Origin of the sequence: Paraburkholderia sediminicola (assembly GCF_046027825.1) — a bacterium.
Taxonomy (GTDB): domain Bacteria; phylum Pseudomonadota; class Gammaproteobacteria; order Burkholderiales; family Burkholderiaceae; genus Paraburkholderia; species Paraburkholderia sediminicola_D.
The window spans coordinates 115,343-171,923 of record NZ_JAQQDU010000004.1 but is presented as its reverse complement, the minus strand read 5'-3'; the positions used below and the strand labels follow the sequence as shown (position 1 = coordinate 171,923).

55 protein-coding genes and 2 pseudogenes (2 of these 57 cut by a window edge) are annotated in these 56,581 nt (G+C 62.8%); 21 read left to right on the top strand and 36 right to left on the bottom strand.

The window, feature by feature from the left end; genetic code table 11:
• From gshA to PQQ96_RS03880, 3 genes are all read right to left on the bottom strand, one after another.
• On the bottom strand, positions 1-1,023 hold the 5' portion of the coding sequence (gene gshA / locus PQQ96_RS03890) for a glutamate--cysteine ligase (protein ID WP_074285565.1). Its footprint begins 267 nt before the window's first position; the window shows 1,023 of its 1,290 coding nt (coding positions 1-1,023); the start codon lies at positions 1,021-1,023; its stop codon lies beyond the left edge, outside the window.
• Between the two features lie 230 nt (positions 1,024-1,253).
• Entirely contained in the window at positions 1,254-2,771 is a 1,518-nt protein-coding gene (locus PQQ96_RS03885) for an ammonium transporter (RefSeq protein WP_408288994.1), read from the bottom strand.
• A gap of 43 nt (positions 2,772-2,814) precedes the next feature.
• Entirely contained in the window at positions 2,815-3,153 is a 339-nt protein-coding gene (locus PQQ96_RS03880) for a P-II family nitrogen regulator (protein ID WP_006048089.1), read from the bottom strand.
• A gap of 398 nt (positions 3,154-3,551) precedes the next feature.
• Between PQQ96_RS03880 and PQQ96_RS03875 the strand changes: the two genes are divergently transcribed.
• The 4 genes and pseudogenes from PQQ96_RS03875 to PQQ96_RS42375 all read left to right on the top strand — a co-directional run bounded on the left by PQQ96_RS03875 (position 3,552) and on the right by PQQ96_RS42375 (position 5,542).
• Positions 3,552-3,809, top strand: a complete 258-nt coding sequence (locus tag PQQ96_RS03875; RefSeq protein WP_074285568.1) for an accessory factor UbiK family protein — start codon at positions 3,552-3,554, stop codon at positions 3,807-3,809.
• Positions 3,810-3,930: 121 nt separating this feature from the next.
• A pseudogene (locus tag PQQ96_RS42390) lies at positions 3,931-4,323 on the top strand (magnesium chelatase domain-containing protein); the annotation flags it as partial.
• Positions 4,303-5,158: pseudogene (locus tag PQQ96_RS42385) on the top strand (ATP-binding protein); the annotation flags it as partial. The pseudogenes PQQ96_RS42390 and PQQ96_RS42385, both read left to right, overlap by 21 nt.
• Positions 5,159-5,218: 60 nt before the next feature.
• A complete protein-coding gene (locus tag PQQ96_RS42375; protein WP_507028595.1) occupies positions 5,219-5,542 on the top strand; it encodes a magnesium chelatase subunit ChlI family protein in 324 nt (107 codons plus the stop codon).
• A gap of 333 nt (positions 5,543-5,875) precedes the next feature.
• Here the strand turns inward: PQQ96_RS42375 and PQQ96_RS03865 are convergent, their stop codons facing one another.
• Positions 5,876-6,394: a hypothetical protein gene (locus tag PQQ96_RS03865; RefSeq protein ID WP_253193376.1), complete on the bottom strand. Its 519-nt coding sequence runs from the start codon at positions 6,392-6,394 to the stop codon at positions 5,876-5,878.
• A 338-nt stretch (positions 6,395-6,732) separates the two neighbouring features.
• Here PQQ96_RS03865 and PQQ96_RS03860 point away from each other — a divergent pair, with 338 nt between their 5' ends.
• A complete protein-coding gene (locus PQQ96_RS03860; RefSeq protein WP_408288991.1) occupies positions 6,733-7,263 on the top strand; it encodes a TlpA disulfide reductase family protein in 531 nt (176 codons plus the stop codon).
• A gap of 100 nt (positions 7,264-7,363) precedes the next feature.
• Here PQQ96_RS03860 and PQQ96_RS03855 read toward each other — a convergent pair whose 3' ends face one another.
• The 8 genes from PQQ96_RS03855 to ugpQ all read right to left on the bottom strand — a co-directional run bounded on the left by PQQ96_RS03855 (position 7,364) and on the right by ugpQ (position 17,539).
• Complete coding sequence (locus tag PQQ96_RS03855) at positions 7,364-8,716, bottom strand: sigma-54-dependent transcriptional regulator (protein ID WP_408288988.1); 1,353 nt, start codon at positions 8,714-8,716, stop codon at positions 7,364-7,366.
• Positions 8,717-8,732: 16 nt separating this feature from the next.
• Complete coding sequence (locus tag PQQ96_RS03850) at positions 8,733-10,733, bottom strand: sensor histidine kinase (RefSeq protein ID WP_408288985.1); 2,001 nt, start codon at positions 10,731-10,733, stop codon at positions 8,733-8,735.
• Positions 10,734-10,789: 56 nt separating this feature from the next.
• Positions 10,790-12,070, bottom strand: coding sequence for a dicarboxylate/amino acid:cation symporter (locus PQQ96_RS03845; RefSeq protein WP_408288982.1), 1,281 nt, complete (start codon positions 12,068-12,070; stop codon positions 10,790-10,792).
• A gap of 481 nt (positions 12,071-12,551) precedes the next feature.
• A complete protein-coding gene (locus tag PQQ96_RS03840) occupies positions 12,552-13,622 on the bottom strand; it encodes an ABC transporter ATP-binding protein (protein ID WP_408288980.1) in 1,071 nt (356 codons plus the stop codon).
• A gap of 32 nt (positions 13,623-13,654) precedes the next feature.
• Entirely contained in the window at positions 13,655-14,446 is a 792-nt protein-coding gene (locus tag PQQ96_RS03835; protein ID WP_408288977.1) for an ABC transporter permease, read from the bottom strand.
• On the bottom strand, positions 14,443-15,381 hold the full coding sequence (locus tag PQQ96_RS03830) for an ABC transporter permease (RefSeq protein ID WP_408288974.1): 939 nt from the start codon (positions 15,379-15,381) through the stop codon (positions 14,443-14,445). The genes PQQ96_RS03835 and PQQ96_RS03830 overlap by 4 nt, the downstream gene beginning before the upstream one ends.
• A gap of 153 nt (positions 15,382-15,534) precedes the next feature.
• A complete protein-coding gene (locus PQQ96_RS03825; RefSeq protein WP_408288971.1) occupies positions 15,535-16,647 on the bottom strand; it encodes an ABC transporter substrate-binding protein in 1,113 nt (370 codons plus the stop codon).
• 106 nt (positions 16,648-16,753) lie between these two features.
• Complete coding sequence (gene ugpQ / locus PQQ96_RS03820; protein WP_408288968.1) at positions 16,754-17,539, bottom strand: glycerophosphodiester phosphodiesterase; 786 nt, start codon at positions 17,537-17,539, stop codon at positions 16,754-16,756.
• Between the two features lie 556 nt (positions 17,540-18,095).
• Between ugpQ and PQQ96_RS03815 the strand changes: the two genes are divergently transcribed.
• Entirely contained in the window at positions 18,096-18,866 is a 771-nt protein-coding gene (locus PQQ96_RS03815; protein WP_408288965.1) for a DeoR/GlpR family DNA-binding transcription regulator, read from the top strand.
• Between the two features lie 23 nt (positions 18,867-18,889).
• Here PQQ96_RS03815 and PQQ96_RS03810 read toward each other — a convergent pair whose 3' ends face one another.
• A complete protein-coding gene (locus PQQ96_RS03810; RefSeq protein ID WP_408288962.1) occupies positions 18,890-20,557 on the bottom strand; it encodes a Na/Pi cotransporter family protein in 1,668 nt (555 codons plus the stop codon).
• Between the two features lie 225 nt (positions 20,558-20,782).
• On the opposite strand from PQQ96_RS03810, the gene PQQ96_RS03805 reads away from it, so the two are divergent.
• Entirely contained in the window at positions 20,783-21,466 is a 684-nt protein-coding gene (locus PQQ96_RS03805; protein ID WP_408288959.1) for a histidinol-phosphatase, read from the top strand.
• A 7-nt stretch (positions 21,467-21,473) separates the two neighbouring features.
• Here the strand turns inward: PQQ96_RS03805 and PQQ96_RS03800 are convergent, their stop codons facing one another.
• The 3 genes from PQQ96_RS03800 to tauA are packed head-to-tail and all read right to left on the bottom strand — an operon-like array spanning position 21,474 to position 24,222.
• The gene (locus PQQ96_RS03800) at positions 21,474-22,343 is read right to left on the bottom strand and encodes an ABC transporter permease subunit (RefSeq protein WP_408288956.1); all 870 of its coding nucleotides are present in this window, start codon (positions 22,341-22,343) and stop codon (positions 21,474-21,476) included.
• Positions 22,340-23,146: a taurine ABC transporter ATP-binding protein gene (locus tag PQQ96_RS03795; protein ID WP_408288953.1), complete on the bottom strand. Its 807-nt coding sequence runs from the start codon at positions 23,144-23,146 to the stop codon at positions 22,340-22,342. Before PQQ96_RS03795 ends, PQQ96_RS03800 begins: the two co-directional genes overlap by 4 nt.
• A 53-nt stretch (positions 23,147-23,199) precedes the next feature.
• A complete protein-coding gene (gene tauA, locus PQQ96_RS03790) occupies positions 23,200-24,222 on the bottom strand; it encodes a taurine ABC transporter substrate-binding protein (protein WP_408288950.1) in 1,023 nt (340 codons plus the stop codon).
• 274 nt (positions 24,223-24,496) lie between these two features.
• On the opposite strand from tauA, the gene PQQ96_RS03785 reads away from it, so the two are divergent.
• Positions 24,497-24,943: a hypothetical protein gene (locus tag PQQ96_RS03785; RefSeq protein ID WP_408288947.1), complete on the top strand. Its 447-nt coding sequence runs from the start codon at positions 24,497-24,499 to the stop codon at positions 24,941-24,943.
• Between the two features lie 54 nt (positions 24,944-24,997).
• Positions 24,998-25,132 carry a hypothetical protein gene (locus PQQ96_RS03780; RefSeq protein ID WP_408288944.1) on the top strand — a complete coding sequence of 45 codons (135 nt, stop codon included), beginning with the start codon at positions 24,998-25,000 and terminating at the stop codon, positions 25,130-25,132.
• A 120-nt stretch (positions 25,133-25,252) separates the two neighbouring features.
• On the opposite strand, the gene lipA is transcribed toward PQQ96_RS03780, so the two are convergent.
• From lipA to PQQ96_RS03765, 3 genes are all read right to left on the bottom strand, one after another.
• Complete coding sequence (lipA, locus tag PQQ96_RS03775; RefSeq protein ID WP_408288941.1) at positions 25,253-26,260, bottom strand: lipoyl synthase; 1,008 nt, start codon at positions 26,258-26,260, stop codon at positions 25,253-25,255.
• A 13-nt stretch (positions 26,261-26,273) separates the two neighbouring features.
• Entirely contained in the window at positions 26,274-26,999 is a 726-nt protein-coding gene (lipB, locus tag PQQ96_RS03770; RefSeq protein ID WP_408288938.1) for a lipoyl(octanoyl) transferase LipB, read from the bottom strand.
• Between the two features lie 136 nt (positions 27,000-27,135).
• Positions 27,136-27,462: a DUF2917 domain-containing protein gene (locus PQQ96_RS03765; protein WP_408288935.1), complete on the bottom strand. Its 327-nt coding sequence runs from the start codon at positions 27,460-27,462 to the stop codon at positions 27,136-27,138.
• Positions 27,463-27,560: 98 nt separating this feature from the next.
• On the opposite strand from PQQ96_RS03765, the gene PQQ96_RS03760 reads away from it, so the two are divergent.
• Complete coding sequence (locus tag PQQ96_RS03760; RefSeq protein ID WP_408288932.1) at positions 27,561-28,529, top strand: transcriptional regulator GcvA; 969 nt, start codon at positions 27,561-27,563, stop codon at positions 28,527-28,529.
• Positions 28,530-28,563: 34 nt separating this feature from the next.
• Here PQQ96_RS03760 and PQQ96_RS03755 read toward each other — a convergent pair whose 3' ends face one another.
• From PQQ96_RS03755 to PQQ96_RS03710, 10 genes are all read right to left on the bottom strand, one after another.
• Entirely contained in the window at positions 28,564-28,833 is a 270-nt protein-coding gene (locus PQQ96_RS03755; RefSeq protein WP_408288930.1) for a DUF493 family protein, read from the bottom strand.
• Complete coding sequence (locus tag PQQ96_RS03750) at positions 28,805-29,761, bottom strand: D-amino acid aminotransferase (protein WP_408288927.1); 957 nt, start codon at positions 29,759-29,761, stop codon at positions 28,805-28,807. Before PQQ96_RS03750 ends, PQQ96_RS03755 begins: the two co-directional genes overlap by 29 nt.
• 13 nt (positions 29,762-29,774) lie before the next feature.
• Complete coding sequence (locus PQQ96_RS03745; RefSeq protein ID WP_408288925.1) at positions 29,775-31,004, bottom strand: D-alanyl-D-alanine carboxypeptidase family protein; 1,230 nt, start codon at positions 31,002-31,004, stop codon at positions 29,775-29,777.
• Between the two features lie 332 nt (positions 31,005-31,336).
• Positions 31,337-31,981 carry an alpha/beta hydrolase gene (locus PQQ96_RS03740; protein ID WP_408288922.1) on the bottom strand — a complete coding sequence of 215 codons (645 nt, stop codon included), beginning with the start codon at positions 31,979-31,981 and terminating at the stop codon, positions 31,337-31,339.
• 8 nt (positions 31,982-31,989) lie between these two features.
• Positions 31,990-32,313 carry a (2Fe-2S) ferredoxin domain-containing protein gene (locus tag PQQ96_RS03735; protein WP_063494611.1) on the bottom strand — a complete coding sequence of 108 codons (324 nt, stop codon included), beginning with the start codon at positions 32,311-32,313 and terminating at the stop codon, positions 31,990-31,992.
• 219 nt (positions 32,314-32,532) lie between these two features.
• Positions 32,533-33,690: a VanZ family protein gene (locus PQQ96_RS03730; RefSeq protein WP_408288919.1), complete on the bottom strand. Its 1,158-nt coding sequence runs from the start codon at positions 33,688-33,690 to the stop codon at positions 32,533-32,535.
• A gap of 31 nt (positions 33,691-33,721) precedes the next feature.
• Positions 33,722-34,348 (bottom strand): ABC-type transport auxiliary lipoprotein family protein, encoded by a 627-nt coding sequence (locus PQQ96_RS03725; protein WP_408288916.1) that lies wholly within the window; start codon positions 34,346-34,348, stop codon positions 33,722-33,724.
• Between the two features lie 34 nt (positions 34,349-34,382).
• Entirely contained in the window at positions 34,383-35,357 is a 975-nt protein-coding gene (locus PQQ96_RS03720) for an MlaD family protein (protein WP_408288913.1), read from the bottom strand.
• Between the two features lie 16 nt (positions 35,358-35,373).
• Complete coding sequence (locus PQQ96_RS03715; RefSeq protein ID WP_074285595.1) at positions 35,374-36,252, bottom strand: ABC transporter ATP-binding protein; 879 nt, start codon at positions 36,250-36,252, stop codon at positions 35,374-35,376.
• Entirely contained in the window at positions 36,249-37,382 is a 1,134-nt protein-coding gene (locus PQQ96_RS03710) for an MlaE family ABC transporter permease (RefSeq protein WP_408288910.1), read from the bottom strand. The genes PQQ96_RS03715 and PQQ96_RS03710 overlap by 4 nt, the downstream gene beginning before the upstream one ends.
• 106 nt (positions 37,383-37,488) lie before the next feature.
• On the opposite strand from PQQ96_RS03710, the gene PQQ96_RS03705 reads away from it, so the two are divergent.
• From PQQ96_RS03705 to PQQ96_RS03695, 3 genes are read left to right on the top strand one after another with little or no spacing between them, the layout of a single operon-like run.
• Positions 37,489-38,394: a biotin--[acetyl-CoA-carboxylase] ligase gene (locus tag PQQ96_RS03705; protein WP_408288907.1), complete on the top strand. Its 906-nt coding sequence runs from the start codon at positions 37,489-37,491 to the stop codon at positions 38,392-38,394.
• Positions 38,391-39,206, top strand: a complete 816-nt coding sequence (locus PQQ96_RS03700; protein ID WP_408288904.1) for a type III pantothenate kinase — start codon at positions 38,391-38,393, stop codon at positions 39,204-39,206. Before PQQ96_RS03705 ends, PQQ96_RS03700 begins: the two co-directional genes overlap by 4 nt.
• Positions 39,207-39,259: 53 nt before the next feature.
• Complete coding sequence (locus PQQ96_RS03695) at positions 39,260-39,499, top strand: hypothetical protein (protein WP_074285599.1); 240 nt, start codon at positions 39,260-39,262, stop codon at positions 39,497-39,499.
• Between the two features lie 3 nt (positions 39,500-39,502).
• On the opposite strand, the gene rfaE2 is transcribed toward PQQ96_RS03695, so the two are convergent.
• From rfaE2 to PQQ96_RS03665, 6 genes are all read right to left on the bottom strand, one after another.
• Positions 39,503-39,985 (bottom strand): D-glycero-beta-D-manno-heptose 1-phosphate adenylyltransferase, encoded by a 483-nt coding sequence (gene rfaE2, locus PQQ96_RS03690; RefSeq protein WP_408288901.1) that lies wholly within the window; start codon positions 39,983-39,985, stop codon positions 39,503-39,505.
• 218 nt (positions 39,986-40,203) lie between these two features.
• A complete protein-coding gene (locus PQQ96_RS03685) occupies positions 40,204-41,076 on the bottom strand; it encodes a ferritin family protein (RefSeq protein ID WP_408288898.1) in 873 nt (290 codons plus the stop codon).
• Positions 41,077-41,661: 585 nt separating this feature from the next.
• A complete protein-coding gene (locus PQQ96_RS03680) occupies positions 41,662-42,465 on the bottom strand; it encodes a PhaM family polyhydroxyalkanoate granule multifunctional regulatory protein (protein ID WP_408288895.1) in 804 nt (267 codons plus the stop codon).
• Positions 42,466-42,645: 180 nt separating this feature from the next.
• Complete coding sequence (locus tag PQQ96_RS03675; protein ID WP_408288892.1) at positions 42,646-43,596, bottom strand: enoyl-CoA hydratase/isomerase family protein; 951 nt, start codon at positions 43,594-43,596, stop codon at positions 42,646-42,648.
• Between the two features lie 97 nt (positions 43,597-43,693).
• Positions 43,694-44,914: an ABC transporter substrate-binding protein gene (locus PQQ96_RS03670; RefSeq protein ID WP_408288889.1), complete on the bottom strand. Its 1,221-nt coding sequence runs from the start codon at positions 44,912-44,914 to the stop codon at positions 43,694-43,696.
• A gap of 242 nt (positions 44,915-45,156) precedes the next feature.
• Positions 45,157-46,140: a fumarylacetoacetate hydrolase family protein gene (locus tag PQQ96_RS03665; RefSeq protein WP_408288886.1), complete on the bottom strand. Its 984-nt coding sequence runs from the start codon at positions 46,138-46,140 to the stop codon at positions 45,157-45,159.
• 114 nt (positions 46,141-46,254) lie between these two features.
• On the opposite strand from PQQ96_RS03665, the gene PQQ96_RS03660 reads away from it, so the two are divergent.
• From PQQ96_RS03660 to PQQ96_RS03630, 7 genes are all read left to right on the top strand, one after another.
• Positions 46,255-47,151, top strand: coding sequence for an IclR family transcriptional regulator (locus tag PQQ96_RS03660; RefSeq protein ID WP_408288883.1), 897 nt, complete (start codon positions 46,255-46,257; stop codon positions 47,149-47,151).
• Positions 47,152-47,312: 161 nt separating this feature from the next.
• Complete coding sequence (locus PQQ96_RS03655; RefSeq protein ID WP_408288880.1) at positions 47,313-48,602, top strand: DUF3108 domain-containing protein; 1,290 nt, start codon at positions 47,313-47,315, stop codon at positions 48,600-48,602.
• A 161-nt stretch (positions 48,603-48,763) separates the two neighbouring features.
• Positions 48,764-49,552 (top strand): alpha/beta fold hydrolase, encoded by a 789-nt coding sequence (locus PQQ96_RS03650; RefSeq protein ID WP_408288877.1) that lies wholly within the window; start codon positions 48,764-48,766, stop codon positions 49,550-49,552.
• A 117-nt stretch (positions 49,553-49,669) separates the two neighbouring features.
• Positions 49,670-49,927, top strand: a complete 258-nt coding sequence (locus PQQ96_RS03645; protein WP_007179533.1) for a BTH_I0359 family protein — start codon at positions 49,670-49,672, stop codon at positions 49,925-49,927.
• A 273-nt stretch (positions 49,928-50,200) separates the two neighbouring features.
• Complete coding sequence (locus PQQ96_RS03640) at positions 50,201-51,271, top strand: homocysteine S-methyltransferase family protein (RefSeq protein ID WP_408288874.1); 1,071 nt, start codon at positions 50,201-50,203, stop codon at positions 51,269-51,271.
• Positions 51,272-51,356: 85 nt separating this feature from the next.
• Entirely contained in the window at positions 51,357-54,074 is a 2,718-nt protein-coding gene (gene metH / locus PQQ96_RS03635; protein ID WP_408288871.1) for a methionine synthase, read from the top strand.
• Between the two features lie 157 nt (positions 54,075-54,231).
• Positions 54,232-54,441, top strand: a complete 210-nt coding sequence (locus tag PQQ96_RS03630; protein WP_408288868.1) for an acid-shock protein — start codon at positions 54,232-54,234, stop codon at positions 54,439-54,441.
• 140 nt (positions 54,442-54,581) lie between these two features.
• Here PQQ96_RS03630 and PQQ96_RS03625 read toward each other — a convergent pair whose 3' ends face one another.
• Positions 54,582-54,908 carry a DUF1840 domain-containing protein gene (locus PQQ96_RS03625; protein ID WP_408288865.1) on the bottom strand — a complete coding sequence of 109 codons (327 nt, stop codon included), beginning with the start codon at positions 54,906-54,908 and terminating at the stop codon, positions 54,582-54,584.
• A gap of 417 nt (positions 54,909-55,325) precedes the next feature.
• Here PQQ96_RS03625 and argS point away from each other — a divergent pair, with 417 nt between their 5' ends.
• Positions 55,326-56,581: the 5' portion of an arginine--tRNA ligase gene (gene argS / locus PQQ96_RS03620; RefSeq protein ID WP_408288862.1), read on the top strand. Its footprint extends 535 nt past the window's final position; 1,256 of the gene's 1,791 nt are visible here — the first part of the coding sequence; it begins with the start codon at positions 55,326-55,328; its stop codon lies beyond the right edge, outside the window.

The window sequence follows — 56,581 nt, the reverse complement described above, 5'->3', positions numbered from 1 at the left end:
GGCGACTTCCTCGCCGATCCGCTCGAAGGTGTACACGCCTTCCTGCACGATTACGTCATGCACTTCGAGACCGTCTTTGGTGGCGGCCATCTTGGCGCGTTCGCGCTTGGTGAGCGCGGCCACTTCCGACGCGTCGTGCACGGTCATCACACCCATGCCATACGTGCCCGCATCCGACTTGATGACGACATACGGTTTCTCGGAGATGCCGTACTCGCGGTACTTCTTGGCGATCTTCTTGAGCACGCCGTCAATCGCATCCGCCAGCGCTTCTTCACCCGTGCGCTCCTGGAAATCCACCCCTTCGACATGCGCGAAGTATGGATTGATCATCCACGGATCGATTTCGACCATCTTTGCGAACTTCTTCGCGACGTCGTCATAACAGGAGAAGTGCGTCGATTTGCGGCGAACGGCCCAGCCTGCGTGCAGCGGCGGCAACAGATACTGCTCGTGCAGATTTTCCAGAATGGGCGGAATGCCGCCTGACAGATCATTGTTCAGCAGAATCGAGCACGGGTCGAAATTCTTCAGGCCGAGGCGCCGCTGCGAACGCTCCAGCGGTTCGAGCACGAGCTTCTGGCCGTCGGACAGCGCAATCGTGACCGGCCCGACGATGCTTTCGTCGAGCGTGCCGAAACGCACGTTCAAGCCTGCCTGACGCATGATCGCGGCCAGACGGGCGACATTCTCGAGATAAAACGCGTTGCGCGTATGGCGCTCGGGGATCACCAGCAGATTCTTCGCGTCCGGGCAGATCTTCTCGATCGACGCCATCGCGGCCTGCACGGCGAGCGGCAGCACTTCCTGCGGCAAATTGTTGAATGCGCCGGGGAACAGATTGGTATCGACCGGCGCGAGCTTGAAACCCGCGTTACGCAGATCGACTGAACAGTAGAACGGCGGCGTGTGCTCCTGCCATTCGAGCCGGAACCAGCGTTCGATGGCGGGCGTAGCGTCGAGGATCTTCCGCTCGAGGTCGAGCAGCGGGCCGTTTAACGCCGTAACTAGGTGCGGAACCATTGATCACTCGCAGACTGGAGAAAAAAGATTGTAGAGCAAATGCTTTGTCCATTTGGGGACGGTTTCTCCATTCGCAAGCGGATGCGAATTCATTCTCGCTATCGCAATGATAGGCAGGGAAATCTGCTGTTTACAAGATAGGCCGCAATAAAAAAGCCCGCCATAAAGGCGGGCCAAAATCGCTGCGCTTGTTTGTGACCCGCAAGCCCCTGGAGCTTGCAGGGGAATCCTTATTCGACGTGTTCGCCGTGCAGGCTCACGTCCAGGCCTTCGCGTTCTTCTTCTTCCGTCACGCGGATGCCCATCGTCATGTCGATAACCTTCAGCAGGATGTAGCTCACCACGCCGCTGTAGACCAGCGTCGTCAGCACGCCCTTGGCTTGCAGGATCACGCTGCCGTCCGCGCCGCCGATGTCCTTGACCGCGAACACACCCGTCAGCAGCGCACCCACGATACCGCCGACGCAGTGCACGCCGAACGCGTCGAGCGAATCGTCGTAACCGAGCTTGTGCTTGAGCCACGTAGCCGACCAGAAGCAGATCACACCTGCTGCGATGCCAATCACGAGCGAGCCCGTCATACCGACAAAGCCCGAAGCCGGCGTAATCGCCACCAGACCTGCAACCGCACCCGACACGATGCCGAGTACCGACGGCTTACCCTTGGTCGCCCATTCGGCGAACATCCATGCGAGTGCTGCTGCTGCGGTTGCCACTTGCGTTGCGAACATCGCGAAACCGGCACGGCCATCAGCCGCCACTGCCGAACCCGCGTTGAAGCCGAACCAGCCCACCCACAGCATCGCGCCACCGATCAGCGTGAGCGTCAGGTTGTGCGGCGCCATCGCTTCCTTGCCGTAGCCGATACGCTTGCCGAGCACCAGCGCGCAGACCAGCGCCGCGATACCGGCGTTGATGTGCACCACCGTGCCGCCCGCGAAGTCGAGGATGCCCGCGCTAGCCAGCCAGCCGGTCGGTTCCCAGACCATGTGCGCGATCGGCGAGTAGACGATGATCGACCACAGCGTCATGAACACCAGCATCGCCGAGAATTTCATACGGTCAGCAAATGCACCCGTGATCAGTGCCGGGGTGATGATCGCGAACGTCATCTGGTAGACGACGTAGACCGTTTCCGGGATCGTCGGCGCGAGGTGGCTGACGGTCAGCGTCGTCGCCTTGTCGCCGTGGATGTAGTTCATGCCCGCCATGAAGAAGCGTGACAAACCGCCGATGAACGAGTTGCCCGGCGTGAAGGCGAGGCTGTAGCCGATCACGACCCAGATGATCGACACGAGGCAGGTGATCGCGAAGCTTTGCATCAGGATCGCGAGCACGTTCTTCTTGCGGACCATGCCGCCGTAGAACAGCGCCAGACCCGGGATCGTCATGAACAGCACGAGTGCGGTGGAGGTCAGCATCCAGGCGGTGTCGCCCGAATTGATCTTCGACGAATCGACCGAGAACGGCGCGGTCGGCGCTGCCGGTGCGGCGGCAGCGGATGCGGCCGATGCATCAGGCGCGGCTGCGGCGCTGGCCGCCGGTGCGGCGGACGCGTCAGCGGCCGGTGCCGAAGCCGCGGCGGCAGCAGGGGCTGCCGAAGCGTCAGGCGCCGGCGCACTCGCCGTCGTATCGGAAGCAGCGGCCGAGGCGGCTGCAGGAGCGGAAGCGTCGTCCGCGAGGGCGGCGCCGACACCGCCCGCGAGCAGCGAACCGGCCATCAGCAAGGACATCAATAATTTGCGCATCTTCATTTCCTCTTGTCGCTATCTGTGTCGCTATCTTTTGGTATTACAGAGCGTCCGCGCCGGTCTCCCCGGTGCGAATCCGAATCACTTGTTCGATCGGCGTGACAAAAATCTTGCCGTCGCCAATCTTGCCGGTGCGTGCCGCGCGTTCGAGCGCCTCGATCGCCTGATCGACGATGTCGTCCGAGACAGCTGCCTCGATCTTCACCTTCGGCAGGAAATCGACGACGTATTCCGCGCCCCGATACAGTTCCGTGTGGCCCTTCTGACGACCGAAGCCTTTGACTTCTGTCACCGTGATGCCGGAGACGCCGATGGCCGACAAGGCTTCGCGCGCCTCATCGAGCTTGAACGGCTTGATGATTGCGGTAATGAGTTTCATGACATCCCTCGCTTAGTTGCGTAACCCGTTGCGTAACCTGTTTGCGTACCCGTAACCCGCTCGCGTGGTCTCGTCCTGCTGCCGGTAAAAAGGTGCCGGCAGTGCGCGCCGGGCAGTAACAGCAACTCGCGTGCCATGTTGTGTCAGACTTCGCCGCTGGGCACGCTGCAAAAGGGGCGCAAGCGGCCCTGGCCGGATGGCCAACGTTGGCGGAGCATGCTGGCGCGGCGCATGGATCGTTGCTAGAGTGTTCGAAGGCTTTTAACGTTTGAGCGCGCACCAAACGGGCTCATGCGGAAGCGGCAGTCAACCGGCCATGCACCAAGACGGCCCATTCCATGTGACAAAGCACAGACGCAACGAAATATGCACATTTTTTGTGCGCCAAAGGGAACACCATGAAACAACCGAACGATGTCTTTAACGATTTTCAGGCCCGCATGAGCGAGCTGTTCAAGAATTCGCCGGCCAAAGATGTCGAACGCAACGTGAAAGCCATGCTGTCGCAGGGCTTTTCCAAGCTCGATCTGGTCACGCGTGAGGAATTCGATACGCAGACCCAGGTGCTGGTGCGCACCCGTGCGCGCCTCGAAGAGCTGGAGCGCCGCGTGGCCGAGCTGGAGCAGAAGCTGCCCGTCACGACGCAAACGTCCTGAAGCTTTGCGCGCAGCGCTTTAGCTGCGTAGTGCTGCACATCACTGGCAAGCGAGCCGTGACGTCATCAGCGTTTTAGGGGGCTCGCGCGCGCCCTCGGCGCGCCGTCCGACGGGAGAAAACATGTCGCTTGCCGTGGTGCGCAGTCGCGCGCCGGCCTCTGGCCGCGCGCCCGAAGTAACCGTCGAGGTTCACCTCGCGAACGGATTACCCTCTTTTTCGATCGTTGGCCTTCCCGATCTGGAAGTGCGCGCAAGCCGCGAGCGTGTGCGCGCGGCGCTGCAGAACTGCAGCTTCGATTTCCCTGTGCGGCGCATTACCGTCAATCTCGCGCCAGCCGATTTGCCGAAGGAATCCGGCCGCTTCGATCTGCCGATCGCTTTAGGCATTCTGGCGGCGAGCGGGCAGATTCCGCCCGAGTCCCTCCTGCATCGTGAATTTGCCGGCGAACTGTCACTGACCGGCGCGCTGCGGCCGATGCGCGGGGCTTTCGCGATGGCCTGTGGGACGGCCCGCAGCGGTGCCTGTCACGGCGAACTGGGTGGCGTGTCTGCTGCGGCGTCGACTCGCATGACTTCAGGTGAACCGGCGACGCCCGGAACGTCCGCGCAATCCACTCCGCAGCTCTACCTGCCCGCTGCAAGCGCGGCCGAGGCGGCGCTCGTGCCCGGTGTCGATGTGTACGGCGCCACCGATCTGCCATCGCTGTGCGCCCATCTGGCCGGCGCGCCCGACGCCCAGCTCTACCCAGTCGCCGCACCCGATCTCAGCGCGACCGCACCCGCCGCCGTTCCTGACATGGCCGACGTCATCGGCCAGCGCGGCGCACGCCGCGCCCTGGAAGTCGCCGCGGCCGGCGGCCATCACGTCTTGCTGGTCGGGCCGCCTGGCGCGGGCAAATCGATGCTCGCGGCTCGCCTGCCAAGCCTGCTCCCGCCCATGACCGACGACGAAGCACTCAGCTCGGCAGCCCTGCTGTCCGCCAGCCGCGCCGGCTTTACACCGTCCCAATGGCGGCAACGGCCGTTTCGCGCGCCACATCATTCGTCGAGCGCGCCGGCGCTGGTCGGCGGACGCAATCCGCCGCAACCCGGCGAGATCACGCTGGCGCATCTGGGTGTGCTGTTTCTCGATGAGCTTCCAATTCGACCGTCATGTGCTGGAAACCCTGCGCGAGCCCCTCGAGGCCGGTCGCATCACGATCTCGCGTGGCGCCTTGCAAGCGGATTTTCCGGCAGCCTGCCAGTTGATCGCCGCAATGAACCCGTGTCCCTGCGGATGGCGCGGCGACCCCAACGGCCGCTGCCGCTGCACGCCGGAAATCGCGGCGCGCTACCTCCGCAAACTGTCCGGACCGCTGCTCGACCGGATCAATATTCAGCTTGAGATTCCTGCGCTTACGCCAGCGGAGTTGTCGGCGCATTCCACCGCCGCCGGTGAATCCAGTGCCTCTATCGCATTGCGGGTGAATGCCGCCCGCGAGCGGCAACTGGCCAGGCAGGGCAAAACCAATCGGGAACTGGGCGGACGGGAAGTGGACGAGGTCTGCCGCCCTGACTCAGCGGGTGAGGCTCTACTGCGCCAGGCCGGCGCGCGCTTCGGCTGGTCAGCGCGTGCTTACTACCGCGTCCTGAAGGTGGCGCGGACCATCGCCGACCTGTCCGGCACGCCAATGCCGAGCGCCGCGCAGATCGGTGAAGCCATTCAATATCGCCGGGCTTTTGGGTCGGTATAAGGCGAAAAATCGGCTGTCAAGACTTGACTTATGCACATGTACGCGTTCCGGACGAATTTTGATACATCTGAAAGGCGCACGGAAGCATGCATCCAAAAGGCATTGATTCGATTGGTTTTTTTTGACCGTCTGGAGCGGATTCAATCTGACAGAATGCCCACGGGATGGGCATCTACGGCAAAAAAAGCGAAGTTCTCAACAGAGTTATCCACAGGACCTGTGAGTAACCGAAAAACTTCAACGTAAACCGGGAATTAGCGCGCGATGCTACGAAGGAACTTTCACTGTGCCCTACGATCTATCGCGCGGCCGGATCGGCCGGAACGGCCGCCCTCAATAAAGTTGGAACGACGAAAAAAACTGGTCGACCTGCTCTTGCTGCAGAGGTTTGGAAGCGATGATGGCCGCCTGATACACATGCCGGCCATGCGCGACCAGCCGCGCATAGACAGTCCGCGTTTCGTGTTTCGAACCGGCCTCGCCGGTCAGCTTCATTTCCAGACCCAGCACCTGACCACCGGCGGCGAGCGGGATTTGCACCGCGTGCGCGTCCGGCGCGGCGCCGACGTTGCGGGCGAGGCCCGTGCGCAGGAATTCGAGGGCGGCGCGCTGCGTCGCTTCGTCGTCGTTCGGCAGCATGACCGTACCGACCGCGAACACGGCGTCGCCGGCTTCGGCCGTCTGCATCGCCATCTGCATCGGCTTGCCGTCGATCTGGACCGCGCGCTGATCGTTGTCCGGCTTGGCCGGCAGGTCGACCGTGTAGCCGTTGTCGTTGTTCATGATTGTGCGCCAGTCGAAGGTCGGCGAACACGCGGTCAACGCACCGCCCAATGCCAGCGCGCAAGCCATTGTGCCGAGTGCTGCGCGCACCCGCTGCTGCAAGCGGGAAGCAGTGCCGGCCGGGCAGCCGTCGGCTAGCGCGAGACTTGAGGAGCGGCTGACAGGGGGGCTAACAGGGCGGTCAGACGGGATGATCGAGATTCGAGCGAGGAAACGAAAAGCAGTTCGGAGCATGGGGACAGAAAATCGGACTGACAGGAACGTAAAGTCCTATTATCCCCTCCCGGGCCGCCCTCTGCCGCGCGGCCGGAATGGGGCTACAATAGCGACGCTTGGCAGCACCGGATCTAACAGTCCAACCCAACGCACTGTTCCGCGCGTTCTGCGCGACTCTCGAGGTTCCGTTCATGAGCTCCACCCCGTCCACCGCCGCACGGCGCGCGAATCCGATTCGCACCATCATCATCGCCGTCGTGGCCGTCGCGATTGCGATTGCCGGCTACTTCGCGTTCGCCGGTCAGCAACGCGTGCCCGATGCGACCTTCACGCTGCTGTCGGGCCAGAAAGTCTCGACCGCCGACCTGAAAGGCAAGGTCTACCTGGTCAACTTCTGGGCGACCAGCTGCGACACCTGCATGAAAGAAATGCCGCAGATGGTCCAGACCTATAACCGCTACAAGGGCAAAGGGCTCGAATTCGTTGCTGTCGCGATGAACTACGACGCGCCGATGTACGTGACAAACTACACGCAAACGCGCCAGTTGCCGTTCAAGGTTGCGATGGACGACGGCTCGGCCGCCAAGCAGTTCGGCAACGTCCAGCTCACGCCGACCACCTTCCTGGTCGACAAGGACGGCAAGATTCTGAAGCGCTACGTCGGCGAGCCGCAATTCGCAGAACTCGACAAGTTGCTGGATAAAGCGCTGAACGCGACCTGATGATTTGGCGCAATCGCGCTTCGTGATTCGAACCGCGTTAAACTGATTCAAATACGCCGGCGCCGAGGTCGTACTGCCTCGCCGCCGGCGTTTCAACTCCTCACCGCTCCCCTTCCCCTTTGGCCGCGAGGCCATATCGCTTGATCTTCTCGTAGAGCGTCGCCTTGCCAAGCTGCAGCTTATCTGCCGCGACCGCGACGACACCGCCGGCCTGTTCCAACGCCTCCGCGATCACCGCTCGCTCGAATTGCTCGACACGTTCCTTCAACGGTTGGGGCGCGGTGCCCTCGTCGGCGAAAGACATGACTGGATCATCGGCCACGCCGAGCACGAAACGGTCCGCGGCATTGCGCAGTTCGCGCACATTTCCCGGCCACTCACGCTGCATCAGGCCGGCGCGCTGCCGGTCCGTGAGAATCGGCGCGGGGCGCTGATAACGCACTGCCGCATCCAGCAGGAAGTGTTCGAAGAGCGGCACGATATCTTCACGGCGCTCGCTCAACGGCGGCAGCGCGATCGTCACCACATTCAGCCGGTACAGCAGATCGCGACGGAACGAGCCGTCCGCGACATGCTCGGCCATGTCGCCCTTCGCGGCGGCCACCACGCGGCAATTCACGCGAATCGGTTGATTCGAGCCGAGCCGCTCCAGCACGCCGTCCTGCAATACGCGCAGCAGCTTGACCTGCAACGCGAGCGGCATGCTCTCGATTTCGTCGAGGAACAGCGTGCCGCCCGAAGCATGTTCGAGCTTGCCGATCCGGCGTTTCGCCGCGCCGGTGAATGCGCCGGGTTCATAGCCGAACATTTCCGACTCGAACATCGGCTCCGGTAGCGCGCCGCAATTCACTGCGATAAACGGTTTGTCACGCCGCGGCGACAGTTCATGCAGACTGCGTGCGATCAACTCCTTGCCCGCCCCCGTGTCGCCGTTGATCAGCACCGACGCGTCGGTCGGCGCGATATTCGCGATCAGCCGCCGCACCTGCTCGATCGCCGGGCTACGGCCGATGATGCGCGGGGCCACCGAATTCTGCCCGGCAAGTTCACGGCGCAGCGCGAGGTTCTCCAGCACCAGCTTGCGGCGCTCCAGTGCGCGTCGCACGGTTTCGATCAGACGTTCGGATGCGAACGGCTTTTCGATGAAATCATACGCGCCGTCACGCATTGCCTGCACGGCCATCGAAATATCGCCATGACCGGTGACCAGAATCACCGGCACGTCGGGCGCGCGCTCATGGCACTGCGCGAGCAGTTCGAGACCGCTCGCGCCAGGCAAACGAATATCGCTGACGATCACCCCGGAGAAATCCGCGCTGATCATCTTCGCTGCGGATTCCGCCGAGGCGTGGCCGATCACCTCGAAGCCCGCCAGTTGCAAACTCTGCACGCTGGCGCGCCGCACCAGTTCGTCGTCTTCGATATACAGCACTTGCAAGCCGTGGTTCAGCATGGGGTTCTCGTTTGATTCAGGAGCCCGTGGTGAGCGGGTCCGATGTGTGGCTCGTCTGCGCGCGAGCGCGGCGCAGCGTCAACACGAATAATGCACCGCCGTGCGGCGCGTTGCGTGCCACCAAGGTGCCACCACAGTCGCGCGCGATCGAGGATGAAATCGCAAGGCCGAGCCCCAGCCCATGCCCCATTTCCTTGGTCGTGAAGAACGGTTCGAACAGACGCGGCAGCACGTCGTCGGGAATGCCTGGGCCGTTGTCGCGCACGGCGAACGACACGCTCGACTCGGCGGCTTCGATCTCGATCGAAATGCGCGGCGGGGTCATCCCCACAGTTGCGTCGAGCGCGTTGCCAAGCAGGTTGATCAGCACCTGTTCAAGCCGCAGTTCGTCGCAGTTGGCGATCAGTTCGGGGTGGTCGTCCGCGAGATTCAGCGGCGTGCGCACGCCGGTGTAGGCGTCGAGCAAAGCGAACTCGACTTCAACGCCTTGCAGACGCTTTTGCAGCAGCGCGATGACGTTGCGCAACGCTCGCATGATCGGCGCACGCGCACTGCGCGGTCGTGCACGGCCGACGAAGAGCTTCAGCTGATTGGTAATCTTGCCCATGCGCTCGGTGAGCGCCGCGATCGCTTCAAGATTTTCGCGCGCCGACGCCTGGTCGCCACGTTCAAGCAGCACGCGCGTGTTGTCCGAGAAGCCGCGCAACGCCGCGAGCGGTTGATTCAATTCATGCGTAATGCCGGCCGCCATCTGACCGAGTGCGGCGAGTTTGCTCGCCTGGATCAGCTCATCGTGCGCGGCGCGCAGTTCCTGTTCGGCGCGCGTGCGCTCGGCGACTTCCTTCTGCAACTGTTCATTCGCCTGCGAGAGATCCGCGGTGCGCTCGGCCACTCGCCGGTTCAATTCAGCGTAGGCCTTTTGCAGCAGAGCGCGGCTGCGCATCACTTCACGCACCCGGGCGCGCCGCATTCTCCAGTAGAACGCAAGCAACACCAGCGACACGTATCCGAAGCCAGTAACAATGGTCGCATTGCGCGCGTCGGCGTCGACCGGACTAACGGGCGACATCGTAATCAGATGCCAGTCCGGCTCACCCATGCCACGCCGCGAAGCGAGATAGCGCGGCGCATAGCGGCCACCGCCGATGCGCACGATCTGCGCATTGCCCTCGAGCGTGCGCTCGATCGTGACCGGCAGCGGCGCGATCGGCTGTTGTGCGTACTGGCGCGCCTGATAGATCGAGTCGGCGACTTGTCCCGACAGCGGCCGGATCGTGTGATATTTCCATGCCGGTATCGACGACAGAAAGATCACCCCGTGATCGTCGGTGACAACCAGAGGCTCGGACGCATCCGCGCCCTGAAACCATTCGAGATCGAGTTTAACGACCGCCACGCCGACGATCTTGCCATCTCGTCGCACCGGCTGCGAGATGTAGTAACCCGGCGCCTGCGAAATCGTGCCGATACCGAAGAAGCGGCCCACGCCGCCCTTCACCGCATCGAGAAAATACGGCCGGAACTGATAACCGGCGCCGATGAAGCTGCCCGGCCCGTGCCAGTTGCTCGCGGCGACGCAATAGCCATCGAGCGGAATGATGTACGTGACCGTCGCCCGCGCGTGGCGGTTGAGGTCCTCGAGATAGAGATTGGCGCGCTCGACGTTGGCTGGACTGGGATTGACCAGCACGTCCTGCACAATCGGATGTTCGGCCAGCAGATAAGGCAGCGATTCGTAGCGCTCGAGTGTGCTTTTCAGCGCGCTGGCAGTGCGATCGACACGCACCGCGGCATTGCGTCGCAGGTTGTCGATTCCGCTTTGCCACGCAATGCTGTACGTGAGCCCGCACGCCACCACGAGCCCGGCGACGAGCGCGAAGAGGATCAGCAGGCGGCGCGTCACGTTGGCAATTCCCGATCGGTGAGGATCGGATATTGTGGCATAAGGCGACGCGCCGTCGGCGCGAGCTTCGTCGGCCGACGGCGCGGGGTCACAGCGCGCGGCCGCCGCTTTCATACGTGGGCGTCCGCGGCCGTGATTGGCGTGCTGGCGGGAGCGGTAGCCGGTGCGGCTTAAACCCCAGCCGGCTCTTTGACCGCCACTTCACCCCGCAACGCGGCGTTCAGCTTGTTGCGGTCCAGTTCCTTTTCCCATGCCGACACCACCACCGTCGCCACACCGTTGCCGACGATGTTCGTCAGCGCGCGGCATTCGCTCATGAAACGGTCGATACCGAGAATCAGCACCATGCCCGACAGCGGAATGGTCGGCACCACAGCGAGCGTAGCGGCCAGCGTGATAAAGCCTGCTCCCGTCACACCACTCGCGCCCTTCGACGTCAGCATCGTCACCGCCAGCAAGGTGAGCTGCTGCGTCCACGTGAGGTCCGTGTTCGTGGCCTGAGCGATGAACAGCACGGCCATCGTCATGTAGATGTTGGTGCCGTCGAGGTTGAACGAGTAACCGGTCGGCACCACGAGGCCCACCACCGAGCGCGAGCAGCCGAGCTTTTCGAGCTTCAGCATCAGTTGCGGCAACGCGGCTTCCGACGAGCTCGTGCCAAGCACGATCAGCATCTCTTCCTTGATGTAGCCGACAAAGCGGAAGATGTTGAAGCCCACCGCACGCGCGATGATGCCGAGCACAACCACCACGAACACGATCGAAGTCAGATAGAACGTGCCGATCAGCTTGAGCATCGGCAGCAGCGAGCCGATACCGTACTTGCCGATCGTGAAGGCCATCGCGCCGAACGCGCCGATCGGCGCCAGCTTCGTGATGATGCGCACGACGCCGAACAACACATGCGAGAGCCCGTCGATGAAGTTGGTGACGACCTTGCCCTTCTCACCGGCCGTGGCCAGCACCGCGCCGAACAACAGCGCGATCAGCAGGATCTGCAGAATTTCGCCCTGTGCGAACGCCGATACGAGCGTGTCCGGGATGATGTGCATCAGGAAGTCGACCGTAGTCTGGCCATGTGCCTTCGCGGCATACGACGCGACCGCCTTGCCGTCGAGCGTAGCCGGATCGATGTTGAAGCCGACGCCCGGCTTTAGCACGTGCGTCGCGATCAGACCGAGCACCAACGCAAAGCTCGAGACGATTTCGAAGTACAGCAACGCCTTACCGCCGACGCGCCCGACCTTCTTCATGTCTTCCATACCGGCGATACCCGTCACCACCGTACAGAAGATGATCGGCCCGATCACCATCTTGATCAGCTTGATGAAGCCATCGCCGAGCGGCTTCATGTCGACGGCGAAGTCCGGCGAAAAATGGCCGAGCGCGATGCCGATGATGATCGCCACGATCACCTGGACGTACAGCACTTTGTGGATAGGTTTCTTCACGATGTTTCCTGCGATATGGGTGAGCTCAAGGCCTGCCACGCTGCGCATCATGCGAACGAATAGTCGTCACGCCTGTGCACGGCATTAGGCCGCGACAAGACGACGAATTCAGAAATACCGGGAGGGGAAATCAGACATCGTTGTCTCCTTGCTTTAGTTGTCGGACCGTTGCGGCCGCGTGTTCTAAATTGCAAGGTCGATGCCAGCTTGATGCGAAGCGAATCGCTTTGATTTGTATAGGTTTTTTAGCACGTTACGGCGAGCGCCGTCCGGGATTCCGGAAATCCGGACGAGGGGTGTCGGGGAATCCGGAATCTGTCGACGCGGCGGCCCCGGGAAAACCCGGAGAACCTTTTGGGCTGCGGCTTTCGCCCACTTCAGCCGAAACCGCCCACGCTGTACGCGGGGCTTTCGCACGCGTCAGAAACCGCTCAGTCCGCACGCGCGGCCCTCGCACACGTCAGGCCCTGCTGCTCGGCTTCTATGCACCACCCTCTTCCAGCACCAGCAAGTTCTCGTGCGAGAAACCCAGCGATACCGGTTGACCCCGTTCAGGCAGGCCGCGATTCGGGTCGTTGAACACATCGAGCGAAATAACCGCGTCTTTTACGCGCGTTCTGATGCGGACCACCGCGCCGAGGAAATTCACTTCTTCGACGGTTGCGTTCAGCGTATTGCGGCCCGGCGCGGCCGGCTCCAGCACAATGGCTTCGGGCCGTAGCGCGAGCATGCGTTTTTTGCCCGTGTCGTCTGCCGGTAGTTCCTGCGTGGTGGTCAGCTCCTGACCATCGACAGCCATCTTGCCGGTTTTCGGGTCGATCACATGGCCCGCCAGAATGTTCAGCGTGCCGACAAACGACGCGACAAAGCGCGTACGCGGATAGTTGTAGATCTCCGAAGGCGAGCCGATCTGTTCGACGCGCCCCTCGTTCATCACCACGATGCGGTCGGAAATGGACAACGCCTCTTCCTGATCATGCGTCACGAAAATCGACGTGATGCCCAACTCACGCTGTAATGCGCGGATGTCTTGCCGCAACGAAATACGAATCTTCGCGTCAAGCGCCGAGAGCGGTTCATCGAGCAACAGGACCTGCGGCTTGCCGGCGAGCGCACGCGCCAATGCCACGCGTTGCTGCTGACCACCCGACAATTGCCACGGATAACGCGCGCCGAGATCCGGCAGCTTGATCAGTTGCAACATCTCCTCGACGCGCTTGTTGATCTCGGCCTGGGGACGGTGCGTGATCTTCAGCCCGAAGCCGATGTTGTCGGCCACGGTCATATTCGGAAACAGCGCATACGACTGAAACACCATGCCGACCTTGCGCTGCCGGGTCCGAAGGTGCGTCACGTCCTTGTTATCCAGCCGGATGACGCCGCGCGTCGGCGTTTCGAAGCCGGCGATCATCCGCAGCACCGTGGTCTTGCCACAGCCGGACGGTCCAAGAAACGTGATGAATTCGCCGCGTTCGATCTTCATGTCGAAGTGATGCAGCGCCGTGTTCGCCCCGAAGGACTTATGCAGATTTTCGATCTCAAGGAATGCCATGATTCGCTACCTTAGTCGGTCAAATGAGACCGTCAAATTTTCTGGCCGCTAAGCGCGCGGGCCGAGCCGAATACCTGAATCAAACCCATCGACGCCCACGTAATCACGAACGCGATGATCGCAAGCGCCGACGGTTCATACGCGCGGTTCGCCCCGATCAATTGCAGATACGGGCCGAATGCGGGGCGGTCGAGCAGACTCGCCAGCGTGAACTCGCCGATCACCACGGCAAAGGTGAGAAACGCGCCGGACAGAATGCCCGAGCGGATATTCGGGAAGATCACCTTGAACAGGATCGTCGGCCAGTTCGCACCGAGACATTCGGCGGCTTCGGTCAGCGAGCGCACATCGACCGCACGCAAACCGGCGTCGACCGCTCGGTACATGTACGGCAGCGAGAGCGTCACGTAACCAAACACCAGCAACAGGTCGGTCGCGCGCTCGTTTCCTGTGAGCGGCAAAATCGAGCTGCTGTTATAGATACGCAGATAGCCGAACACGATCACAATCGCCGGTACCACCAGCGGCAACAGTGTGATGAATTCGACGACCGGCCGCAGCTTCGGCAGCCGCAACTGCACGTAGTACGCGGTCGGCACCACCAGCAACACGCCGACAATAATCGTCAGCACCGCCATCAGGATCGAATAGCCAAACGAGGCCTGAAAACGCGGATCGCTCAGCACGACGCTATACGCTTCGAAGCTGTAGACGCCGCGCTTCATGCGCAGGCTGAATTCGAATGTGGCAAACAACGGAATCAGAAAGTACAGCGAACCGACGATCATCGCGGTCCACGCACCTACACGCGATTGGCTTTTCATCGACGCCCCCGCTCAGCGCGCGAACGCAGCCAGATGTAGCCGCCATTCGACAGCCCCGTGATGAGCACCATGCCGAGGGCGAGTGCGTAGCCGAGGTTCTGGTTGTGCATCACGTCGCCGCGAATCTGCGCGTACAGCAGGATCGTGACGATGTTCAGCGAACTGCCGGTCAGCGCGTAAGCCGTGGCGACCGCGCCAAACGAATTGGCAAACAGCAGCAACGTCGCGCCGAGAACGCTCGGCCACAACACCGGCAACGCCACGTGGCGCCAGTATTGGAAGGCCGTGCCGCCAAGGCAGTCACAGGCTTCACGCCATTCTCGCTTCAGGCCGTCGAGCGCGGGCGTGACGATCAGCACCATCAAAGGAATCTGGAAGTACAGGTAAGTCAGCGTCAACCCGGAGAAGCTCAGGACGCTGAAGCCCGTTGAGTACAGATTGAAGCCGAGGTACTTCTTCAGTAATACGGTCACGAGACCGACGCGCCCCAACGTGCAGATAAAGGCGAACGCAAGCGGCACGCCGGCAAAATTCGAGGCGACGCCGGAGAACGTCATCAACGTAGGACGAATCCAGCCCGGCAATTTGCCTTGCACGGCCGCCCATGCGAGCAGCGAGCCGATCAATGCGCCGCCGAGCGCGGAAGCGGCGCTTACCTTGAAGCTGATCCAGTAGGCGTCCAGCACCGTCGGCTGGAGCAGGTCGCGGAAATTGGCGAGGGTGAAATGGCCTTGCGGATCCTGGAAGGCGCCGACCATCAGAAAGCCGGTCGGCAGAATCAGGAACAGCAATGCGAAGGTGAAAAACGGCACCACGCCGATCCAGGCGAGGAGCTGCGACGCGCGGCCCGGACCGCCGACGCGAGGTGTTGGCGTGGGCGCAGGTGGAACCAGTAATTCCGGCTGCACCGATCCAGCGTCCGATGAAGCGCTCATGGCTCCCCCTGGCAATCTGACTAACATCTGAGGTGCCGCTCTCGTGGAACGGCACCTCACCTTTGAAGCTGCATGTTGCGGTTAGAAGCGGCGGCGCATGCAGGATTCAATGGCTCGCTGCTCCGGCCGCCGCAACTGCGTGCGCTGCGACGATTACTTGACGTTCGCGCCGACCGCTTCGTCCCAATGCTTCGTGATGGTGTCCTTGTAGGCGTCCTGCTGGGACAGCGTCGGGAACACCACATTCTTGTACGACGACGGCGGCGGCAGCTTGTCGAGCAGCGCTTGCGGAACCTTCTTCTGCGCCACCAATTCGTTGTAGCGCATCGGATGGCAATAGCCGCCCAGCCAGCCGATCTGGCCTTCATCGGAGTACAGATATTCCATCCACAGCTTGGCGGCGTTCGGATGCGGCGCGTAGGCGCTGATCGCCTGAACGTACACACCGGCGACCACGCCTGTTTTCGGAATCACCACCTGCACCTTCGGATTGCCCTTCAGCGTGTCGCGGTCGGCCAGCGCGTTGTAGTCCCAACGCACGACGATCGGCGTGGTGCCCTGCGCGAGCGACGCGGCCTTGCCGATCACCGGCACGAAGTTGCCGTTCTTGTTCAGGTCGGCAAAGTACTTGAGACCGGCCTGGTCGGCCTTGCCCACATCGCCCTTGCTTTGCGACAGGCCTGCTGCAAACACGGCCTGGATCGCCTGATTGGCCGTGCGCGGGTCACCCGCGAGCGAAACTGCGTTCTTATAATCCGGCTTGAGCAGATCGCTCCAGTCGGCCGGCGCCTTGTCGATCATGTCGGCATTTACTTCAAACGACAGCACGCCGTAGTAATCGCCATACCAATAGCCGTCGGCATCTTTCGAGTCTTTAGGGATCGAGTTCCACGTTGCGACCTTGTACGGTTGCAGCAAACCCTCGGCCTTCGCGGTCGGACCGAACGACAGACCCACGTCGATCACGTCAGGCGCTTGCGGGCCCTTGTTGCCCTTGTTCGCCTTGATGGCTTCGACTTCGTCGCCCGAACCCGCGTCCGGATTCAACTCGTTGATCTTGATGCCGTATTTCTTCTGAAAACCAGCCACCAGTTGACCGTAGTTGCACCAGTCGTGCGGCAACGCGATCACGGTGAGTTGGCCTTCCTGCTTGGCGGCTGCGACCAGTGCGTCGAGCGGCGCGGCCGAAGCGCTGCTCACGCCGGCTGCGGCGACACCCGCAGCGGCCGACATCGAAAGTAAACGAGCTAACGCGGTGCGCTTCATAGTCTTCCCCATCCTCTGCCGAAATTGCTACGTTTGGAAAATTTCTAGTTTCTAACGCTATGGGCGCGCACCTGTGCAAGCTCGCACTCGCGCGCCCGCGCCATGCTCAGTCCGGATTCGCCGGAGCCTGAAACATGTCGTGTTCCAGTCTATCGATGCGATCTGTACAAATCATGTCGACGCCCCACTGCGCGAGCAGCCTGGCACGCTCAGGATCGTTCACCGTGTAGGCCAGCACGCGCAATCCGGCCGCCCTGATCTCGGCGACCAGCGGCTCCGTCAGATACCGGTGGCTCGCGTGCAACGACACGCAGTCCAGTTCCCGCACGATGCGCCGCCAGTCCGCCGGGACTTCTTCGAACAGCATGCCGCGCTGCAGCGAAGGTGCCGCATCGCGCGCTGCGGCAAGCGCCTCGAACGAAAACGACGACAGCAGCGGCGGCGTTTGCCGTTGCCACAAAGTCAGTGCGCCGCTAGCGACCAGGCGCCCGGTGATTTCGTCACGACCCGGGCACGGTTTGATTTCGATGTTGGCGGCAATGCCATCTCGCGCGCAACGCCCGGCGGCCTCGGCCAGCGTCGGCAGGCGCGTACCGGCGAACTGCGGGCCGAACCAGGCGCCGGCATCGAGCGCGGCCAGTTGGTCCCACGTGTGTTCAGCAGCGGCGCCATGACCGTTGGTGGTGCGCTCCAGCGTGTCGTCGTGCAACAGAAAGAGCTGGTTATCAGCGGAGAGCTTGGCGTCGAACTCGACCATGCGGTAGCCGCAGCGCACGCACGCGTCGAACCCGGCCAGCGTGTTCTCCGGCGCCAACGTGCCGCCGCAACGATGCGCAACCAGCCTCGGATACGGCCAGTCTGCGGTTAAGGTGTGATCAATCCCGTTTCCCACGTCTCGTTACCTTCCAGATGGAGCGGATTAACTATGCGCTCGACACGTTCCCAGCTGCTACTGCCGCCATGCCACAACTGCGCCATGCAGCCTTTACATGCGAGCCCCGCGCGTAGTATCGCGCTGGTGAGCGACGCCGCGATAGCTAACCACATGGTCAACGCCGCGCCCGGCCATGGCGCCGTAGTCTTATTGTCAGGATGCCGAACCGTACCGCCTCCCGGCAGTACCGCATGCAGCAACGAATTGTTCAGGCGGCAGATCCCAAGATCCATTATGGCAACGGCATGGGACAATCAAATTGCCAAAAAACGCCGCGAAATGCTCGAAATCGGACATTTCAATTCCTTTTCGAACATTTGATGTTCGAAATAGGCGTAGCGCTTCGATCTGCGAAGGCTAAGGTGAAATACACAAACTTGCAAGCTGCCAAAAAAATACAACACAATTCGACCAAAGTAGTACGCTTGTCATTGTCCGGACACACATCCATGTCCACGATGGCACTATTAAAAACAAGCAGTATGAGCGCGCATTCGCATCCAAGGAAAAATGCATGTGGCAGGAAGACCGTCATCAGAGAATTCGCGCGTTGCTGTCGACGCTTCAACGCGTGTCGACCGAACGGATTATGGCGGACCTCGGGGTATCGCGCGAAACCGTGCGGCGCGATCTGCTCGATCTGGAAGCACTCGGTGAATTGCGGCGCGTGCATGGCGGCGCGATCAAACCCGCCGACGAGGCGCCAATCGCCGAGCGCGCCCACATGCGCGTCAAATCCAAAACAGCGATCGCCAAGGCGGCCACCGGTTTGATCGCGAGCGGCCAGACCCTGTTTATCGACGCCGGAACTACCACGGCGGCGCTCGCTGAGGAGTTGGCGAAACTGGCGAACCTGACGATCGTCACCAATTCCATCGACGTCGCGCTGAAAATGCGCGGCGCCGTGGATCAAACGGAAGCGGCCAACGAAGTCATCCTGCTGGGCGGCACGATCAGCGATCGCGCCATGGCGACCACCGGCGCCACCACCGTGCTCGACATCCAGCGCTATCGGGCGGACATGGCCTTGCTCTCGCCGGTCGGCATCGATCACCGGCATGGCGCGACCAACTACGATCATGCCGAAACCGAAGTGGCGCGCGCCATGGTCGCCAACGCCGATCGCGTGGTGATCCTCGCCGACTACAGCAAGATCGGTCAGCGCAGCCGGATCTCGTACTGTCCGGTCGATCGGATCGATGTACTCGTCACCAACAAAAAGGCGGCCGAAGCCGCCGACTTTGCATCGCTCAAAAAGAAGCTGGAAGAGATCGTTCTGGCCTAGCGCTTAGGGTCTAGGGGTTCGCCCTACTCCTTCACATGCATCGTGTCGAGCACGCGCTTGCGCAAGCGCGTGTCACGCAGCGCGCCGGCTGCGTCGAGCACCGGGTAGGCCGTCGAGCAGAACAGCGAATTGAGCCGCTTCATGTCGCTGATCAGATCCAGATGCAACGCGCTGGTCTCGATACTTCGCAAGGTTTGCCCGGCGAGCCGGTCCAGGTGTTTGTATGAATACGCGCGCTCCAGATCGCGAAAGCGCTCCTTCTCCGCCAGCAACTGCTCGGCGCAACGCAAATCGTTATTCAGAAACACCGACAGGCCAAGCTGCAGATTGCTGACGAGGCGTGCCTGCAGGTCGTCCAGCTCGCCCAGCCCCTCCTGCGAAAACGATAGACGGTGCGCGATCTTCTTTTCTTCGATATCGCCGACGATCCGCTCGATGATGTCGCCCGCATGCTCCAGGTTGATCGTCAACGAGATGATGTCGGTCCAGCGGCGGCTGTCGGCCTCGTCGAGTTGCTCGCGGGAGATCAGCGTTAGATAGGCTTTGACCGCCGCATAGAGTTCGTCCACGTCGTCGTCCATCCGGACCGTCTCGCGCGCCTTTTCCAGGTTGTTGTCATGGATCAGGTCCGCGACGTTATTGAGCATGGTGCGCACGATGTCGCCGATGCGCAGCACCTCGCGTGCGGCGTGCGCCAGTGCGAGTGTGGGTGTGGAAAGCGCGGCGTCATCCAGATGCAGCGGCCGCAGTTCGCCGTTGGCCTGCGGCCGGTCCGGCAACACCCGCGTGCAGATGCGCGCCACCGGATCGATCAGCGCAAGGCAGGCGCAACAGCGCAGTGTGTTGTAAATCACATGAAAACCGACCACCGCTTCGCGCGGATTCGCGATCAGCACCGGCAACCCGCGTGCAAGCAGCGGCGCGAACGGCAGGATCAGCAGCGCGCCGGCCAGCTTGAACGCCAGGCTGCCCAAGGCCAGGCGCCGCGCCGCGGCGTTCTGCGCGAGCGTGCCCATCAGCGCCAGCAAGCCGCTGCCGAGATTCGCGCCGATCACGAGACACAGCGCCACCTTCAGTGAGATCACACCGGACGAGGCCAGCGTCGCCGTCAGCAGGACCGCCGCGAGACTCGAATAGGACAGCACCGCAAATGTCGCGCCGACCAGCGCGTCGAGCATGGTGTCACCGGTCAGCGCACCGAACATCACGCGCACGCCAGCGCCTTGCATCATCGGCTGGGCGGCTTCGACGATCAGATGCAGTGCCAGCAGTATCAAGCCGAGCCCGATCAGCGTACGGCCGACCTGGCCGAGACGTGTTTGCTTGCGCGACAGAAAGAGCGGCACGCCGGACAGAATCAGGATCGGCGACAGCCATGACAGATCGAGCGTGAGCAGCCGTGCCATGAGTGCGGTGCCGACGTCGGCGCCAAGCATGATCGCAAGGCCGCTGGTGAGCGGCAGGAGACCTTGCGCCGCGAACGACGTGACGATCACCGCCGTTGCATTGCTGCTCTGCACGAGGCTCGTGACGCCGACGCCCGCGAGGAAGGCACGCCAGCGGCTACTGGTGCTGCGCCCAAGGACGCTGCGCAGATCGGCACCGAGCACGCGCAGGATGCCGGTACGTACGATGTGCGATCCCCACACGAGAAGCGCCACACCAGCCAGAAGGTTAAGGAGAATCAACATAAGGCACTACGCGTCCGTTCCTGCTGCCATGACCCGAACCGCATGCCGCATGAACCGGCACCCGGGGCGTTTATGACAGTAGTGTTGCACATTTCTGCCTTATTGTAATTTTGTGCTTTTAAATATACGCTCGTGCCGAACTGTGGATTGTTGTGTGCCGGCTCATTGTCCGGAACGCGATTCACCCGACCACTTAGTGTGCCCCCTTCATCACGAGGACTCTGGATGAGCCGTAACCTTGCGCTGTTTGACCTGGACCATACGCTGCTGCCGCTCGACAGCGATCAGGCGTGGGCCCACTTCATCGCCGGATTGGGTATAGAAGGCGCTGCGCAGCACGCGGAAGAAATCGACGATTACTATCGGCAGTATGTGGCCGGCACGCTCGATATGACCGCGTATCTGAACTACACCCTGGCGCCGCTGGCTCGCCACTCGCGCGAACAGCTCGACGCCTGGCATGCGCAGTTTATGGAAAAGGTGATTGCGCCGGCGATTCTGCCGGCCGCGCGGGAGCTCGTGCAACGACATATCGAAGCAGGCGACCTGTGCTGCATCGTCACCGCCACCAACGTGTTCATTACGGAGCCAATCGGCAAAGCACTCGGCTTCGAACATCTGCTAGGTATCGATCTCGGCACCGAAGGCGGCGATCCTTTGGCACGCTTTACCGGACACGCCACCGGTGTGCCGACCTTCCGCGAAGGCAAGATCACCCGCACCGAGAGCTGGCTGGCTTCGCTCGGACATCGTCTGCAAGATTTTCCGCAGAGCTGGTTCTATAGCGACTCGATCAATGACGTGCCTTTGCTCGAGCGCGTCACCGATCCGGTCGCGACCAATCCCGACCCGCGTCTGCGCGCCATTGCCACGGAACGCGGCTGGCCAGTGATTGAACTGTTTCGTTGAAGGCTGACTACACGCGCCCCTTCCACGGCGCCAGCCGCCGTTCCAGGGCACGCATGCCGAGATCGAACAGCCACGCGATCAGTCCGATCAGCACGATGCCCATTACCACCACATCGGTACGCAGAAAGCTCGACGCGTTAAGCACCATCTGACCGAGGCCAGCGGTGGCGGCGACCATCTCGGCGGCGACCAGGGTGGTCCAGCCAAAGCCGATTGCAATCCGCAAGCCGGTCAGAATCTCGGGCAACGCTGCGGGCAGGACCACATGACGTACGATCTGCCCGAAGCGGCCACCCAGCGAATACGCCGCGTGAATCTGCTCGACGGTCGCGCTGCGCACACCGGCACGCGCCGCCATCGCAATCGGCGCGAAACAGGCGAGATAGATCACGACAATCTTCGCCGTCTCGTCGATTCCGAACCAGATCACCACCAGCGGTAAATACGCAAGCGGCGGCAACGGCCGGTAGAACTCCAGCGGCGGATCGAGCAAGCCGCGCGCAACCCGGCTCACGCCCATCAGGATCCCGACCGGCACCGCCGTGATCGCGGCCAGTGCAAACGCGCCGAACACGCGCAGCGCACTCCAGGCGAGATGTTCGGAGAGCGGCAAGCCGCCTTGAATACGGCCGTACCAGGCGTCCAGAAACGCGGCCCAAACGGCCTCTGGCGTCGGCAGAAAGAGCGGCGGCAGCCAGTGCAGATGCGTGGCGATCCACCACAGTGCCGCGAGTGTCGTGACCGAGGCCGCGCTCAGCGCCGCGGTCGGTCCGTCGCCCGGCAAGCGCCAGCCGCGTACCGGCCGCGCCTTACGTCGCGGCGGCTCGCTTGCCTGGGTCAGAGGCACGTTGCCCAAGGATTCACGCGAAGCCGTCACGACACCACCTCTTCCTGATTCTGCTCAGTCCGTTCGTGCAGACGGCGCACCAGCCGCTCACGCCATTCAATGAATTCCGGCGACGATTTGATCGCGCGTGCGTCGCGCGTCTCGAGAAAGCGCTGCGCGAATGGCAGGTCGTAGCTCTCGGCGATGTGGCCGGGCCCCGGCGTCATCACGACGAGGCGAGTTGCCAGAAACAGCGCTTCCTCCACGCTATGCGTAATGAAGAACACCGTCTTGCGCGTGCGGCCCCAGACGTCTAGCACGAGCTCCTGCATCGACTCGCGCGTCATTGCGTCAAGCGCGCCCATCGGCTCGTCCATCAGCAGCACTTGCGGATCGCTTGCCAGCGCGCGTGCAATGCCCACGCGCTGCTGCATGCCGCCCGACAGCGCATAGACCTGTGAGCGCGCATGCTTCTCGAGCCCGACCAAAGCCAGCATCTCCAGCGCGATGCGCTCGCGCTGCGCCTTCGGTACACGCTGAAAACGCAAACCGAGCGCAACGTTACCGAGCACGTCGAGCCAGGGCATTAGCGCGTACTTCTGAAACACGACGCCGCGGTCGGCGCCCGGCCCAAGCACGGGTTCACCGTTCAGACGCACCTCGCCTTCGGTCGGCTGAATAAAACCGGCGATGCAGTTCAGCAAGGTCGTCTTGCCGCAACCGGACGCGCCCAGCGCGACGACGAATTCACCCGGCTCGATGCGCAGGTCGACGTCAGCGAGCGCGATGTGAGGCGCCGCGCCGCGTGTGCCTTCGTAGGCGACGTGCAGCCGCCGGATCTCAAGACCGCTCATCGCCGTGCCTCATGATGCTGATGGATAGCCATGCTCAAAACAATGCTCAATAGTCAATGCGCCGCCCGCTGCACGAATTGAGGATCGACGCCGGTCGAATAATCGGCCAGCACGTTCTGAATCGTGCCCTGCGTCTTCAGGAACGCAGCGGTCGCGGCCAGCGATTTAGCCGCGCCGGATTGCGCGCCGCCGCCAAGCCATGCATTCGACGCCTGCTGGGCCGGCGTCGGGAATGCATACAGTGCGAGGCTCGCCGGCACGTCCTGTGCGGTAGCACCGGACTCCTTCGCAACCGCCTCGACCTGCGGCGACGTCGCACTCCATGCCGACGTGTGATCGCGGTAGCTCGCATCGGTCGCGGCGAGCACCTTCACCAAGCGTGCGACGAACTCAGCGTTCTGGCTAGCGAACTTGCGGTCGACCACGAATCCGTCGAAAGTCGCCTTGCCGGTTTGCTGCGCCACCTGGCCCGATGTGATCAGTACCTTGCCGTTCTTCTTCACCTTCGCGAGCACCGGGTCCCATATGTAAGTCGCGTCAATGTCGCCACGCTCCCACGCCGCCGCGATTTCAGGCGGGCGCAGATTGACGATCTTCACATCGGACGGATTCACACCGGCGTTTTGCAAGGCAACCAACGTATGAAAGTGCGAGGTCGACACGAACGGCACACCGATCTTCTTGCCCTTCAGGCCCGCGACGCTGGTGACGTTGGAACCGTCGCGCGCGACCAATGCTTCGGCGTCGTTGATGTTGTCCAGAATCCAGAACAGCGAAATATCGACGCCCTGCGACAGCCCGGCTGCGATCGGACTCGACCCTGCTTCGCCGAGTTGCACCGAGCCGGAAGCCAGCGCGCGGATCACGTCCGCGCCGCTGCCGAGCTTGCGATACGTGACCTTGTAGCCGGTAGCTTTTTCGACTTCGCCAGTCGCCTGCGCATAGCGCCACGGCACGACCATGTCCTGATATGCGATCACGACTTCTTTGGTATCGGCGTGCGCAACGGAAGAAAACGGCGCGGACAACGCGAGCAGCGTAGCGAACGCGGCGAGCGGACGAAGGAAGCGGTTCATCGAGAAGCCCCTTTAGTGGGTGTTGTCTGGGAGGCTTTCGACTATAGGGAGTTTGTCCGCAGGCGGTTCTAATTAATCCGCGATTGCTAATGACGCTGTTCGAGCATTGCTTTTCACGCTGAGTTGGATCCGCGCGACTGTTGCGGTGGGCAATGGGTCAGCTCGAGCGAATGATGGCGGCTTGGGATGCCGTCGCGCAAGCTGGCCGTTCGGCGGATGGTCGCGCTTCCGCTGCGACGGCATGATCAGTGGGTTTCCTTCAATTCGAATTCCCATGATCGATTCTCTTAGCCGCTTGAGCTGGTTGTTTTTCAATGTCGGCGTGCCCGTTTTTGCGCCGATTGCATTACTTCCCCTGTTGAATTTCTCGCGCCACTATCGGCACGCGGCGCGGGGACTTACGCGGCGACCCATTCAAGATGGCCAGCTTTTCTGGGTCGTCATTTCGATGTGTGCCAGCGCGTGCTACGAGATTGGTTGTGCTTTGAGCGAAGCGTCGATGCGCAGCACGTCAGCACTGATGTTGGCAGCACTTCTGTGGCACTCGCTCTTCATCGTCGTAGCGTCAATACTGGTGTGCCTGGGCGCGGCCGATGCAGCGGATCGTTCAGCGCGTCACGCGAAAGAGCAGGAGCGTGATGGATGGTTGATGTGGTTTTCGCTGCTCATAACCGCGATCGTCGCAGTCTCCTTTTCTGCATCACATTATTCGTTTACCTAACTAATTTTGATGTGCTGCGCTATACTTTTCATCCTAGTCTCAAGGAGATCCAGCATGCCCAATTTGATCGACCGCCTCATCGGGGACCGCGCACTGCGCCATCGTTTCATCCTCTTTCTCTACCCGTTCACGATCATCGGCGGAATAATATCCGTGACTTGCAGTCTGCTCGCGCGCCATTACCGCTAAGCAACACAGGCAAGATCGCTGCGCGGAACTGCTGAACCGCCTAATCCCGCGCCTCCACAAAAACAAAGCCCGCAACATGTGCGGGCTTTGCATTTTCAAACTGACAACACACTAAACCGTTCAGACCACCCCGGCTCCATGCGCCTGCAGATCGGCGTGGTAGCTCGAGCGAACCATCGCGCCCACCGCAGCGTGCGTGAAGCCCATCTTGTACGCTTCTTCTTCGTACATCTTGAACGTGTCCGGATGCACATACGAGCGCACCGGCAGATGGTGTTCCGACGGCTGCAGATACTGGCCGATCGTCAGCATGTCCACGTTGTGCTCGCGCAGATCGCGCATCACTTGCAGGATTTCTTCTTCGGTTTCGCCGAGGCCGACCATCAGGCCCGACTTGGTCGCGACGTCCGGATGCAGCGCCTTGAAGTCCTTCAGCAGCTTCAGCGAATGCGCGTAGTCCGAACCGGGGCGCGCTTCCTTGTACAGACGCGGTACCGTTTCGAGGTTGTGGTTCATCACGTCAGGCGGTGCGGCGTTCAGAATGCCGAGCGCACGATCCAGACGGCCGCGGAAATCCGGCGTCAGAATTTCAATGCGTGTTTCCGGCGACAGTTCGCGCGTCTGACGGATACATTCCACGAAGTGAGCAGCGCCACCGTCGCGCAAATCGTCACGGTCGACGCTCGTGATCACCACGTACTTCAGCTTCAGCGCAGCAATGGTACGCGCCAGGTTGCCCGGCTCATCCACGTCGAGCGGATCGGGGCGGCCGTGGCCGACGTCGCAGAACGGGCAGCGGCGCGTGCACTTGTCGCCCATAATCATGAACGTCGCAGTGCCCTTGCCGAAGCATTCGCCGATGTTCGGGCAGCTCGCTTCTTCGCACACCGTGTGCAGGTTGTGCTCACGCAGAATCTGCTTGATTTCGGAGAAGCGCGAATTGCCGGTGGCCGCTTTAACGCGGATCCAGTCTGGCTTTTTCAGCTTTTCGATCGGGATGATCTTGATCGGAATACGGGCGGTTTTGGCTTGCGCCTTCTGTTTCGCGGTAGCGTCGTAGGCAGCGGCGGGAGCCGGCACGGCATCAGGTGCGGGAGAAGCTGCGAGGTTCGCGGTAACGTCAGTCATTCGTTCGGTCCAGTCAGGCGATGAGGGCACCGGCCTGCGGTTGGGCGACGGCCGCGGGACTGCCGTCGAGGTTTGCGGTGAGGCGTGCTGCAAAGGTACGGGCCACGTCGTCCCAGCCGGCGGTAACGCCCAGCGTTGCCATATCGACTGTTTCGAGCCCCGCGTAGCCGCATGGGTTGATGGCCAGAAACGGCTTCAAGTCCATGTTCACATTCAGGCTCACGCCGTGATAGCTGCAGCCGTTGCGGATTTTCAGACCCAGCGCGGCGATCTTGGCGCCGGCATGCAGCCCGGCGTCCGGCCCGGGCGCCACGTAGATACCGGGGGCGCCCGCCTTGCGTTCTCCGGCGAGATTATACGCCGCGAGGGTGTCGATCACGGCCTGCTCGATCCGCGTGACCATCTCGCGCACCATCAGCTTGCGCCGGCGCAGGTCCAGCAGCAGGTAGGCAACCACCTGTCCGGGCCCGTGGTACGTGATCTGGCCGCCCCGGTCGACCTTGACAAGCGGAATGCCGCTATCGGCAGCCAATAGATGCGCCGGGTCGCCGGCCTGGCCGAGCGTAAAGACAGGGGGGTGTTCGACCAGCCAGATTTCGTCGGATGTATCGGCAGTGCGCGCGTCGGTGAACGCGCGCATCGCTTCGAAACTGGCTTCGTAAGGTTCGCTGCCAAGCCAGCGCAGCGCAAGCGGCGCCGTGGCGGGCAAGGGAGACGGGGAAACCGGGGTGGCAGACATAATCCCGACAGTTTACCGAAATCTGGGCATCCCCGCCGGACGTGCATGTTTCAGGGAGCGGCGGCGCTTCGGTTCACGACGGAAAGCCGCCCAATCACAGCGCCCGCCCGCCATCATGCCGCAGCGCCGTCCGCGCTCACACCGTGCGCCAGCCCCCGCGCATGCGCGCCGCCAGCCGTTCGCCGACCCGCGCAAGCCAGTTCAGCGCACGTTCATCGCAGCGCGTCGGCACCGAAAACGCGAGCTTCGCATGCGTGCTGCCCTCAGCGCTGAGCCACAACCGTTCGCCGCGCCGCAGCCGCAGCGTGTGGCCGGGCATCAGCCAGTAGTCTTCCGTGTCGTCGCTGCGCGTGACCCACACAGCGCCGCCGTGCACGACCAGCTTGGTGCTGCGTGCTACCTTCATAGGAATGGTTTCGCCGTTGCGGATTTCAAAAGCGATACTAGAGGAAATTTCTCGCATGATGCCCTCGCCAAAGTTCGCTTCATGACTACAATCGTATGCGTAGCAAGGGTTTACGCAAAACGATCTATTTTCACCTCTATGTGAGAAATATTGCGATGGACCTCCGGCAATTACCTCCACTAAACGCCATCAAGGCGTTCGAAGCCGCCGCCCGCCACGAGAGCTTCTCGCGCGCCGCCGACGAACTGTTCGTCACACACGGTGCCGTCAGTCATCAGATTCGCGCGCTGGAGGCGGAATTGGGCATCACGCTGTTCGCCCGCGACGGCAAGCGCGTACGGCTCACGGACACGGGCCGCCGCTACGCCACGCGCGTGAGCACCGCGCTGCTGGCGCTTGCCGACGCCACCCGGGAAATCCGCGCCGGCGACCGCGAGCGGCGCCTTGTCGTTTCCATGCTGTCGTCGTTTGCCGCGCGCTGGGTGACGCCGCGCATTGGCAGCTTTATCGAGGCGCATCCCCAGTGGGACCTCGAACTGCTGTCCACTAACGCGCTCACGGACTTCGCGCGCGACGACGTCGACGTGGCGATCCGCTTCGGGTACGGCAAATATTCGGGGCTACACGCGGAGTTGCTGCTGGAGGAGATCTTCTTTCCGGCCTGTGCACCGAATTTCAACGGCGGCAAGCTGCCGCAAACGCCGGCCGATCTGGCCAAAGCCCCGCTGCTGCGCTCGGACGACGAACTCTGGCGCCCGTGGTTCGACGCCGCCGGGCTCGCCGACTGGCCAGAACCGAAGCGCGGCGTGTTGTATCAGGATTCGTCGAATCTGCTGCAGGCGGCCATCGACGGCCAGGGGATCGCGCTCACGCGCCGTTCGCTGGCCATGCACGAGATCGCAGCAGGCCGCCTTGTGCGGCTATTCGATGTGGATGGGCCAAGCCCGTGGCAGTACTACTTCATCTGCCCGCCGCAGATGCTCGAAACCGCGCGGGTCAAGGCCTTCCGCGATTGGGTATTCGAAGAAGTGGGACGGTTTAAACAGCTTTTCGAGCGGGCTTGCGAGATGGGGCCTGCAGCAAACACCGATCTGACGGCGGACGCATTGCGCGTCACACCGTAATCCAGACAAGCAAAGAGAAACACAAAGCCAGGCTTTAAAGCACCACTTTCACCATCGGATGGCCGGTGAGCGCGCGGTAGATATCGTCGAGCTGCACCTGGCTGGTGGCGCGCACCGTCACCGTCAATCCGGTGTAATTGCCGCCACTGGACGGCCGCGTTTCGATACGCTCGGGGTCGACTTCGTTATCGAACTGCCGGACCACCGCGACGATCGTCTCGGCGAACTCAGGATGCGACTTGCCCATGATCTTGATGGGAAAGTCGCACGGAAACTCAAGCAACGATTCTTTCGCGGGATTCACTTTCTACTCCTTGCTGCGCTTCTTGCGCTTCCTTGGCCTTGGCACGCTGATAAGCCGCGTACAACGCCGCAAACACCGCGCCCGGCTTGCCTTCACCAACCAGCCGATCATCGAGTTGCGTGACCGGTAGCACTTCCTTGGTGGCAGAGCTGACAATGATCTCGTCGGCGGCGCGCAACTCAGCCTCGGCGATATCGCGCGCTTCGAAGCGGATGCCGCATTCGCCCGTCAGCTCCTCGATCAAACCGTAGCGAATCCCTTCAAGAATCTTGTGGCTGCGCGGCGGCGCGTACAACACGCCGTCCTTCACCATCCAGACATTCGAAGACGAACCTTCGGTCAACATGCCGTCGCGAAACTGGATCGTCTCGAACGCGTCGTTTTCGGCCGCGTACTGGGCCATCAGAACATTGCCGAGCAGCGACACCGATTTGATGTCGCAATTAAGCCAGCGACGGTCTTCAGCGGTGACGCAGCGCACGCCCTGCGCACGCTGCGCTGCATCCGGCAGGTTCAGCGGCGTGACCATCACGAACACGGTCGGCTGGATGCCGGCCGGAAACGCGTGACCGCGCTTCGCGACGCCCCGTGTGATCTGAACGTAGGCAATCGCATCCTGATTGGCGCGCAGGCCGGCGTCCGCTTCATTGGCTGCGACCACGCGGTCGATCAGTTCGCGCCAGCCGGCGTCGTCGAACGGATTGACGATACCGATCTTGTCCAGCGACCGCGCGAGGCGCGCCAGATGGTGCCTGAAGCGAAACGCTGTACGGCCGCCCGCGTGGGGATACAACGGCGCGACTTCGTAAATCCCGTCGCCGAAAATAAAGCCGCGGTCGAGGACCGGCACGCGCGCTTCGGACACGGGCACCAGCTCGCCGTTCAGATAAACGATCGGGTCGAGCGAAACATCGGAAACAGCGGTCATCGCAATCAGGCTCTTACTTCTTCTTGTTGAACATCAGCATCAGCGAATCCCACACGCGGCCGACCACGCCGGCTTGCGGCACGGCTTGCAACGCGACGATCGGGAATTGCGCCAGCACCTTGCCGTCGGCCACGAGCTTCGCCGTGCCGACCTGCTGGCCGTTCGCGATCGGTGCGATCAGCGGATCGATCTGTTCGATCTGCGGCTTCACCTTGTCGCCCATGCCCTTCGGCACGGTGATGTACTGATCGCCCTTCACACCGATCTGCACCGTGTCCTGCGCACCCTTGTAGACGCGCGGCGTGCCGACCACCTGGTTCGCCTTGTACAACCGCACCGTGTCATACGCGGTGTAGCCGTAGTTCAGCATCTTCAGGGCGTCCTGCACGCGGTCGTGCTCCTTGGTCTCGCCCATCATCACCGCGACGAGACGGCGCGAGCCATCGGTCGTGCCCGGCAGCGAGCGCTTCGCGCTGGCGATCAGGCAGTAGCCGGCGGCTTGCGTGTGACCGGTTTTCAGGCCGTCGACCGTCGGATCGATCCACAGCAGACGGTTGCGGTTCGGCTGCTTGATCTTGTTGTACGTGAATTCCTTGACCGAGAAGATGTTGTAGTAGTCAGGGAAGTCACGAATCAGACGCGCCGACAGAATCGCGAGGTCGCCCGCCGTGGTGTAGTGCTGCGGGTCGGGCATGCCGTTCACGTCAGCAAAATGCGTGTGCGTCATGCCGAGTTTCTGCGCTTCGGCGTTCATCATGTTGACGAATTGCGCTTCGCTGCCGCCCACCAGTTCGGCCAGCGCGATCGCCGCGTCGTTACCGGACTGGATGATCATGCCGTACACCAGATCGTGCACGGTCACCGGCTTGTTCGCTTCGATGAACATGCGCGATTCGTCGGTTTTCACGCGGCGCACCGCTTCGCTCGGCTCAATCGTCTGGTCCATCGTGATCTTCTTCGTCTGCAGTGCTTCGAAGACGAGGTACGCGGTCATCAGCTTGGTCAGCGAGGCGGGCTCAGCACGTTCGTCGGCATTGCCCGATGCGAGCACCTGATTGCTGGTGGCGTCGACGAGCACCCACGAGCGCGCGTTCACCGCGGGCGGCGGCACCTGCGCGAACGCCGTGCTGGCAACAAGCGTTGCCGGCAGCACGATGCCGAGGGTCACGGCACGGCTAAGCGTATGGGGAACGAAAGAAGAAACAGACGGGAATGACGTGCGGCCGGAGGTGGAGAAACGCATAGGGTCGGTTCGTGCGAAAAAATACATCGCGCGCAGGGCGCACAGTTTGGAGGAGCCGGTCGGCGAGCGTCAGGCCGTAAAAACGGCGCGGCGCCCATTGGACTTCCGGCGACGCGATCGGTTCGCGCAGCACGCCTCGCATCCGGCACCGCAGCGCGCGAGAAAGAAGCTACGCGTCGCGCGAACTGCCGGGTGGGCAATGCTGCGCCCAAAAAAGAGCGCTCATTATACGCGCGCTATCCTGGTAACTTTGACCAAAGGGCGGCGATTAATTTGCGTTTGCGCGTACCTGTACCCCGGAAAACACGCGCGACGCGCCTCCTCGCACCCCATTAGCGCCACGCGTCGACGATGATCCGCTTCAGGACGTGCAGCTTGCGATGCAGAAAATGTTCTGCCCCCGGAATCACGACGACCGGCAATTCCTGCGGCCGCGCCCAGTCGTAAACCGACTGGATGGGAACGGTCTCGTCGGTTTCGCCGTGAATCACGAGCGTGTTTTCCGGCACGGGGGCGACTTCCCAACGGCTCGCCGCGGTGCCGACGAACACGATCCGTTCGATCGCCTGACCTTCTTCGCGCAGCTTCGCAGCCACGTGCGAGAGCACGAAGGTGCCGAACGAAAAACCTGCCAGTACGAGCGGCAGATCGCCCTGCCCTGCCTCCGCGCGCATGTGATCGAGCACGGCGCGCAGATCGTCGCGCTCGCCGATGCCGGCGTCATGTTCGCCTTGCGTTTCGCCGACACCCCGGAAATTCGAACGGTACGTCACGTAGTTCAACTGCACAAGCGCGCGCGCGAGCGTCTGCGCGACCTTGTTGTCCATCGTGCCGCCGAACAGCGGGTGCGGATGGGCGACCAGCGCCATGCCACGCGGCGCAGCGCCGTTCTCGCGCATGTCGTCGGGCAGATCCAGCGCGACCTCGATCTTGCCGACCGGCCCGTCGATCAGATACTTCTTCGTATGTACATTCATGGCGCGGTCTATTGATCGATTTTCAGACGCTCGACGATCTTGCCGTTCACAAGGTGCGAATCGACGATTTCATCGATGTCGCTCTCGTCGACGTACGTGTACCAGACACCTTCCGGATACACGACAAGTGCCGGGCCGAGTTCGCAACGCTCCAGACAGCCGGCCTTGTTGATACGCACCTGGCCGGGGCCGGCAAGGCCGAGTTGCTTCACGCGCTTTTTTGCGTGTTCCTGCATCGCCTGCGCGTTGCAATTGGCGCAGCTCGGGCGCTCGGCGCCAGGATCGCGCTGATTGAGGCAGAAGAAGACGTGGTACTTGTAGAAGGAGTCCATGGTGTCCGGGGGCGAGACTGTAAGAGTGGGAATGGTGCTGGACGCGCTGCGGCGCGTTTGTTGTGCGGACGATTATAGCGAGCGGGGCTGGCGGTCGCTGAGCAGCGGACGGACGGCGGCTCGCGGCCCGGCCGGGTTTGCACCGCGTTGCGTGCGCCCTGCGCGACATCACGCAGCCTGGAGAGACTTATTCGGCCGCACGCATGCGTCGCCCCTGCTTCATGCGTGCTTCATCCGCCGCTTGAGCCACACCTGCTCGACGAGATACGCGAGCCACACCAGCGCCGCATACGGCCAGATCCACGCGATCCAGTGCGCGAGACCGTTGAAGTGCAGATACCGGCCCTGGCGCCAGTCGGCCAGCACGGCATCGAAATACGGATTCACCGGCAGCAGGTTGACGAACACCAGCGCGACCGTGAGCGCGCAGGCCGCGAGCGCCGCTCGCGACCTGCGCCGCAGCCGTAGCGCCAGCAGACCCGCCACGGTGCCGCACGCGAGCCCCGTCAGCGCGCCAGGCGTCGCCCAGTCGAATGCAAGTCCGGATTGCGATTGCAGAAAGGTGGCGCCCGCCTTGACGCACAAGGTCGTGACGATAAACGCGATCAACAGGCGCACGAGCGGCGCATGACGGCGCACCGGCAGCGAGGCCAGCGCGAGTGCGGCGAACAGGTTGAGCGTGGTGATGACGGCTTCCCAGGCGTCGTCCGGCAGCCAGGCGGCAACCAGCGCCGGCCACGCACTGGCGTGCCAGGCTGTCGGCGTCCATGCGAGCAGGGCATCCTGCGTCGTCGAATCGAAACCGAGCCATAGCGCACGCGGCCAGTTACCCAGACCGAAGAGGCGTGGCGCCGGGTACATTGTTGCGAACGGCCATAAGGCGACAAGACACGCGAGCGCCGCCGTATCGCGCTCGAACCACAAGAGCCGCAAACGCCGCAGCAAGCCGCGATCGAGCAACGCGCCGGTGGCCGGCGAGATGATCGCCGCGCCGAGCAGCGCGCCGAGCGCATTGGCGGCCAGATCGAGGTTGGAGGCCACGCGCGTCGGCAGATAGGTTTGCACCGCTTCCATCACCCCTGACAGCAACCCGCCGAGCACGAAGGCCAAGGCGACGGCCAGGGTGCCGCGCCAGCGCGGATACACCGCGAGCACCACCAGCGCGCCCAACGGCATATAGCCGAGCACGTTAGTGACGACGTCGAACGCCGTCAGGTACTGCGGCATGGGATCGGACAGATAGGCAAACGGCGCGAGGCCGAGCGAACGCCAGCCGGAAAACGGATACCACGAACCGTAGACGATCAGCGCCGCATACAGCACCAGCGCCTGCCGCGCGAGCGCCGACGGGCGGCGCAGCCAGGGTCTTTCACTCATGCAGCGCTCCGTTGCGTGCGCTGCAAGCCGGTCATTGCGCGGCGACCAGCGCCTGCACGCCAAGCCACGCGCTGATCTGCGCGACGAGGTCGTCGCTGGCCGCAGCGAGCGCCTGCGCGCCGCCGGCGGCGTCCGCGGAACTGGACGGCGCGCGCGCGATGAAGGTGCGCTGGCTGATCACCTTGCCGTTTTGCGTCAACGTGGCGCGCGCGGTGACCGCCGCGTGGCTTTCCGACTGGCTGTCGAAGACCTGTTCGAACTCGCTCAGATCGACCTTGAGGACCGGGGCGCGCACGCCGTCGGCGCCTGTCAGCACGGTGCCGCGCGAACTGAGCGCCCCGCGCAGACGCTGGGTCAGCAATTGCGACGGCGCCATGGTCCAGTGGCTATTCGCGTACGACGCCGTCTGCTGCGCGTCGGCGTAGCTGAGGCGGTAAATCAGTTTGTCAGACTCGAGCGTGTCGGGCGCGCTGACATCGAGCACCTTCACCGCCGGCTGCGTGCCGGCCGAGGCCGCCGGATTCGGTGGCCCGAAGTCGTAACGGATATCCGAGAGCGCCGCGGGGTTGCCTGCGCAGCCGGCAGCGAGCACGCCGAACGCGAGCAGCATCGCAAGCGCGGCGCACGAGGACAGCAATCGGTGAATCGAGCGTGACATAACCATGTTCCTTCTTCAAAACCTTCAAATCACTTCATTGGGCGGCGTGCGCAGCGGCGCGGGCGGCGGGCCACGAGAAGCCCGCTTCGCCAGGGCCCGGCGCCGCACTCGGCGCACCGAACAGAACGCTGCGCGGATTGGTACTGAACGTGTCGGCTGCGCGGTCCACCGAACGGGCCGCGGAGCGCACGTCTTCGGCGAGCGAATTGACACGCGGCAGCGTGTCGTAACCGACGCGCGCCGACAACTCCTGGATCGCGCTATCCATCGACACCAGCGCGTCACCCGCTTGCTGCGCCGCCGTCCCGACCTTGTTCAGATTGGTCTCGAACGGCCCGTCCGGGCGGTTCAGACTGGTGATCAACTGATTGGTCGATTCCAGCGTGCGATCCAGTGCGTTGACCGTGGCGGGCAGCTTGCCGGTAATCGGCGCGATCTGCCGGGTCAGGGTGGCGACGCCGTCGGCGGCCTTCTGAATGCTCGCCGCCGTGCCGTGCAACTGGCTGACCATTTCCGGCGACAACAGATTGTCGACGTCGTCGGTGACTTTTTCGAGTTTGCGCAGCAAGATGTCGCCGCGCTGCTGCAACTGATCGAGCAAGCCCGGACGCATCGGCAATTGCGCCACCTCTTTCGGCGACGACGCGAGCGGCGTCGGATCGCGCCCATTGTCATCCAGCTGGATGAAGGCGATACCCGTTACGCCCTGGAACCCGAGGCTGCCGAACGTGGAATGCGTAATCGGTGCGTGCGTGTCGACGAGGATGCGGATCAAAATCTGTCCCGGATGATCCCGATCGAATTTGATCGACTGCACCTTGCCGACGTCGAGCCCGCGATAGCGCACCGCCGCATCGGTATACAGCCCCGTGACGTTGGTGCGCGCAATCAGATCGTACGGCACCCGCACGGAACGGTCGACGTTGAACAAAAAAGCCGCCACTGCGATTGCAGCCAGCAAGGCCACCGTGAAGAGCCCTGCCCAGAAGGCATGTGATTTATTTTCCATTCTCAGGTTCCCTGGTTCACAGCGGCAATTCGGACGACGCCGACTCAAGTGCCGCGCGCGGCAGCTTCGCGCGGCGTTCCGGCGGCAGCGCCTGCAGCGCGCGACGCCCGCGCAGGCCGAGGAAATATTCGCGGATAAAAGGATGATCGACGCCCGCCGCCTCTTCGACCGGCGCGGCGACCAGCACCTTGCGATCCGCCAGCACGGCGACACGGGTGGAGAGCGCGATCATGGTGTCGAGATCGTGCGTGACCATCACTACGGTCAGACCGAGCGCGCGATGCAGCGCGGAAATCAGCTCGACGAATTCGTCAGACGCCTGGGGGTCCAAACCGGCGGTCGGTTCGTCGAGAAACAGCAATTCAGGCTCGAGCGCGATCGCGCGCGCAATGCCCACGCGCTTGATCATCCCGCCGGAGAGTGCCGACGGCATCTTCGATGCATGCTTGCACGGCAAGCCGACCATCTCGAGCTTGAGCATCACGATGTCGCGCAGCAGGTCTTCGGGCACCTTGCCGAGTTCGCGCAACGGCTGCGCGACGTTGTCGAACACCGAGAGCGACGAGAACAGCGCGCCGCGCTGAAACAGCATCCCGGAGCGGCTGCGCATGAGCAGCGCGGTTTCAGGCGAAATGGTGGAAATATCCTCGCCAAACAGCTTGATGGTTCCCGACGACGGCCGCTCCAACCCGAGAATCTGCCGCACCAGCGTGGTCTTGCCCGAGCCCGATCCACCGACGATCGAGACGATCTCGCCGCGCCGGACATCGAAATTCAGATGCTGATGCACGATATTGCGGCCGTAGCGCTTGGTGATGTCGATCACCTCGATCACCGGCTCCGCAATCTCGGGCATCGGTTGGCCGCGTACGGCCTGGGTAAGTGGCGCGATCATCCTAGCCCCACATTCTGGAAGAGGATCGCGAACACCGCGTCCGCGAGAATCACGATGGTGATCGACGTCACCACCGAAGTCGTCGTGCCTTCGCCAAGGCTTTGCGAATTGGCCTTGATACGGAAGCCGAAGTGACAGCCGACAATAGCGATCAGCATGCCGAAAGCGACGCCCTTACCGAGGCCGATCCACAGATTCGCGACCGGCACGACGCTGGGCAGGGCGCGCGCGAAGTAGCTCATGTCGATACCGAGCACGATCTTCGCGGCGACTGCGCCGCCCGTCAACGCAATGATATTGGTCCACATCACGAGGAGCGGCATGGCTATGCCGAGCGCAACCACGCGCGGCAGGATCAGCCGCAGGCCATGCGGAATACCCATCACGCGCATGGCGTCGAGTTCTTCGGTGACGCGCATGACGCCAATCTGCGCAGTAATCGCCGAGCCCGAGCGGCCCGCCACCAGAATCGCCGACAGCACCGGCCCCAGTTCGCGAATCACCGACAGCCCAAGAATATTGACGATGTACTGATTCGCGCCAAAAAGCCGCAGTTGCTGTGCGGACAGATAACTCAACACGATGCCGATCAGGAAGGCGACCAGCGCGGTGATCGGCAACGCCTTGGTGCCGGCGTTATAAATATTCGCGGAAATTTCGGTCCACGGCGCGATTTTCGGTTTGCGCAGGATCGCCAACAGATCGAGCACGACCTGCCCGAGCATGCCGAATCCGCCGTACAGGTGCTCGAAAAACGAGAAGATCGCGAGGCCCAGTCGGGTGAACGGGTCGAACTTGACCACCCGCTCGGCCTTTTCACGCACCGTGTCGAGCAGCGCGATGCGCTCGAAAATGTCGCGCTGCGTATCGGTGAGCGTGGTGTCCGGGGGCATCTTGTGGCCCCACACGCGCCACAGTGCCTGGCCGCCGACGTGGTCCATCCGGTCGATACGCGACAGGTCCCATTGGCGGATGCCTTCAGCGCCGACCAGCGAGTGCAACAGCGGGATCACGTGGCCGGTGGCCTTGTCGCGTGCAAGCGCGAGCGCCGTCCACTGGCCCGAGAGCCGGACGATCTTGCCTTGGCTGCCTGCCGCGACTTCGAGGCCGGGCGGAGTGTCGTAGTTCAAGGATCGCTGGAATCTGGTTATCGGATTAGGGGCCATTGTAACGAAGGCGTAGCGGATGAGCCGTACTCGTGGGCCCGCAGCGTTCGCTGTCGCTACAATATGAGACATGAACGCTTCCAAGACCCCACCCCAAGCCGCTGCGGCGTCCGACTGGCGCATCGACCGCGAACGCGCTGTCGCGCTATTCGGTCCGCACGCGCATGACTGGCCGATCGAAATCGTCGAGGAAACCGGCTCGACCAACGCCGACCTGATGACGCGCGTCAAAGCATTGCCGCGCAAAGCCAACGCGCTGCCGCGGCCGATCGTGCGGGTCGCGTATCTGCAAACTGCCGGCCGCGGCCGCCGTGGCCGTCCGTGGTATGCCGAGCCGGGCAATGCGCTGCTGTTTTCGGTGGCGTGCGTGCTGCCGCGCCCGCTCGAAGGGCTGGCGGGGTTGAGTCTCGCGGTGGGCGTGGCACTGGTCGACGGGCTGCGCTCGTTGCCGGTCGCAGGCCCCGGACAAATCGCGCTGAAGTGGCCCAACGACGTCCTGCTCGAAGGCGACAAGCTCGCCGGCATCCTGATCGAAACGGCATGGAGCACCGATGACGCGAGCGCCGTGGTGATCGGTATCGGCACCAACGTGAAGGGCGCGGAAGAACTCGCCGCCAAGGTCGGCGCGCTGAACGCGGACGTGCCGGCGCAAGCGCGCGGCACCGTGCCGACCGCGCTGCAACGCGCCCTGCCGAATGCGAACCTGACCGATACGCTGGCGGCGGAACTGAACGCGCTCGAACCCGCGTTGCAGCGCTTCGGCGCGGAAGGCTTCGCGCCGTTCCAGGCGCGCTGGAACGCCGTGCACGCCTACGCAGGCCGCGAAGTCGTGCTGCTGGAGCAAGGTAAAGAACTGGCGCGTGGCGTGGCGGCGGGCGTCGACGAGCGCGGGCAACTGCTGCTCAACACGGCGGCGGGCCGTCTGAGCGTCGCGACCGGTGACGTTTCGCTGCGTCTGGCCGACGGTGCGGCATGACGAGCGGCGCGCCTTATCTGTTGATCGACGCGGGCAATAGCCGTATCAAGTGGGCGCTGGTGCAGCCGGACCGTACACAAATCGCGGCCGGCGCGCTCGCGCACGGCGGCGCTGACCAGCCTGACTGGTCCACTATGCCAGCGCCGGGCGGCGCGTGGTTATCGAACGTCGCGGGCGAAAGTGTCGCGGCACGGATTAACGCGCTACTCGACGCCCACTGGCCGCAACTGCCGCGCACGACGATCCGCGCCTCTGCGCAGCAATGTGGCGTGACCAATAGCTACACGACACCGCATGCACTCGGCAGCGATCGCTGGGCCGGCCTGATTGGGGCCCACGCGGCGTTTCCCGGCGAGAATCTGCTCATCGCGACGTTCGGCACGGCGACCACGCTTGAAGCGTTGCGTGCGGACGGCTGCTTTGTCGGCGGGCTGATTGCGCCGGGCTGGACCTTGATGATGCGCTCGCTAGGCGAGCACACGGCGCAACTGCCGACGCTCGACGCCAACGCGGCGCGCGGCTTGCTCGACGCCAACGCCATGTCTGATCGGGAACGCCACGGCCCGTTCTTCGCGACCGATACGCCGCGCTCGCTGTCAGCCGGATGCACGTTGGCGCAAGCCGGTCTGATCGAGCGCATGTGGCGTGACTTGCAGGACGAATGGCAGGTGCCGGTGCGCCTCGTCGTGAGCGGCGGCGCCGTGGACGAAGTGACAAGTGCGCTAAAAGTGCCGCATACTCGCCACGATTCGCTGGTGCTGTCGGGGCTTGCGCTGATTGCCGCCGAACGTGCGATGGAACGTGACGCCTGAGCCGCGACCCTACGGATAACGGCGGCTGACCTTATGGACGGGGAATACTAACAATGCTGCGCTGGCTGATCGCCATATTGTTTCTTGCCAACATGCTGGCATTCGTCGCGATGCGCGGCGTATTCGGTCCGACGCCCACAGCCGGGGGCCGTGAGCCTAACCATCTGAACCGCCAGTTCCATGCGGAATGGCTGAAGGTGCAACCCGTTACAGCAGCCGAAGCCGCCGACCAGGCAGTCGTAGGCGGCCCGGCGCCGACGCCGCCGATCGCGGCATCGGCGCTGCCGCAGTAAAGATCAGCCCTGCGTACGAACCTTCTTCAGTAGCGCGGTGGTTGACCGGTCATGTTCGAAGGGAATCGCCAAAGCCTTCCCGCCCCATCCGCGCACAATGGCCGACTCCGGCAACGCATCCATGTCGTAATCGCCGCCTTTGACGAGCACATCCGGCTGCAGTGCCGAAATCAGTTCCACGGGCGTTTTCTCGCCAAAGCAAACCACGTAATCGACGCTCTCCAGCGCCGCCAGCAAAGCCATTCGATCAGCCTCGTTATTGATCGGCCGGTCATCCCCTTTGCCTAGCATGCGCACAGAAGCATCGCTATTGACGCCGACAATCAGGCAAGCGCCAAGCGCTTTGGCGTCGGCAAGATAAGTCACATGCCCGCGATGCAGGATATCGAACACCCCGTTGGTAAATACAACCGGCGCGGACATCGAAGCGCGAAGCTTCACCAGCGCATCGCGCGTAAAAATCTTGCGTTCAAAAGTGGCGGCCATGACGGAGTCGCAAAGAAAATAGAAGTGCCGCCACGATACACGGCGAACGGCATGAAGCAAAACGGCCCGGTAAGCTCACGCCTGCCGGGCCGTTCCTGAAACTGTCAAACCAGTCCGTGGCGCAAGCGCCGGATTGGACTTAAATCGGCGGACTTAAACCCGTGGACTCAAGCCCGCAGGTTCAACGCCTCGGACTCGAACCCGCGAACCCGTACCCATCAAGCCGGCTGTTCAGCCGTTTTCTGATCGGCCTGCAAGCGCGCGACGACTTCCTTGCGATAACGGTTCAATTCCTGCGCGGTATTGAACGTGCGCTCGAACAGAATCGACAGGTTGTGCAGAATCCGCTCGACCACTTTCTTTTCCCAGCCGTCGTCGAAACGGATCTGCTCGTCGAGCCAGCGTTCGAGCCATTCCGGATCCGGCAGGCGCGATTGAATCGTGTCGCGCGGGAACAGCGCCTGATTCACGTGCAGGTTGGTCGGATGCAGCGGCTTTTCCGTACGGCGCGCCGATGCCATCAGGACGCCGATCTTGGCGAACGCAGCGCGCGCGATGTCGCCGGTTTGCACCATCGCTTTCTTCATGTAGCGCAGGTACGCGCCGCCATGACGCGCTTCGTCGCGCGAAATGGTTTCGTAGATGGCCTTGATGACCGGCTCGGTGTGCCATTCGGCAGCACGGCGATACCAGTGATTCAGGCGAATTTCGCCGCAGAAGTGCAGCATCAGCGTTTCGAGCGGCGGCGCCGGATCGAATTCGAAGCGCACGGCGTGCAGTTCTTCTTCGGTCGGGCACATTTCCGGCTTGAAACGGCGCAGATATTCCATCAGCACCAGCGAATGCTTCTGTTCTTCGAAGAACCACACGCTCATGAATGCGGAGAAATCGCTGTCGTGATGGTTATCACGGAGGAACATTTCCGTGGCGGGCAACGCCGACCATTCGGTGATCGCGTTCATCTTGATCGTCGCGGCCTGCTCGTCGGTCAATAGCGATGCATCGAACTTGTCCCAGGGAATGTCTTTCTCCATGTCCCATCGAACGGATTCGAGCGATTTATAAAGTTCCGGATAAAGCATGGTGTTCATAGTCCCACCCCTGTTCTGCGCATACTGTCTGTGTCTGTAACTACTTCGTGTAGCACTTTTGCTGATGACGAACGAAACGCACCGTTTTGGGCATTGTTTATCGGCCAAGCATTCAATTTTACGCGGTAATCGGCTGCCCAGATGCACCGGGCAGCAAAGAAGTCCAGGCGTTTGCGCGGCGCCGCAACTAGAAAGTTACGCGCTACGCGGCCAACCGTGGGTGAGGGATACCCTATGCCTGAGGTCGAGCCAGCTTGCGATGAACCCGCACCGTCCAGCCCTGCGCCGGAAGTACCGGAGGCAAATGAAGCAAGGGCGGCTGGATTGGTTGTTTTCAGTGCACGCCCAAAAGCCAGATGAAGCTTACACAATGATAGCACGCTGACTTTACGGATCCCGTGCGCTGGCAGACGCCATTCCCGCGTCTGATTGACCTCTCTCAATAAACGGCCCAATTCGCGGAGTGTGGCCGACGATCGGGGTCAAAACCATGACAGGCGGCGAATTCACTCCGTTTGCCTCGCCAGTCCGTCAGGTTTTGCACCGTCGTCGCGCAAGTCGGGCAGCCCCGCTTCATTCCTGTCGTTAAACAGGCTTTTTCGTCGCTCGCGGCGCGGCGTCCGAACTGCCCGCGCGCCTGGTCGACGTTGAAGTTGACGTCGCGGCCCGCTTCGCAGCCGGTCGTTTGCTTGCGGGCGCCGCGTCTGCGGCGCCTTCACCCAGCGCGTCAGCCGCTTTCCCTGCCGATGCCGAAGCGCTCGCCTCGCCTTCCGGCGCGTCCGTCGCCGAGCCGCCGGATGCCGCAGCCGCCGTGGCGGGCTGCGTCATCGCAAACTGGGCGATCTGATTGAACTGCGATTGCAGCAGATTCCACCAGGCCGAGGCGTCGAACGGCGGCGTCGCGGCGGCCTCGCCTTCGTCGGTGGCCGGCTCGGCCTCAGCCGATGAACTCGCGCTGGTCGAACCCGAAGTGGCTTGCGGATGCGGCCAGCCGGTCGCCGCGGGACTCGGCTCGGCAGCCGCGGAAGCCGGCTGTGCCATCGACGACTGCGCGAACGCGCCGAACGCGCGCAGTGTCGCGAGCGTTGCACGCTGCACTTCGAGCGCCTGAATGGCGGACTGCAGCATGTTCAGATTCAGCTTGAGCCACTGCTCGACCGCTCGCATATCGGTGATGCGCTTGTCGAGTTCTTCGACGTTGGTTAGGGGCGCCATCATGTCGGACATCATCGACAGCGAGGGCCCGAGGCTGCTGCCGCCCTGCGCGCCCGAAAACGCGGAACCGAACGGCGACAGACGCATCATGCCCCACATGCGTTCGAGCATTTCAGCGGGCGGAAAACCGGGGAAACCGGGAAAGGGCGGCGTGGTGCCAGGTGTATCGGTCATGCTTGTCGCCTCGCTGCATAAAGGGAAGGAAATGGGCGCCATCCCGCGCGCGTCTGGATTCGATCATACCGCGCGTGGTGCTGCGAACCGCGCTTGATTTGGGCTGCTGTTCGTCCTACTCGCGCGGCACTTCAAGTACCGACCGGTGGGGCTTTGCGCGACACGCGCCAGTCTTCGATTTCAGGCGCGCTCACCGCCCGAGGCGCCGCCGTCCGGTGTCTGCTGCGTCTGCTGCGTCTGCTGCGTCTGCTGCGTCTGCTGCGTCTGCTGCGTCTGCTGCGGCTGCCCGCGCCACGGATCCGCGCCGCCAAAATCCGGCGCGCGCCGCTCGCGCAGCGAGTTCACGCCTTCGCGCACATCCGGCCCGGCGAAACCCATGAATTCCAGTGCCAGCGACGTATCGAATGCCGGTCCCGCCGAGCGCAGCCAGTTGTTCAGCGCGTACTTGGTCCAGCGAATCGCCGTTTGCGAACCATTCGCCAGTTTTTGCGCGACTTCGAATGCTTTGGGCAGCAGGTCATTTTCGTCGACGGCGAGCGACACGAGACCGATCCGCTCAGCCTCTTCGCCGCTCACCGGCTCGCACAACAGCAGGTAATACTTGGCCTTCGCCATGCCGCACAGAAGCGGCCAGACGATGGCCGCGTGATCGCCGGCGGCAACGCCCAAACGCGTGTGGCCGTCGATAATCCGCGCCGACTTCGTCGCGATCGAGATATCGGCGAGCAGCCCGGCCACAAGCCCCGCGCCGACCGCCGGACCGTGCATTGCCGAGACAATCGGCTTGCTGCAATTGATCACGTTGTAGACCAGATCGCGCGCCTCGCGCCACACGCGTGCGCGGACATCGAAATCGGTCGCCATGTCTTCGACCAGTTGCAGATCGCCACCGGCCGAAAAGCCCTTGCCCTCGCCTCGAATGATCGCGACACGCGTGTCGGGATCCCGATCGATATCGCGCCAGATTTCGGCGAGTTCGAAGTGCATCCGCGCATTAGCGGTGGCGAGCCCGCTTTTGTTCGCGCCCTCGCCGCTCATGACGACTTCGAGCACGCCGTGCGGATGGCGATGCAATTGCAGCGACTGGTAGTGCGCGTAAAACGCATCGTTACTGTGTGGTGCCTGAGACATGGTGAGCAATCCGTCTATCGGTGTGTCTGTTGAAACCGTCGCCCCAAGGGCTCATCCGGCGCATTCCACGCTATATCAGCGCAAAACCGGCGCAAATTCAATGCGGCTGATAAACCCACTTCGCATTCTCGATTTCGACCATCACGCGCGCCCGTTGATCGAGTCCGAGGTGATCCGTGGCGCTCATGTTGACCACGCCGTTGGTGTCCGCGAGACCATGCGTCGCTTCCAGCGCGTCGCGCAACGCACGGCGAAATTCCGGCGTGCCGGGCGCGGCCGCCTTAAGCGCGATCGGTACCGCGTTGTTGAGCAGCATGCCGGCGTCCCACGTGTACGAACCGAACGCCGACACGCTGCCCGGTCCGCGCAGTGCCTCGAAGCGCGCGATGTAGTCGAGCGCAAGCCGTTTGGCCGGATGATCCGCCGGCAATTGCGCGGCGACCAGCACCGGGCTCGCGGGCAGGAACGTGCCGTTGCAATCGGCGCCGCATACACGCAGGAAGTCGTTATTGCCGACTCCATGATTGTGATAGATCAGCCCTTTGTAGCCGCGTTCCCTGAGCGTCTTCGGCGGCAGCGCGGCGGGCGTGCCGGCCGCGCCGACCACCACCGCATCCGGATGAGTCGCGAGAATCTTCAGGATCTGGCCGGTCACGCTCGGATCGGTGCGATTGAAGCGCTCGCTCGCCACCATGTTGATGTGATGCAGTTGCGCGAACTTTGCGACTTCGGTGTAGAACGTTTCGCCAAGCGCGTCAGCCTGGCCGATAAACGCGATCGTTTTGACGCCGTGCGCGCTGGCGTGCTCGGCGATGGCGGATGCCATCATCGCGTCGGTCTGCGGGGTCTTGAAAACCCAGTGGCGTTTTGCATCCACGGGTTCGATGATTTTCGCCGACGAGGCCAGCGAGATCATCGGTGTTTCGCCATCGGCAACCACGTCGATCATCGCGAGCGAATTCGGTGTGATCGACGAGCCGATGATCGCGTCGACGTGATTCTCGGAGATCAGCTTCTTCGTGTCCTGCACGGCCTGCGTGGTGTCGGACGCGTCGTCGAGCACGATGTACTCGACGTTCTGTCCGCCGATCTGTTTGGGCAGCAGCGTGGCGGTGTCGCGCGCGGGGATGCCGAGCGACGCGGCCGGCCCGGTCAGCGACAGCACGAGGCCGATCTTCACCTGCGCGAGGGCGATGGCGGGTAGCGCGGCACATAGCGCGGCGGCAAGACGGGTGAGCCCGCGCCGCGATGGTGTTGCGCGCACGCTCATTACGCGAGCGCGCTGGGTTCCTCGTTCAAAGGATTCAAATCGCGGCATGCTGTCTCCTCACGTCGGTTTTTCGTTTTGATGTACTGCCGATGTGCTGCTTGTGTGCTGCGTATGTCCCGTCTCGCGCTGGTTTCGCGATCAACGGACAGCCTTTGTCCCGAGGCCGCCGCCGCGCCAGTCAGTGTAGCGGCGCGCTGTGGCGTCGGCATCGGGCGAAACCCTTTCGCTAGACGACAAAATTCGCACGGCCGCGGCCCTGATATCGCGTACCGCACAAAACCGCCGCCGCCTTAATCCAGCGGCGCGATCCCCTGATCGATCGAACCGAAAATCGACTTGCCTGCTTCATCGAACATCTCGATCTTCACGGTATCGCCGAACTTCATGAACTCGGTTTGCGGCGCACCGTGCTCGATGGTCTCGAGGCAGCGCTTTTCAGCGATACAGCAATAGCCGCGCTTCGCGTCCTTGTTCGACACCGTGCCCGAACCGACAATCGCGCCGGCGCGCAGGTTGCGCGTTTTCGCCGCGTGAGAAATCAGTTGGCCGAAGTGGAACACCATGTCCGTACCGGCGTCAGGCTGACCGACTTTCTTGTTGTTCCAATGGACGATCATCGGCCGGTGCACGCGCCCTTCGCGCCAACTCTCGCCGAGTTCGTCGGGCGTCACCGCGACCGGCGCGAACGAGGTGGCCGGCTTGCTCTGGAAAAAGCCGAAACCCTTCGCGAGTTCCGCGGGGATCAGATTGCGCAGCGAGACGTCGTTGACGAGCGTCACCAGACGCACGCTCCTGAGCGCCTGGTCGGGGGTGGCACCCATCGGCACGTCGGTGGTGATCACGGCGACTTCCGCTTCGAAATCGATGCCGAATTCTTCCGATGCGCACAGCACATCGTCTTTCGGGCCAATGAAGTCGTCGCTGCCGCCCTGATACATGAGCGGGTCCGTCCAGAATTCCGGCGGCATTTCTGCGCCACGCGCGCGGCGCACCAGTTCGACATGGTTCACGTACGACGAACCGTCGGCCCACTGAAACGCGCGCGGCAGCGGCGCCATGCATTCCCTGGCGTCGAACGGGAAGCTGTTGCGCGCGCGGCCCTGGTTGAGCGCGTCGTACAGGTCCTGCAGTTGCGGCGCGTAGAAGGCCCAGTCGTCGAGCACGCGCTGCATGGTGGGCGCGATCGCGTCGGCGACGGCCGCGGTGTGCAGGTCACGGGACACGACGATCAGCTGACCGTCGCGCGTGCCGTCCTTCAGCGTGGCAAGTTTCATAGCGGAGTGAGCCGTTAGTGACGATAGAAGGAATCTATTCTACGATGGTGAATCGGCCCGGCCCAAGCGCCGTTGCATCTCACTGTCTTTTAACGCGCTTCATGCGCCTCGCTCATGCCTCCAATTGCCCGCTCCGGCGCGATCCATACCGACAGCGACTCCGCTGAACCGCCCGAAGTGCACGACGCGCCCGAATCCGACGACGAAAGCGTCGAGACCGGCGAGGAAAAGCTACGCTCCGGCATCCAGTCGATCGAAGTCGGCTTCAGATTGCTCGACGTACTGACCCACGAACCGCGCGCGATGATGCTGCGCGATCTGGCGCAGCGCGCCGGTATGAGCCCGGCGAAAGCGCACCGCTATCTGGTGAGTTTCCTGCGCCTCGGCGTCGTGGCGCAGGACCCGCTGTCGGGCCGTTACGAGCTGGGCGGCTTCGCGTTGCAATTGGGGCTCGCGCGGCTTGCCCGCGTCGACGGCGTGAAACTCGCGCGCATTGCGCTTGCCGAACTGCGCGACCGGCTCGATCTGACGGTGGGCATCGCGGTGTGGGGCAATCAGGGGCCGACGATGGTCCACTGGATGGAATCAAGTCATCCGGCCAAGGCATCGCTCAAGCTCGGCGACGTGATGCCGCTGCTCAGTTCCGCCACCGGCCTGCTGTTTGCCGCCTATCTGCCGTCAAGCAAGACCGCCGCGATGCTCGAGCGTGAACTGGCCGATTCGCGCCGCGCGTCGCACATGAGCGGCCCGCGCACACGGGAAGAGGTCGAACGGGTGCTCGCGGAAGTGCGGCAGCACGAAGCGGCGCGCGTGGAAGGCATGTTGCTGCCGACCATTCACGCGTTCTGCATGCCGGTGTTCGACTCGACCGGCGATCTCGCGCTGGGTCTGATCGCGCTCGGTCATGAAGGCGCGTTCGATATCCGTTGGGGCGGCGAGATCGATACGGCGCTGCGCGAATGTGCGCAAAAGCTCTCATACGAGCTCGGGTATAGTGCGGCGCCACGCTGATGCGTTGAGTTCAGGAACATCGTTCGTCGGCGGGTGGTCGAAACCGTGCGCTGCCTGTTCAGCTCGCAGGCCCGTCGGCTTTCACCGTTGCCGACACGCAGGAACGCTGGACGTGCCCCCGCCCCTCCCCTTACCGTCTGCCCGTTCGAATTCATTTGCCGATGTCATCACCATCCACGACACGCCGCTCTGATCGCACGCCGCCCGTTGGGCCGCGCGCCGGCTTGCGGGTGTGGCGATGGCTTGCGGTTCTGCTGGTGGTGGCCGTCCTGCACTGGATTGCGGCGCAATGGGTCGAGCGCAACCGCGCCACGCTGAATCCATCAGACGACGAGCATGTCCCCGTGCAGGTTGCACTGCTGACACCCGAACGTATCGAGCGCAAACCCGCTACCGACACGTCGCAAGCTGCGCCGCACAAGGCAGCCGCGAGCAAGCCGCGCGAACACGTGTTGACGGCGATGCAACCGGCCAGACAGGCACCCGCGGTCACGGCCGCATCGGATGTCGCGGCGAGCGCGCCGGCCGCAGCGAGTCCCGCCGATGCCAACGCCAACGCGGGCGCTGGCGTCACCGGTACGGCCAGCGCCCCTGCCGCCGCCAGCGCGCCTCAAGCTTCAGCAGGCGTGAAATTCTCTGTTCCGCCATCCGGAGAGCTGGAGTACGACACCTTCTACAACGGCGTGCGCAACCAGCCCGGCACCATCCACTGGACCAGCGACGCGCAAAACTACGAGATGGTCGTCTCCGTGCCGCTGCCGTTCGTGGGCACATTCGTGTACTCGAGCCATGGCCGCATCGACGCGTTCGGCCTCGCACCGGATCAATACATCGAAAAGCGCGGCCGTCGTCCGGAAGACGTGGCGATCTTCAATCGCACCGACAAAAAGATCGTCTTCACGCGTACCCCGGTCTCGCTGCCGCTGCCCGACGGCGCGCAGGACCGTTTCAGCATGGTGATGCAGCTTGCCAGCCTCGTGCGCGGCGACCCTGCCGCCTACAAACCGGGCGTGACCCGGCAATTCTTCGTGGTCGATAACGACAGCGGCGAGAACTGGCCGGTCGAGACGATCGGCGACGAGACCATCCGCACCGCGCAGGGTTTCCTCGAGACGCGCCACTTCAAACGCTTGCCCCGCCATGACGGCGATCTCCGTCGCATCGACGTATGGCTCGCGCCTTCGCTTGGCTGGCTGCCTGCGCGAATCATGCAGACCGAGCCGAATGGCACGCAATTCGAACTGGTGTGGCGCGGCAAGCTCAATGCAGACGGCGACAATAGTCCGGCCGATGGCGCCAGCGGCTCAAGTGACACCAATAGCGGCAGTAATACTTCATTTGACAATCCGGCAAACCAGGCGCCCGCTAACGCACCCGCAATGACGCCAGAAACCGTCCTGTCTTCACCGGTCAATTCGACCGCTCCCGGCAACGTGCCCGACAAGCCCTGACCCCGAGCAGGGTCTCAGACCGGTCGCTGAAACTTTCGCGGCGACGGCCCACTCGCACCATGAACTGCAACCGTTCGCGCGGCCGCTTCGTAGGTATAGTGGGGGCAGGAGAAGCGCACGCAAACGGCTCTTTCCACTGCGTTCCCCTCCAAGGAGCCCGCATGCAAGTGAAAATCAACGGCATCGAGACGCGCTATGTGCTGAGCAATGAGGGCGGCGGCCCGTGGCTGACGTTCATTCACCAGCTCGGCGGCGATCTTTCCGTGTGGGATCAACTCGCCGGCTATTTCCGTGACGACTACACCGTGTTGCGCTATGACCTGCGCGGCCACGGCAAAACCGCGGTATCGGGCGAGCCATTCAGCATTGCCGATCTGTCCCGTGATCTTGCCGCGCTGCTCGATGCGCTCAGCGCGCCCACCACGCATCTTGTCGGCATGTCGATGGGCGGCATGATCGCACAGCAATTCACGCTGGACCACCCGTCGCGCGTCGACACGCTAACCGTTGCCGACACCACGGGCGGCACGCTGCCCGAAGGCCGCGCGGTGTGGGATCAACGTGCGGCGGCGGCGCGCACGGACGGTATGGCATCACTGGTGCCTGCGACATTGAGCCGCTGGCTGACGGCCGATTTTCAGGCAGCGCATCCCGAAGCGGTCGAACAGATTCGGGAGGTGCTGAGCCATACGTTGCCAGAAGGCTACGCCATGGCGTGCGAAGCCCTGCGCGATTTCGATCTACGCGGTAAGCTGGGAGCAATACGTTGCCCGACGTTGGCTGTGGGAGGCCGCCACGACACGGGCACGCCACCTGCTGCTACGCAGGCAATAGCAGACGCCATCCAAGGCGCGCAGTTCGAACTGCTCGAGGCCGCTCATCTGGCGCCCATCGAGCAAGCTCACCGTTTTGCTGCACTGCTTGAAACGTTTCTTGGAAAGCCGGTCTAACCGGTAGGTTCGGAACTTCACAAGCGTCAATCCGGACCCACCCCTTGAATTCCACACCACAAGCTCCACCTATGGCGCAGGAATGGCCAGGAGCCAACGGAAATAAGGAGTGTCGCCATGCAAATGATCTATAACAGCCCCAACTATTGTGTCGTCGAGTTTCCGCCGCAGGAAGGCCCGCTGGCCATGAAATCAGGCGGCTACGAGATCGTCGACAAGAACATGCAGCGCGAAATCTACATTGATGGTGCAATGGCAGCGCGTTTCCGCGAGCATGTGCAAAAGCTGATCGAAGAGGAGCCCTCGCTGGATGAGGTAGACGAATTCCTCGGGCAGTTCGACAGCCTGATGCATCAACCGGTGATTCTTCACTAACTGAAGGGTTTGGCATTGCAGTTTGGCGACAACCGTCGACCGCGCCGACCGGCTTAGCCGGCGGCCTTTACAAGTCGGTCTACAGCAGTAACGCGGCCCAGCAGGCTTTCACCTGGCTGGGCCGTTTTGTTTCTGTCATTTGTTTCCGTTACAGCCGCAGCCGCCGTTGCCGCGGCACACGCCCGGCCCACCCGGCGCGCGCCCGGCGCATCCGCCCCACTGCGGCTACAATGACAGGTTTCCCGAAAAAGCCGGCGCAAGCCCTCGTCCGCCATGAACCAGCCTGCTCAATCCGCCACGCCAGTCCGTCCCGACGCCGCCTACACGCGCGGCACGGCGCTGCCCGCGCTGCTCAAGTCGCGCATCCTGATTCTGGACGGCGCAATGGGCACGATGATCCAGCGCTACAAGCTCGACGAGGCCCGCTATCGTGGCGAGCGCTTCAAGGACTACGGGCGCGACATCAAGGGCAACAACGAGTTGCTGTCGATCACCCAGCCGCAGATCATCGGCGAGATTCACGAGCAGTATCTCGCGGCGGGCGCGGATATCATCGAAACCAACACGTTCGGCGCCACTACGGTTGCGCAGGCCGACTACGGCATGGAAGAGCTGGCCATCGAGATGAATCTCGAGTCGGCGAAGCTGGCGCGTGCCGCCTGCGACAAGTACTCGACGCCCGACAAGCCGCGCTTTGTCGCCGGCGCGATCGGACCGACGCCGAAGACCGCGAGCATTTCCCCTGACGTGAACGACCCGGGCGCGCGCAACGTGACGTTCGACGAACTGCGCGCGGCGTACTACGAGCAGGCCAAGGCCTTGCTCGACGGCGGCTGCGATCTGTTCCTCGTCGAAACGATCTTCGACACGCTCAATGCGAAGGCTGCACTGTTCGCGCTGGACGAACTGTTCGAAGACACCGACGAGCGCCTGCCGATCATGATCTCGGGCACCGTCACCGATGCATCCGGCCGGATTCTGTCGGGACAAACCGTCGAGGCCTTCTGGAACTCGCTGCGTCACGCCAAGCCGCTCACCTTCGGTTTGAACTGCGCGTTGGGCGCGGCGTTGATGCGCCCGTATGTCGCCGAACTGGCGAAGCTGTGCGACACCTATGTGTCGTGCTATCCGAACGCCGGTTTGCCGAATCCGATGAGCGATACGGGCTTCGACGAATTGCCAGCGGATACGTCCGGATTGCTGAAGGAGTTCGCGCAGGCAGGCCTCGTGAATATCGCCGGCGGCTGCTGCGGCACGACGCCGGAGCATATTGCGGCGATTGCTCAGGCGCTGGCAGACGTGAAACCACGCCAATGGCCGACTCAATACCGCGACGCAGCCTGAGCCCGGCGGCTCGTCTCTGATCCGCCGCTCTTTCGCTATCGAACCCGACGCACGCAACCGCACGTAACCGAACCGCACCTACGCCATGACCGATCACACCATGCGCCTTTCCGGCCTCGAGCCGTTTAACGTCACGAACGGAACGCTCTTCATCAACGTCGGCGAGCGCACCAACGTGACCGGCTCGAAGGCGTTCGCGCGAATGATCCTGAACGATCAGTTCGACGACGCGATCGCGGTCGCGCGGCAGCAGGTCGAAAACGGCGCGCAGATCATCGACGTGAACATGGACGAGGCCATGCTCGATTCCAAAGCGGCGATGGTTCGCTTCATGAATCTGATCGCGTCGGAGCCGGACATCGCGCGCGTGCCGATCATGATCGACTCGTCGAAGTGGGACGTGATCGAAGCCGGTCTGAAGTGCGTGCAAGGCAAGGCGATCGTCAACTCGATCTCGCTGAAAGAAGGCGAAGAAGCGTTCCGCCATCACGCGAACCTGATCCGCCGTTATGGCGCAGCGGCTGTCGTGATGGCCTTCGACGAAAAAGGCCAGGCCGACACGTATCAGCGCAAGACTGAGATCTGCAAGCGCTCGTATGACTTCCTCGTGAACGAAGTGGGCTTTCCGCCGGAAGACATCATCTTCGATCCGAACATCTTCGCCGTCGCCACCGGCATCGAAGAACACAACAACTACGCGGTCGACTTCATCAACGCCACGCGCTGGATCAAGGAAAACCTCCCGTACGCGAAGATCAGCGGCGGTGTCTCGAACGTGTCGTTCTCGTTCCGCGGCAACGATCCGGTACGCGAGGCGATCCACACCGTGTTCCTCTATCACGCGATTCAGGCGGGGATGGACATGGGTATCGTCAACGCCGGCCAGCTCGGCGTGTACGCCGACCTCGATCCGGAGTTGCGCGAGCGTGTTGAAGACGTCGTGCTGAACCGCCGTGAAGACAGCACCGATCGCCTGCTGGAAATCGCCGACAAGTTCAAGACCGGCGCCGCGAAGAAGGAAGAGAACCTCGAATGGCGTAACCAGCCGGTCGAAAAGCGGCTCGCGCATGCGCTGGTGCTCGGCATCACCAACTTCATCGTCGAAGACACCGAGGAAGTGCGCGCGAAGATCACCGCAGCCGGCGGTCGTCCGATCAACGTGATCGAAGGCCCGCTGATGGACGGCATGAACATCGTCGGCGACCTGTTCGGCCAAGGCAAGATGTTCCTGCCGCAGGTCGTGAAGTCGGCGCGCGTGATGAAGCAGGCGGTCGCGCATCTGATCCCGTACATCGAGGAAGAAAAGAAGCTGATGGCCGAAGCCGGCGCCGACGTCCGCGCGAAGGGCAAGATCGTCATCGCCACGGTGAAGGGCGACGTGCACGACATCGGCAAGAACATTGTCTCTGTGGTGCTTCAGTGTAATAACTTCGAAGTGGTCAACATGGGCGTGATGGTGTCGTGCAACGACATTCTCGCCAAAGCGAAGGTCGAGGGCGCGGACATCATCGGCTTGTCCGGTCTGATTACGCCGAGCCTCGAAGAGATGGCCTACGTCGCATCTGAAATGCAACGCGACGATTACTTCCGCATCAAGAAGATCCCGCTGCTGATCGGTGGCGCAACCACCTCGCGCGTGCACACTGCCGTGAAGATCGCACCGCATTACGAAGGCCCGGTGGTGTACGTGCCGGACGCGTCGCGCTCGGTTTCAGTGGCGTCAAGCCTGCTGTCCGATGAAGGCGCAGCGAAGTACGTCGACGACCTCAAAGCCGACTACGACCGTATCCGTGACCAGCATGCCAACAAGAAAGCCCTGCCGATGGTCACGCTCGCCGAAGCGCGTGCGAATAAAACCAAGGTGGATTGGGCGGGCTACCAGCCGGTCAAACCGAAGTTCATCGGCCGCCGCGTGTTCAAGAACTTCGATCTGAACGAGTTGGCGAATTACATCGACTGGGGTCCGTTCTTCCAGACCTGGGACCTGGCCGGCCCGTACCCGGCGATCCTGAACGACGAGATCGTCGGCGAATCGGCCCGCCGCGTGTTCTCGGACGGCAAGTCGATGCTCGCGCGCCTGATCCAGGGCCGCTGGCTGCAGGCTAACGGCGTGATCTGCCTGCTCCCGGCCAACACGGTGAACGACGACGACATCGAAATCTACACGGACGATTCGCGCTCGGAAGTGGCGCTCACGTGGCGCAACCTGCGCCAGCAAAGCGTGCGGCCGGTGGTGGACGGCGTGATGCGGCCGAACCGGTCGCTCGCCGACTTTATCGCACCGAAGGATTCGGGCGTGGCCGACTACATCGGCATGTTCGCGGTCACGGCGGGTCTGGGCGTGGACGTGAAGGAAAAGCAGTTCGAAAAGGATCACGACGACTACAGCGCGATCATGCTCAAGGCGCTCGCCGACCGCTTCGCTGAAGCCTTCGCCGAAGCGCTGCATGCCCGCGTGCGCCGCGATCTCTGGGGCTATGCGAACACCGAAACCCTCTCGAACGACGACCTGATTGCCGAGAAGTACCACGGCATCCGCCCGGCCCCGGGCTATCCGGCCTGCCCGGATCACCTGGTAAAGCGCGACATGTTCGACGTGCTGCAAGCCACTGAAATCGGCATGAGTGTGACCGAATCGCTGGCCATGCTGCCGGCGGCAAGCGTCTCCGGCTTCTACCTGGCCCACCCGGACAGCACCTATTTTTCGGTCGGCAAGATCGCCCAGGACCAGCTGGAAGACTACGCAAAACGCATGTCGTTGTCGAAAACAGACGCTGAACGGGCGCTCGCGCCTTTGCTGTAAGCCTTGCGGGGCGGGAAACCTACTATATCGTCCACGATAGGCTGAAGATTTGCGGCAGTGTAATTTTCGGCTTTGTAGACTGAAATGGTTTCACCCCGCCAGACGCGGCCAAAACGCGTCGGCTTATCTAATTGCAATCGTCGACGGAGAGAATCGTATGAAGAAGCTGACGCTGTTATTGACTGCTGTTTCGCTCGCCGCAAGCGCCTCGGTGGCGCTGGCCCAGCCTGCGGCCCCCGCCGCCTCGAGCTCGGTCAGTTCCTATTCGCCGCCTACGCAAAAGCACGTCAAGAAACCCAAGAAGCAGAAAGTGAAGAAGGGTGCGTCGGCACCGATGGCCGCCCCGGCGGACGCCGCCAGCCAGTAAGCAGGCTCGGCAGACGGGCCGTTAAGCCCCGTGAAAGACAAAGAGCCCGCTCATGCGGGCTCTTTGCATTGATGCGTGACGGTCTGCGCGTGTGCGCCGCCAGAAGCGGCGAACGCCACGGCTGGCGGACCGCTCCGGAATCAGAGCCCCCAGAGGATATCCAGGTTTTCCTTGCGCGCGGCGCGCAACATGTCGAGGAACGGGAACGCGCGCTGGGCGAGTCCCGGTGGAATCTCATGATGCTCGTGGCCGTCTTCGCCTTCGTGGAAATGGCCTTCGTGCTCGGCACGTTCCTGTTTGTCGACGCTGATTGCCGCTTCAAGCTTGGTGATCGCAACGTCGAGTTCGTCGTGGGTAATCACGCCACGCTCACCAAGGCGCTTGCCGACAATGCCGACGAGGTACTGGGCAAGATTCTCCAGCATCACCACATCCGGGTAGGCCCGGCATTTGAAAGTAATCAGCATGACTGTTCCCTTTTTCGTTATGTTGGATCGACGTGTGGGCAGCTCGACTTCCGCCGCCGGCGCGCGTTACGTTGACACGCCGATCAGGCACGGCGGCCACGGCCCTTAGTGGGCATCTCATTGAACATATTAGCACCTGCTAAAATCCGTCTGGACGGAAAAGCGTGCCGCAATGCGCCGCGCGCGGCGTAGCGCAGGAGGCGGGGCCGGTTGGCCGCGACAGCAGGCGCCCCGGCATGTCGCGGCGCACCGCACCAACCGCGTCGCGCGCAACCTGCCTGATCGTGCCCCGAAGTACCCGGCGCGTCCCGGCCGGTGCAGCCCCGCTTTCCACGCTTCTGACGAATCGGCTGCGCCTCGCGCGCGGCCGCCGCTTCTTCCGCATCACCGGATTGCCTCACTGGACTCGCAACAAGCATGCTGCCTGCACATAAACATACCCTCGAAACACTGCTCGCCGATACGGTGAAGCAGGTTGCTGAAGCCACCCAAGGCGCGAGCGAAGCCGCCTTCGTCTCGCCCACGATCACGCTGGAGCGTCCCAAAGTGGCGGCGCACGGCGACGTCGCCTGCAATGTGGCGATGCAACTCGCCAAGCCGCTGCGCGCCAACCCGCGCCAGCTGGCGCAACAGATCGTCGACGCGCTGCTGGCGCAGCCGCAGGCCAAGGGTCTCGTGGATGCCGCCGAAGTGGCCGGCCCCGGCTTCATCAACCTGCGCCTTGCCGCCGCCGCGAAGCAGGCGGTGATCGCCGCCGTGTTCGCTGAAAAAGATGCCTTCGGCCGTTCGCAACGCGACGCCGGCCAGCATGTGCTGATCGAATTCGTCTCGGCCAACCCGACCGGCCCGCTGCACGTCGGCCACGGCCGCCAGGCCGCGCTCGGCGATGCGCTCTCGAACGTGCTGGCCTCGCAAGGCTGGGACGTGCATCGCGAGTTCTATTACAACGACGCCGGCGTACAGATTCATACGCTCGCCGTTTCGACCCAGGCGCGTGCCCGTGGCATTGCCCCGGGCGACGAAGGCTGGCCGGCCTCGGCTTACAACGGCGAATACATTGCCGACATCGCCAAAGACTATCTGAACGGCGTCACGGTTGCCGCGAGCGACGGCGAGCCCGTCACGGGCGCGGGTGATGTTGAAGACCTCGACGCGATCCGCCGCTTCGCAGTTGCGTATCTGCGCCGCGAGCAGGACATGGACCTTCAGGCGTTCGGCGTGAAGTTCGACCAGTACTACCTGGAGTCGTCGCTGTACAAGGAAGGCCGGGTCGAGAAGACCGTCGAGGCGCTGATCGCCGCCGGCAAGACCTACGAACAGGAAGGCGCGCTGTGGCTGCGCACTACGGATGACGGTGACGACAAAGACCGCGTGATGCGCAAGAGCGACGGCACCTACACGTACTTCGTGCCGGACGTCGCCTACCACGTCGCCAAGTGGGAACGCGGCTTCACCAAGGTCATCAACATTCAGGGCTCGGACCACCACGGCACGATCGCGCGCGTGCGCGCCGGCCTGCAAGGGCTTGGCATCGGCATTCCGAAGGGCTACCCCGACTACATCCTGCACAAGATGGTCACGGTGATGCGCAACGGCGAAGAGGTGAAGATCTCCAAGCGCGCCGGCAGCTATGTGACGGTGCGCGACCTGATCGAATGGTCGGGCGGCGCGAC

Coding starts and splice junctions, on each gene's coding strand:
- PQQ96_RS03750 (WP_408288927.1), bottom strand. CDS start 29,761: ATGACCGCTGTTTCCGATGTTTCGCTCGACCCGATCGTTTATCTGAAC.
- PQQ96_RS03780 (WP_408288944.1), top strand. CDS start 24,998: ATGCCCAATTTGATCGACCGCCTCATCGGGGACCGCGCACTGCGCCAT.
- PQQ96_RS03875 (WP_074285568.1), top strand. CDS start 3,552: ATGAAACAACCGAACGATGTCTTTAACGATTTTCAGGCCCGCATGAGC.
- PQQ96_RS03735 (WP_063494611.1), bottom strand. CDS start 32,313: ATGGACTCCTTCTACAAGTACCACGTCTTCTTCTGCCTCAATCAGCGC.
- PQQ96_RS03645 (WP_007179533.1), top strand. CDS start 49,670: ATGCAAATGATCTATAACAGCCCCAACTATTGTGTCGTCGAGTTTCCG.
- PQQ96_RS03715 (WP_074285595.1), bottom strand. CDS start 36,252: ATGATCGCGCCACTTACCCAGGCCGTACGCGGCCAACCGATGCCCGAG.
- PQQ96_RS03625 (WP_408288865.1), bottom strand. CDS start 54,908: ATGCTGATTACTTTCAAATGCCGGGCCTACCCGGATGTGGTGATGCTG.
- PQQ96_RS03700 (WP_408288904.1), top strand. CDS start 38,391: ATGACGAGCGGCGCGCCTTATCTGTTGATCGACGCGGGCAATAGCCGT.
- PQQ96_RS03730 (WP_408288919.1), bottom strand. CDS start 33,690: ATGAGTGAAAGACCCTGGCTGCGCCGCCCGTCGGCGCTCGCGCGGCAG.
- PQQ96_RS03825 (WP_408288971.1), bottom strand. CDS start 16,647: ATGAAGCGCACCGCGTTAGCTCGTTTACTTTCGATGTCGGCCGCTGCG.
- PQQ96_RS03885 (WP_408288994.1), bottom strand. CDS start 2,771: ATGCGCAAATTATTGATGTCCTTGCTGATGGCCGGTTCGCTGCTCGCG.
- PQQ96_RS03805 (WP_408288959.1), top strand. CDS start 20,783: ATGAGCCGTAACCTTGCGCTGTTTGACCTGGACCATACGCTGCTGCCG.
- PQQ96_RS03840 (WP_408288980.1), bottom strand. CDS start 13,622: ATGGCATTCCTTGAGATCGAAAATCTGCATAAGTCCTTCGGGGCGAAC.
- PQQ96_RS03745 (WP_408288925.1), bottom strand. CDS start 31,004: ATGCGTTTCTCCACCTCCGGCCGCACGTCATTCCCGTCTGTTTCTTCT.
- PQQ96_RS03675 (WP_408288892.1), bottom strand. CDS start 43,596: ATGTCTCAGGCACCACACAGTAACGATGCGTTTTACGCGCACTACCAG.
- PQQ96_RS03795 (WP_408288953.1), bottom strand. CDS start 23,146: ATGAGCGGTCTTGAGATCCGGCGGCTGCACGTCGCCTACGAAGGCACA.
- PQQ96_RS03785 (WP_408288947.1), top strand. CDS start 24,497: ATGATCGATTCTCTTAGCCGCTTGAGCTGGTTGTTTTTCAATGTCGGC.
- PQQ96_RS03835 (WP_408288977.1), bottom strand. CDS start 14,446: ATGAAAAGCCAATCGCGTGTAGGTGCGTGGACCGCGATGATCGTCGGT.
- PQQ96_RS03740 (WP_408288922.1), bottom strand. CDS start 31,981: ATGAATGTACATACGAAGAAGTATCTGATCGACGGGCCGGTCGGCAAG.
- PQQ96_RS03860 (WP_408288991.1), top strand. CDS start 6,733: ATGAGCTCCACCCCGTCCACCGCCGCACGGCGCGCGAATCCGATTCGC.
- PQQ96_RS03685 (WP_408288898.1), bottom strand. CDS start 41,076: ATGAACACCATGCTTTATCCGGAACTTTATAAATCGCTCGAATCCGTT.
- PQQ96_RS03630 (WP_408288868.1), top strand. CDS start 54,232: ATGAAGAAGCTGACGCTGTTATTGACTGCTGTTTCGCTCGCCGCAAGC.
- lipA (WP_408288941.1), bottom strand. CDS start 26,260: ATGACTGACGTTACCGCGAACCTCGCAGCTTCTCCCGCACCTGATGCC.
- PQQ96_RS03665 (WP_408288886.1), bottom strand. CDS start 46,140: ATGAAACTTGCCACGCTGAAGGACGGCACGCGCGACGGTCAGCTGATC.
- PQQ96_RS03695 (WP_074285599.1), top strand. CDS start 39,260: ATGCTGCGCTGGCTGATCGCCATATTGTTTCTTGCCAACATGCTGGCA.
- PQQ96_RS03680 (WP_408288895.1), bottom strand. CDS start 42,465: ATGACCGATACACCTGGCACCACGCCGCCCTTTCCCGGTTTCCCCGGT.
- metH (WP_408288871.1), top strand. CDS start 51,357: ATGACCGATCACACCATGCGCCTTTCCGGCCTCGAGCCGTTTAACGTC.
- PQQ96_RS03760 (WP_408288932.1), top strand. CDS start 27,561: ATGGACCTCCGGCAATTACCTCCACTAAACGCCATCAAGGCGTTCGAA.
- PQQ96_RS03725 (WP_408288916.1), bottom strand. CDS start 34,348: ATGTCACGCTCGATTCACCGATTGCTGTCCTCGTGCGCCGCGCTTGCG.
- lipB (WP_408288938.1), bottom strand. CDS start 26,999: ATGTCTGCCACCCCGGTTTCCCCGTCTCCCTTGCCCGCCACGGCGCCG.
- PQQ96_RS03765 (WP_408288935.1), bottom strand. CDS start 27,462: ATGCGAGAAATTTCCTCTAGTATCGCTTTTGAAATCCGCAACGGCGAA.
- PQQ96_RS03815 (WP_408288965.1), top strand. CDS start 18,096: ATGTGGCAGGAAGACCGTCATCAGAGAATTCGCGCGTTGCTGTCGACG.
- PQQ96_RS03830 (WP_408288974.1), bottom strand. CDS start 15,381: ATGAGCGCTTCATCGGACGCTGGATCGGTGCAGCCGGAATTACTGGTT.
- PQQ96_RS03670 (WP_408288889.1), bottom strand. CDS start 44,914: ATGCCGCGATTTGAATCCTTTGAACGAGGAACCCAGCGCGCTCGCGTA.
- PQQ96_RS03660 (WP_408288883.1), top strand. CDS start 46,255: ATGCCTCCAATTGCCCGCTCCGGCGCGATCCATACCGACAGCGACTCC.
- rfaE2 (WP_408288901.1), bottom strand. CDS start 39,985: ATGGCCGCCACTTTTGAACGCAAGATTTTTACGCGCGATGCGCTGGTG.
- PQQ96_RS03865 (WP_253193376.1), bottom strand. CDS start 6,394: ATGGCTTGCGCGCTGGCATTGGGCGGTGCGTTGACCGCGTGTTCGCCG.
- PQQ96_RS03720 (WP_408288913.1), bottom strand. CDS start 35,357: ATGGAAAATAAATCACATGCCTTCTGGGCAGGGCTCTTCACGGTGGCC.
- PQQ96_RS03705 (WP_408288907.1), top strand. CDS start 37,489: ATGAACGCTTCCAAGACCCCACCCCAAGCCGCTGCGGCGTCCGACTGG.
- PQQ96_RS03655 (WP_408288880.1), top strand. CDS start 47,313: ATGTCATCACCATCCACGACACGCCGCTCTGATCGCACGCCGCCCGTT.
- PQQ96_RS03880 (WP_006048089.1), bottom strand. CDS start 3,153: ATGAAACTCATTACCGCAATCATCAAGCCGTTCAAGCTCGATGAGGCG.
- PQQ96_RS03640 (WP_408288874.1), top strand. CDS start 50,201: ATGAACCAGCCTGCTCAATCCGCCACGCCAGTCCGTCCCGACGCCGCC.
- tauA (WP_408288950.1), bottom strand. CDS start 24,222: ATGAACCGCTTCCTTCGTCCGCTCGCCGCGTTCGCTACGCTGCTCGCG.
- PQQ96_RS03650 (WP_408288877.1), top strand. CDS start 48,764: ATGCAAGTGAAAATCAACGGCATCGAGACGCGCTATGTGCTGAGCAAT.
- PQQ96_RS03810 (WP_408288962.1), bottom strand. CDS start 20,557: ATGTTGATTCTCCTTAACCTTCTGGCTGGTGTGGCGCTTCTCGTGTGG.
- PQQ96_RS03850 (WP_408288985.1), bottom strand. CDS start 10,733: ATGAAAGCGGCGGCCGCGCGCTGTGACCCCGCGCCGTCGGCCGACGAA.
- PQQ96_RS03855 (WP_408288988.1), bottom strand. CDS start 8,716: ATGCTGAACCACGGCTTGCAAGTGCTGTATATCGAAGACGACGAACTG.